The sequence below is a fragment of the Pseudomonas sp. GQ91 genome (assembly GCF_059758795.1).
Genome location: NZ_JCAXED010000015.1, coordinates 1 through 57,671, shown reverse-complemented (window position 1 = coordinate 57,671; position 57,671 = coordinate 1). Strand labels below are relative to the sequence as shown.

Annotated in this window: 48 protein-coding genes, 1 tRNA gene and 2 pseudogenes (1 of these 51 running past the window's edge); 24 read left to right on the top strand and 27 right to left on the bottom strand. The window is 57.0% G+C overall.

Annotated features, from left to right (window positions below):
• Positions 1-435, bottom strand: the 5' end (the start) of a protein-coding gene (locus AC6CIA_RS21275; protein ID WP_498314870.1) for an aldo/keto reductase. Its footprint begins 636 nt before the window's first position; 435 of the gene's 1,071 nt are visible here — the first part of the coding sequence; the start codon lies at positions 433-435; its stop codon lies beyond the left edge, outside the window.
• A 150-nt stretch (positions 436-585) separates the two neighbouring features.
• On the opposite strand from AC6CIA_RS21275, the gene AC6CIA_RS21270 reads away from it, so the two are divergent.
• The gene (locus tag AC6CIA_RS21270; protein ID WP_498314868.1) at positions 586-1,485 is read left to right on the top strand and encodes an AraC family transcriptional regulator; all 900 of its coding nucleotides are present in this window, start codon (positions 586-588) and stop codon (positions 1,483-1,485) included.
• A gap of 269 nt (positions 1,486-1,754) precedes the next feature.
• Here AC6CIA_RS21270 and AC6CIA_RS21265 read toward each other — a convergent pair whose 3' ends face one another.
• Entirely contained in the window at positions 1,755-2,450 is a 696-nt protein-coding gene (locus AC6CIA_RS21265) for a tRNA (adenine(22)-N(1))-methyltransferase (RefSeq protein ID WP_498315026.1), read from the bottom strand.
• 309 nt (positions 2,451-2,759) lie between these two features.
• Between AC6CIA_RS21265 and AC6CIA_RS21260 the strand changes: the two genes are divergently transcribed.
• On the top strand, positions 2,760-3,650 hold the full coding sequence (locus AC6CIA_RS21260; protein WP_498314866.1) for a bestrophin family protein: 891 nt from the start codon (positions 2,760-2,762) through the stop codon (positions 3,648-3,650).
• Positions 3,651-3,681: 31 nt separating this feature from the next.
• Here the strand turns inward: AC6CIA_RS21260 and AC6CIA_RS21255 are convergent, their stop codons facing one another.
• Positions 3,682-4,827 (bottom strand): MFS transporter, encoded by a 1,146-nt coding sequence (locus AC6CIA_RS21255; protein WP_498315024.1) that lies wholly within the window; start codon positions 4,825-4,827, stop codon positions 3,682-3,684.
• A 216-nt stretch (positions 4,828-5,043) separates the two neighbouring features.
• On the opposite strand from AC6CIA_RS21255, the gene AC6CIA_RS21250 reads away from it, so the two are divergent.
• Positions 5,044-5,664 (top strand): TetR/AcrR family transcriptional regulator, encoded by a 621-nt coding sequence (locus AC6CIA_RS21250; protein ID WP_498314864.1) that lies wholly within the window; start codon positions 5,044-5,046, stop codon positions 5,662-5,664.
• Positions 5,665-5,669: 5 nt separating this feature from the next.
• Here the strand turns inward: AC6CIA_RS21250 and yghU are convergent, their stop codons facing one another.
• Complete coding sequence (gene yghU / locus AC6CIA_RS21245; RefSeq protein WP_498314862.1) at positions 5,670-6,518, bottom strand: glutathione-dependent disulfide-bond oxidoreductase; 849 nt, start codon at positions 6,516-6,518, stop codon at positions 5,670-5,672.
• A 233-nt stretch (positions 6,519-6,751) separates the two neighbouring features.
• Here yghU and AC6CIA_RS21240 point away from each other — a divergent pair, with 233 nt between their 5' ends.
• Positions 6,752-7,054, top strand: a complete 303-nt coding sequence (locus AC6CIA_RS21240; protein ID WP_339530388.1) for a hypothetical protein — start codon at positions 6,752-6,754, stop codon at positions 7,052-7,054.
• 72 nt (positions 7,055-7,126) lie between these two features.
• Here AC6CIA_RS21240 and AC6CIA_RS21235 read toward each other — a convergent pair.
• The 7 genes from AC6CIA_RS21235 to AC6CIA_RS21205 form a co-directional block, all read right to left on the bottom strand.
• Positions 7,127-7,202 (bottom strand) — tRNA-Asn (locus tag AC6CIA_RS21235).
• 368 nt (positions 7,203-7,570) lie between these two features.
• A complete protein-coding gene (locus tag AC6CIA_RS21230; RefSeq protein WP_498314860.1) occupies positions 7,571-9,085 on the bottom strand; it encodes an ABC transporter substrate-binding protein in 1,515 nt (504 codons plus the stop codon).
• Position 9,086: 1 nt separating this feature from the next.
• A complete protein-coding gene (locus tag AC6CIA_RS21225) occupies positions 9,087-10,055 on the bottom strand; it encodes an ABC transporter ATP-binding protein (RefSeq protein ID WP_498314858.1) in 969 nt (322 codons plus the stop codon).
• Positions 10,052-11,020, bottom strand: a complete 969-nt coding sequence (locus AC6CIA_RS21220) for an ABC transporter ATP-binding protein (RefSeq protein WP_498314856.1) — start codon at positions 11,018-11,020, stop codon at positions 10,052-10,054. Before AC6CIA_RS21220 ends, AC6CIA_RS21225 begins: the two co-directional genes overlap by 4 nt.
• The gene (locus AC6CIA_RS21215) at positions 11,017-11,874 is read right to left on the bottom strand and encodes an ABC transporter permease (RefSeq protein WP_498314854.1); all 858 of its coding nucleotides are present in this window, start codon (positions 11,872-11,874) and stop codon (positions 11,017-11,019) included. The genes AC6CIA_RS21220 and AC6CIA_RS21215 overlap by 4 nt, the downstream gene beginning before the upstream one ends.
• Positions 11,871-12,818: an ABC transporter permease gene (locus AC6CIA_RS21210; RefSeq protein ID WP_498314852.1), complete on the bottom strand. Its 948-nt coding sequence runs from the start codon at positions 12,816-12,818 to the stop codon at positions 11,871-11,873. The genes AC6CIA_RS21215 and AC6CIA_RS21210 overlap by 4 nt, the downstream gene beginning before the upstream one ends.
• Before the next feature lie 3 nt (positions 12,819-12,821).
• Positions 12,822-13,709 (bottom strand): proline iminopeptidase-family hydrolase, encoded by an 888-nt coding sequence (locus AC6CIA_RS21205; RefSeq protein ID WP_498314850.1) that lies wholly within the window; start codon positions 13,707-13,709, stop codon positions 12,822-12,824.
• Positions 13,710-13,889: 180 nt separating this feature from the next.
• On the opposite strand from AC6CIA_RS21205, the gene AC6CIA_RS21200 reads away from it, so the two are divergent.
• Entirely contained in the window at positions 13,890-14,654 is a 765-nt protein-coding gene (locus AC6CIA_RS21200) for a LuxR family transcriptional regulator (protein WP_498314848.1), read from the top strand.
• Between the two features lie 94 nt (positions 14,655-14,748).
• Positions 14,749-15,696, top strand: coding sequence for a proline iminopeptidase-family hydrolase (locus AC6CIA_RS21195; RefSeq protein ID WP_498314846.1), 948 nt, complete (start codon positions 14,749-14,751; stop codon positions 15,694-15,696).
• A 56-nt stretch (positions 15,697-15,752) separates the two neighbouring features.
• Here the strand turns inward: AC6CIA_RS21195 and AC6CIA_RS21190 are convergent, their stop codons facing one another.
• Positions 15,753-17,264, bottom strand: a complete 1,512-nt coding sequence (locus AC6CIA_RS21190; RefSeq protein WP_498314844.1) for a nucleobase:cation symporter-2 family protein — start codon at positions 17,262-17,264, stop codon at positions 15,753-15,755.
• Positions 17,265-17,436: 172 nt separating this feature from the next.
• Between AC6CIA_RS21190 and AC6CIA_RS21185 the strand changes: the two genes are divergently transcribed.
• Together AC6CIA_RS21185 and AC6CIA_RS21180 are read left to right on the top strand one after the other, a co-directional pair.
• Positions 17,437-18,387: a LysR family transcriptional regulator gene (locus AC6CIA_RS21185; protein WP_498314842.1), complete on the top strand. Its 951-nt coding sequence runs from the start codon at positions 17,437-17,439 to the stop codon at positions 18,385-18,387.
• 143 nt (positions 18,388-18,530) lie between these two features.
• Positions 18,531-19,364: a nucleoside-binding protein gene (locus AC6CIA_RS21180; RefSeq protein WP_498314840.1), complete on the top strand. Its 834-nt coding sequence runs from the start codon at positions 18,531-18,533 to the stop codon at positions 19,362-19,364.
• Here the strand turns inward: AC6CIA_RS21180 and punC are convergent.
• Positions 19,361-20,545, bottom strand: a complete 1,185-nt coding sequence (gene punC / locus AC6CIA_RS21175) for a purine nucleoside transporter PunC (RefSeq protein ID WP_498314838.1) — start codon at positions 20,543-20,545, stop codon at positions 19,361-19,363. The two genes, AC6CIA_RS21180 and punC, sit on opposite strands and share 4 nt — an antisense overlap.
• 122 nt (positions 20,546-20,667) lie before the next feature.
• Between punC and punR the strand changes: the two genes are divergently transcribed.
• Complete coding sequence (gene punR / locus AC6CIA_RS21170; RefSeq protein ID WP_498314836.1) at positions 20,668-21,591, top strand: DNA-binding transcriptional activator PunR; 924 nt, start codon at positions 20,668-20,670, stop codon at positions 21,589-21,591.
• 48 nt (positions 21,592-21,639) lie between these two features.
• On the opposite strand, the gene AC6CIA_RS21165 is transcribed toward punR, so the two are convergent.
• The gene (locus AC6CIA_RS21165) at positions 21,640-22,809 is read right to left on the bottom strand and encodes an aspartate aminotransferase family protein (RefSeq protein ID WP_498314835.1); all 1,170 of its coding nucleotides are present in this window, start codon (positions 22,807-22,809) and stop codon (positions 21,640-21,642) included.
• A gap of 102 nt (positions 22,810-22,911) precedes the next feature.
• On the opposite strand from AC6CIA_RS21165, the gene AC6CIA_RS21160 reads away from it, so the two are divergent.
• Positions 22,912-23,817 (top strand): LysR family transcriptional regulator, encoded by a 906-nt coding sequence (locus AC6CIA_RS21160; protein WP_498314833.1) that lies wholly within the window; start codon positions 22,912-22,914, stop codon positions 23,815-23,817.
• A 199-nt stretch (positions 23,818-24,016) separates the two neighbouring features.
• On the opposite strand, the gene fabV is transcribed toward AC6CIA_RS21160, so the two are convergent.
• Positions 24,017-25,210: an enoyl-ACP reductase FabV gene (gene fabV / locus AC6CIA_RS21155; RefSeq protein WP_084380521.1), complete on the bottom strand. Its 1,194-nt coding sequence runs from the start codon at positions 25,208-25,210 to the stop codon at positions 24,017-24,019.
• A 325-nt stretch (positions 25,211-25,535) separates the two neighbouring features.
• Here fabV and ppnN point away from each other — a divergent pair, with 325 nt between their 5' ends.
• Positions 25,536-26,909 (top strand): nucleotide 5'-monophosphate nucleosidase PpnN, encoded by a 1,374-nt coding sequence (ppnN, locus tag AC6CIA_RS21150; RefSeq protein ID WP_084380523.1) that lies wholly within the window; start codon positions 25,536-25,538, stop codon positions 26,907-26,909.
• A gap of 355 nt (positions 26,910-27,264) precedes the next feature.
• The gene (locus tag AC6CIA_RS21145; protein ID WP_498314831.1) at positions 27,265-32,385 is read left to right on the top strand and encodes an NEL-type E3 ubiquitin ligase domain-containing protein; all 5,121 of its coding nucleotides are present in this window, start codon (positions 27,265-27,267) and stop codon (positions 32,383-32,385) included.
• 160 nt (positions 32,386-32,545) lie between these two features.
• Here the strand turns inward: AC6CIA_RS21145 and mqo are convergent, their stop codons facing one another.
• Positions 32,546-34,192: a malate dehydrogenase (quinone) gene (mqo, locus tag AC6CIA_RS21140; protein WP_498314829.1), complete on the bottom strand. Its 1,647-nt coding sequence runs from the start codon at positions 34,190-34,192 to the stop codon at positions 32,546-32,548.
• Positions 34,193-34,683: 491 nt separating this feature from the next.
• On the opposite strand from mqo, the gene AC6CIA_RS21135 reads away from it, so the two are divergent.
• On the top strand, positions 34,684-35,871 hold the full coding sequence (locus AC6CIA_RS21135) for an MFS transporter (protein WP_498314827.1): 1,188 nt from the start codon (positions 34,684-34,686) through the stop codon (positions 35,869-35,871).
• A gap of 113 nt (positions 35,872-35,984) precedes the next feature.
• On the opposite strand, the gene AC6CIA_RS21130 is transcribed toward AC6CIA_RS21135, so the two are convergent.
• Complete coding sequence (locus AC6CIA_RS21130) at positions 35,985-36,134, bottom strand: hypothetical protein (RefSeq protein ID WP_339530418.1); 150 nt, start codon at positions 36,132-36,134, stop codon at positions 35,985-35,987.
• 296 nt (positions 36,135-36,430) lie between these two features.
• On the opposite strand from AC6CIA_RS21130, the gene AC6CIA_RS21125 reads away from it, so the two are divergent.
• A complete protein-coding gene (locus AC6CIA_RS21125) occupies positions 36,431-37,312 on the top strand; it encodes a manganese catalase family protein (RefSeq protein ID WP_498314825.1) in 882 nt (293 codons plus the stop codon).
• A gap of 378 nt (positions 37,313-37,690) precedes the next feature.
• Here AC6CIA_RS21125 and AC6CIA_RS21120 read toward each other — a convergent pair whose 3' ends face one another.
• A complete protein-coding gene (locus AC6CIA_RS21120) occupies positions 37,691-37,999 on the bottom strand; it encodes a BrnA antitoxin family protein (RefSeq protein ID WP_498314824.1) in 309 nt (102 codons plus the stop codon).
• Positions 37,977-38,252, bottom strand: coding sequence for a BrnT family toxin (locus tag AC6CIA_RS21115; RefSeq protein ID WP_028237683.1), 276 nt, complete (start codon positions 38,250-38,252; stop codon positions 37,977-37,979). The genes AC6CIA_RS21120 and AC6CIA_RS21115 overlap by 23 nt, the downstream gene beginning before the upstream one ends.
• A gap of 499 nt (positions 38,253-38,751) precedes the next feature.
• On the opposite strand from AC6CIA_RS21115, the gene AC6CIA_RS21110 reads away from it, so the two are divergent.
• The 3 genes and pseudogenes from AC6CIA_RS21110 to AC6CIA_RS21100 all read left to right on the top strand — a co-directional run bounded on the left by AC6CIA_RS21110 (position 38,752) and on the right by AC6CIA_RS21100 (position 42,472).
• Complete coding sequence (locus tag AC6CIA_RS21110; RefSeq protein ID WP_498314822.1) at positions 38,752-40,389, top strand: restriction endonuclease; 1,638 nt, start codon at positions 38,752-38,754, stop codon at positions 40,387-40,389.
• Between the two features lie 1,085 nt (positions 40,390-41,474).
• A pseudogene (locus AC6CIA_RS21105) lies at positions 41,475-41,630 on the top strand (DUF159 family protein); the annotation flags it as partial.
• A gap of 32 nt (positions 41,631-41,662) precedes the next feature.
• Positions 41,663-42,472, top strand: coding sequence for a hypothetical protein (locus AC6CIA_RS21100; protein WP_498314820.1), 810 nt, complete (start codon positions 41,663-41,665; stop codon positions 42,470-42,472).
• Between the two features lie 84 nt (positions 42,473-42,556).
• Here AC6CIA_RS21100 and AC6CIA_RS21095 read toward each other — a convergent pair.
• A pseudogene (locus AC6CIA_RS21095) lies at positions 42,557-42,928 on the bottom strand (phage portal protein); the annotation flags it as partial.
• A 128-nt stretch (positions 42,929-43,056) separates the two neighbouring features.
• On the opposite strand from AC6CIA_RS21095, the gene dusA reads away from it, so the two are divergent.
• Positions 43,057-44,052 carry a tRNA dihydrouridine(20/20a) synthase DusA gene (dusA, locus tag AC6CIA_RS21090; RefSeq protein ID WP_498314818.1) on the top strand — a complete coding sequence of 332 codons (996 nt, stop codon included), beginning with the start codon at positions 43,057-43,059 and terminating at the stop codon, positions 44,050-44,052.
• A 43-nt stretch (positions 44,053-44,095) separates the two neighbouring features.
• Here the strand turns inward: dusA and AC6CIA_RS21085 are convergent, their stop codons facing one another.
• Positions 44,096-44,929: an undecaprenyl-diphosphate phosphatase gene (locus tag AC6CIA_RS21085; protein WP_498314816.1), complete on the bottom strand. Its 834-nt coding sequence runs from the start codon at positions 44,927-44,929 to the stop codon at positions 44,096-44,098.
• 565 nt (positions 44,930-45,494) lie between these two features.
• On the opposite strand from AC6CIA_RS21085, the gene AC6CIA_RS21080 reads away from it, so the two are divergent.
• The 4 genes from AC6CIA_RS21080 (at position 45,495) to AC6CIA_RS21065 (ending at position 49,409) form a co-directional block, all read left to right on the top strand.
• Positions 45,495-46,238 carry a winged helix-turn-helix domain-containing protein gene (locus tag AC6CIA_RS21080; protein ID WP_498314814.1) on the top strand — a complete coding sequence of 248 codons (744 nt, stop codon included), beginning with the start codon at positions 45,495-45,497 and terminating at the stop codon, positions 46,236-46,238.
• A 32-nt stretch (positions 46,239-46,270) separates the two neighbouring features.
• The gene (locus tag AC6CIA_RS21075; protein WP_498314812.1) at positions 46,271-46,981 is read left to right on the top strand and encodes a hypothetical protein; all 711 of its coding nucleotides are present in this window, start codon (positions 46,271-46,273) and stop codon (positions 46,979-46,981) included.
• A 34-nt stretch (positions 46,982-47,015) separates the two neighbouring features.
• Entirely contained in the window at positions 47,016-47,672 is a 657-nt protein-coding gene (locus AC6CIA_RS21070; RefSeq protein ID WP_498314810.1) for a winged helix-turn-helix domain-containing protein, read from the top strand.
• A gap of 342 nt (positions 47,673-48,014) precedes the next feature.
• On the top strand, positions 48,015-49,409 hold the full coding sequence (locus AC6CIA_RS21065) for an undecaprenyl-phosphate glucose phosphotransferase (protein ID WP_498314808.1): 1,395 nt from the start codon (positions 48,015-48,017) through the stop codon (positions 49,407-49,409).
• A gap of 174 nt (positions 49,410-49,583) precedes the next feature.
• Here AC6CIA_RS21065 and AC6CIA_RS21060 read toward each other — a convergent pair whose 3' ends face one another.
• The 6 genes from AC6CIA_RS21060 to galE all read right to left on the bottom strand — a co-directional run bounded on the left by AC6CIA_RS21060 (position 49,584) and on the right by galE (position 55,802).
• Complete coding sequence (locus AC6CIA_RS21060) at positions 49,584-51,662, bottom strand: YjbH domain-containing protein (protein ID WP_498314806.1); 2,079 nt, start codon at positions 51,660-51,662, stop codon at positions 49,584-49,586.
• Positions 51,659-52,420, bottom strand: a complete 762-nt coding sequence (locus AC6CIA_RS21055) for a capsule biosynthesis GfcC family protein (RefSeq protein WP_498314804.1) — start codon at positions 52,418-52,420, stop codon at positions 51,659-51,661. Before AC6CIA_RS21055 ends, AC6CIA_RS21060 begins: the two co-directional genes overlap by 4 nt.
• Positions 52,417-53,079: a YjbF family lipoprotein gene (locus tag AC6CIA_RS21050; protein WP_498314802.1), complete on the bottom strand. Its 663-nt coding sequence runs from the start codon at positions 53,077-53,079 to the stop codon at positions 52,417-52,419. Before AC6CIA_RS21050 ends, AC6CIA_RS21055 begins: the two co-directional genes overlap by 4 nt.
• A 14-nt stretch (positions 53,080-53,093) precedes the next feature.
• A complete protein-coding gene (locus tag AC6CIA_RS21045; protein ID WP_498314800.1) occupies positions 53,094-54,209 on the bottom strand; it encodes a polysaccharide biosynthesis/export family protein in 1,116 nt (371 codons plus the stop codon).
• A gap of 85 nt (positions 54,210-54,294) precedes the next feature.
• Positions 54,295-54,531 (bottom strand): hypothetical protein, encoded by a 237-nt coding sequence (locus AC6CIA_RS21040; RefSeq protein WP_084380660.1) that lies wholly within the window; start codon positions 54,529-54,531, stop codon positions 54,295-54,297.
• Positions 54,532-54,785: 254 nt separating this feature from the next.
• Positions 54,786-55,802, bottom strand: a complete 1,017-nt coding sequence (galE, locus tag AC6CIA_RS21035; RefSeq protein ID WP_498314798.1) for a UDP-glucose 4-epimerase GalE — start codon at positions 55,800-55,802, stop codon at positions 54,786-54,788.
• Between the two features lie 389 nt (positions 55,803-56,191).
• Here galE and galU point away from each other — a divergent pair, with 389 nt between their 5' ends.
• Positions 56,192-57,025 carry a UTP--glucose-1-phosphate uridylyltransferase GalU gene (gene galU, locus AC6CIA_RS21030; RefSeq protein ID WP_498314796.1) on the top strand — a complete coding sequence of 278 codons (834 nt, stop codon included), beginning with the start codon at positions 56,192-56,194 and terminating at the stop codon, positions 57,023-57,025.
• 69 nt (positions 57,026-57,094) lie between these two features.
• A complete protein-coding gene (locus AC6CIA_RS21025) occupies positions 57,095-57,544 on the top strand; it encodes a mannose-1-phosphate guanylyltransferase (protein WP_498314794.1) in 450 nt (149 codons plus the stop codon).
• Positions 57,545-57,671 lie beyond the last annotated feature (127 nt).

Here is a 57,671-nt window from a genome sequence, read left to right as displayed (position 1 = left end):
CGCGCGCATTACCTCGTCGCTGGAGGTGGTGAAATCCCAGGCATGCAGGTACAGCAGCTCAATGCGATCGGTATCGAGTTGCTTCAGGCTGGTCTCCACTGAACGCATCAGATTCATCCGGTGGTTACCACCCGAGTTGGGGTCACCGGGATCACGCGCCATGGTGTACTTGGTCGACACGACGAGGCGCTCGCGCTTGCCCTTGAGGAACTGGCCCAGGATGCGCTCCGATTCACCATTGGTGTAGTTGACGGCCGTGTCGATAAAATTGCCGCCCTGATCGACGTAGCTATCGAAGATCCGCCGCGCTTCGGCTTCCTCCGCGCCCCAACCCCAGTCGGCGCCGAAGGTCATGGTGCCCAAGGCGAGCGGTGAAACGCGCATACCTGATCGTCCGAGCAGGCGATAGTGGTCGAGTGCTGTGATAGTGGGCATGATGTTCTCCTTACAGGGCTTGGATATAAGCGTGTAGGAAACGAGTCTGCCTTCAACGGCGCATGGGCTTGTAACAGGATCGTCCGGCGTTCTTGCAGGATTATCCAACCAAGTGCCGAACCACCTTCACACACGTTCAACGGAGTACGCATGGGCACTCTGGAAATGCTGGTCGATCTCATCAGCCGCCACGCCCCGGCGGACGGCATCCATCACACATCGATCGCAGGTGTCAGCCTGGTGCGTTCGGGTGTACCGACAATGCCCATGCCGGTGGTCTACGAGCCGACCCTGTGCCTTATCGCCCAGGGTCGCAAGCATGTTACGGCGGGCACGGCGTCGTATGTGTATGACGCGGCCACGTACCTGGTCGCGTCCGTGGATATCCCCGTGATGGGCTCGGTCATAGAAGCGAGTGAAGCCGCGCCCTATCTGTGCCTGGTACTCGACCTGGACATGACCGCGCTGAGCGAACTCGCCTTGCGCCACCCGGCCGCGGAAGAGAAAAATCCGCGACCTGCCTCCGGCATCGTCCTCAACACCACCACCCCCGAGCTGCTGGACGCGGCGCTCAGGCTTGCCAGACTGCTGGATAATCCAGGCGACATCGAAGCACTGGCGCCGCTGATCGTGCGAGAAATGCTCTACCGATTGTTGACCGGAAACGGTAACGGCGGGGTCCGGCAAATGGCCAGGGCCGACAGCCGTCTGCGGCAGATCGCCAAGGCCATTGCCTGGCTACGCAGTCATTACCACGAAAGCTGCCGGATCGATGACATCGCCGACCTCGCCGGCATGAGCCGCTCGACGTTTCACGCGCATTTCAAAGCCGTCACCGCCATGAGCCCACTGGAGTTTCGTAGCCAATTGCGGTTACAGGAAGCTCGGCGACTGATGGTGGCCGAAGCGCTTGATGCGGCCGGTGCCGGGTATCGAGTGGGTTATGACAGCCCTTCGCAGTTCAGCCGGGACTATGGGCGGATGTTTGGCATGCCACCTGGCAGGGATGCGGTTCGGTTGCGGGGTGTGGCTGAATCGGTCACCGAGTGAGGCAGGTTTTCAGGTGCTGGGGCGTTGCTGCGGTCGTGGTTTAACGGGACGCCTATCAAGAGCCAGAGCCGCCTTCTGTAGGAGCGAGCTTGCTCGCGAGAAACCTGAGAGCGCCTCGGGAGGTCAGATTTCCCGTGTCATCGTAAACGACCTTCGCGAGCAAGCTCGCTTCTACAGAGGGAACACGTTCACAAAAAATCAGGTCGGCTATCAGGCCGCCGTGCTTCGGATTTTGATCGTAGAGTGATGGGAGAGGGTCAGGGTGGTTCTCAAGCCAGCAATTCGGTGATCCAACGGACCTGCTCGGCGATAGCTTGCACCTTCTCCTCAGGCAGCGTCTGCCGCGCCCGGGCGAAATGATTCAGGGTCTTCTGCTTATGGCGCAACAGACGCTGCCACTTGGCCAGGAACGCCGGGCTGCGGACCTGCATTTGCAGCGGGCCGAAGTACAGTTGCTCGGCGGTGTAGCTCACCGGGCCGGTGCGTTCCGCGACGATGATTTCGTAGTCGAAGCGGTTTTCCCGCAGCAGCTCCTCGCAGAGGATGCGGTAGCCGTTTTCCATCAACCATTGGCGCAATGGCTGCTCGCCGCCGTTGGGTTGCAGGATCAGACGTTCATCGCCGCTCAGGCGTGCCTTGCCGCTGTCGAGAATGTCGCGGATGGTCTCACCGCCCATGCCGCAAATACTGATCGCGGTGATCCGGTCTTCCGGCTCGATCGCTGCCAGGCCACTGGCCAGGCGCACCGTGATGTAGAGCGCCTGGCCATTTTCGCGCACACTGCGCTCGGCCGCGTGAAACGGCGTTAATGCCACCTCCCCGGCCACCGCCGCCGCAATGGCACCGCGGCGCATCAGCGCCACCGGCAGATAGCCGTGATCCGAGCCGATATCGGCCAGCCGCGCACCGGCTGGCACATGCGCCGCGACACGCTCCAGGCGCAGGGACAATGTGTGTTGGTTCAACTGCGGTTCCTTTTCAGCACCCATGTGCCATACCGTTGGCGGCGCATGATGCTGGGTGCGAGCGGCTGGGTAAAGCGCCAGTGTGGGTCAGGTGACTGAAGGTGGGCTGAACCCCGCGGACATTTTGCGATACACGATGATTGCGCTCCGCGTGGGAAGTCTTTAACCGCATAAATCCCGCCGCGCCCCTCCCCGACTGAATCGATTCAGGCCTCGTCATCATTGATTACAGCTTTGCGGCGAACCTTTGTCCGGCAACATCGTCGGAGCTAGGACACCGATGCTTACCGCACCCTGCGAGGTTTCCGTTTGAAAGCTGCCATCATCAAAAAGTACCGCTTGATTATCAAGACCATGGGCTATGTCGGTTGGGCGCTGTTCTGGCTGCTGCTCTGGGACATTGCGGTCACCGTGGATTTCATGCTGTTCCTCAACACCAAGATCAACCTGCCGCTGATGCCCCTGACGTTGCTGGGTTCTGCGCTGGTGGTGCTGATCAGTTTTCGCAACAGCAGTGCTTATAACCGCTGGTGGGAAGCGCGCACGTTGTGGGGCGCGATGGTCAATAACTCGCGCAGTTTTGCCCGCCAGGTACTGACGCTGCTGGATGACCCGGACCAGGAGGTCAACCCGATCAAATCGACGCTGCTGCGTCGTCATGTGGCGTATGTGAATTGCCTCGCGGCGCACCTCAGGGGAGAGCCGTGTCCGGTGGAAGTGCAGGCGTTCATTCCCGGTGACGAATTCGCCCGCAGCGGCACCACCAATAACTTTGCCAACGATATCCTCACCGGTTCCGCCGCGCTGCTGGCCAGGGAGTACAAGGCCGGGCGCCTGGACAGCATTCGACTGGCGCGGCTGGAATCGACCCTGGTCGACCTGTCCAACAGCCAGGGCGGTATGGAGCGGATCGCCAACACACCGCTGCCCTACCCTTATGTGTATTTCCCACGGCTGTTTATCTCGCTGTTCTGCCTGATCGTGCCGGTGGGACTCGTGGAGTCCCTGGGCTGGTTCACCCCGCTGGCATCGACGGTGGTCGGCTTCATGCTGTTGGCCATCGAGCGCATCGGCACCGACCTGCAAAGCCCGTTCCGCTCAAGCGAACACCAGATCCAGATGGAAACCATCTGCGAAACCATCGAGCGCAACCTGCAGTCGATGCAGCGTGACTCGTTGGGTATCGAGCGTATGAGTTAACAACGCGCTGCGACACCGGGCCCGCCGTTTTTCAATGAGCGACGACGGGTTTGTCCAGGGTGCGTTTTCCCGGTTTGAACCCATGGGTGCGCGCCGACCAGGCAATGGCAAACCCGATCACCAGCAACACCAGCATCGCCCACGGGAACGACGCCACACCCCATGTATCCAGCAGCACTCCGCCTGCCACGCCACTGCCGGCGATTGCACAGTTCCAGGCCACCACGTTGAGCGACAGCGCCACATCCGCCCCATCACCCGCGGCATCCGCCAAGGCCGTTTGCAGCAAGGTGGCGGCACCGCCGAAGCTCAGCCCCCAGACCGCCACGCCGACATAGATCACCTGCGGCACCTTGGCCAACAGGCCAAATATCAGGCAGGTCGCCGCAAAGGCCGCCAGGCTGACCAGCACCGTCTTGCGTAACAGCGGCTCGACCCGTTTGGCGGTGATCCAGATCCCGGCCAATGCGGCGATGCCAAACACCAGCAGCACCACATCCACTCGCCCCAGCAGTCCGGCAGGCGCGACAAAGGGCGCGATGTAGGTATAGAGAATGTTGTGTGCCAGCATCCAGGTAATCACTACCGCCAACACCGGGCGCACGCCAGGGGTCGTCAACACTTGGCGTAATGGCAAGCGTTGGTGGGCAGCTTGTCCGGGATAATCCGGCACCTTGAGCAATACCCAGACGATCAACAACAGCGTCATCAGCGAAATGATACCGAACGCCGTACGCCAACCAACCACCCCGCCCAGCCAAGTGCCGAGCGGCACGCCAAGTGACAGCGCAATCGGCGTGCCGACCATGGCCAGCGCCAACGCCTTGCCCTGCTGTTCCGGGGCCACCATGCGCCGGGCATACCCGGCCAACAGGCTCCACGCCAGGCCTGCCGCCACCCCGGCGAAAAAGCGTGCAACCAGTGTGACTGCGTAGTGAGATGACCAGGCGGTGATCGAATTGAACAGCAGGAAACCGACAATGGTCAGCAACAGCACGTTACGTCGGCGCCAGCCTTGCGTCGCAATCGTCAGCGGGATCACCGCCAGCATCGATCCCAGCGCGTAGGCCGTGACCATCTGGCCGGTCAACGAGGGGGAAATCGCCAAGCCCGCGCTGATCTGCGGCAACAGGCCTGCCGGCAGGGTTTCAGTGATGATGCAGATAAAGCCTGTCATCGCCAGGGCCAGCAAGGCACCGATGGGTAAACGGTCAGGCTCGGCAGCGGCAGCGGCCGAGGCAGAACGGGAAGGATTCACAGTGAGCGTTCCTGAGTTGAGTGGCTGAAGGACGAGTTAAATACCGATTGGTACAAATGTTGACGGAGGCACGCTTACGTTGTCAACGACTTATGTATCGAATAGTATTTAAGTCATCACTCAGAGGAATTTGTCATGGCGCAGATGGGCCGCCCCCGCAGCTTCGACCGCGATCAAGCCATCGAACAGGCGTTGCACCTGTTCTGGGAGCATGGTTACGATGCCACGTCGTTGAGTCACTTGAAGGCGAGCTTGGGCGGCGGAATTTCCGCGCCGAGTTTTTATGCGGCCTTCGGTTCCAAGGACGCGCTCTTCCAGGAATGCGTGCAGCGTTACCTGGGCACGTTTGCCCAGGTCACCGAATGCCTGTGGGATGAACAGCTGCCGCCCCGCCAAGCGATTGAAACCGCCTTGCGCCAGTCGGCACGCATGCAGTGCGAGGACGGCCACCCCAAAGGCTGCATGGTGGCGTTAGGCGTGATGAGTGCGCCTTCCCCGGAAAATGCCCATGTGAGTGCCGCCCTGACTGCGTCGCGAGCGCGTACGCGTGCCGGAATCGTGGCGTGTGTCGAACGCGGCATGGCCGCCGGGGCGCTCCCCGCCAACGCCCATGCCTTGGCGGTGGTGTTCGACAGTTTCCTGCAGGGTATTTCGATCCTTGCTCGGGATGGCGTGAGGCATGACCTCATTGATGCCGCTATCTCGCACATCATGCTGGCCTGGGATCAGTCGGCGACTGAAAATCCCGGCCATTGAGCACATCAGTCGATTCCACGACCGTCGAAATCGCCCGCAGCATGCCGTTCCGGCAACTGCTCGGCAGGCTCTCCCCACACGCGATTGACGATCCGTCCGCGCTGGACCGCGGGCCGTGCGTCGATGGCGTCGGCCCAGCGCATCACGTTCTTGTAGTCCTGCACCGATAGAAATTCGCCGGCATCGTACAAACGACTTTTCACCAGGGCGCCATACCACGGCCAGATCGCGATATCGGCAATGGTGTACTCATCACCGGCGATGTATCGACTTTGCGCCAGTTGTCGGTCCAATACATCGAGCTGACGCTTGGCTTCCATCGCGAAACGGTCGATGGCGTACTCGATTTTAGTCGGCGCGTAGGCGTAGAAATGCCCAAACCCGCCGCCCAGGTAGGGCGCGCTGCCCATCTGCCAGAACAGCCACGACAGACACTCAGCTCTGGCCCCAGGCTCCGTCGGCAAGAACGCGCCGAACTTCTCGGCCAGGTATTGCAGAATCGCCCCGGACTCGAAAATCCGGATCGGTTTTGCCCCACTGCGATCCATCAGCGCCGGTATTTTCGAGTTGGGGTTGACCGCGACAAAGCCGCTGGAGAACTGATCGCCTTCACCAATTTTGATCAGCCAGGCATCGTATTCCGCGCCGGCGTGCCCAAGGGCCAACAGCTCTTCCAACATGATCGTGACCTTCTGGCCATTGGGCGTGGCCAGGGAATACAACTGCAGGGGATGATCGCCCACCGGCAGGTCTTTTTCATGGGTCGCGCCCGCGACAGGCCGGTTGATATTGGCGAATTGCCCGCCATTCCCGGTGTTCCAGGTCCAGATCCTTGGCGGAAGATAATCGGTCATGCTTTTACTCCTGAGGCACTGGGTCATGACGAAGGGAAACGTATAGGACTGTAAACGCCTATAGCACATCTGACCTATATGCCCACCCTGAAAGCCATGCTGAAATAAATTTCTCCAGTTAGTTAGCCAGATCAGGCGGGTGACTTAAACCCCCTTGATTTAAACGTTCTCTCAAGCGTGGGCGATTCCAACCGCCGGGAACTCATGAGAAATACGATTAAGGAAGATATGGTATGAACAAAACCTCTATGCTTGCCCCCGCTGTGCTGCTTCTGGCAGGTGCGCTGGCAGGCTGCTCGACCAATCCCAACGTCTTGCAAATGCACAAGGTCACCGCTGAAGCAATTGGCCTGGCCTCGACGGATGAGCTGACAATGGGCCCGGTCACGAAAGGGAAAGAGGACTTTCTCGGCGGTACGCAGTTGACGTACAAGGCGACTACCGCCAAGGGCCGCGTCTTCAACTGCTCGACGTTCATGACCCCGGGGATTCTGCTGGATCCGCCGACATATTCGCGGCTTACTTGCACCAAATAAACCGCTCTGCCGGATCAGTGGGTGAAATTCAAGGCAAAAAAAAGCCTGCATCTCTGCAGGCTTTTCTTTATCTGGCTCCACGACCTGGACTCGAACCAGGGACCCAATGATTAACAGTCATTTGCTCTACCAACTGAGCTATCGCGGAATACGTCGTATGTTACTGATTAAAAAGGACAAGTCAAGCACTGAGCAGGCTTGGGTGAATTTCCAGGCAGTTGGTCCACTTATAGGATAGGAGCGAGCTCGCCCCGCTCCCATAAGCATAGGTACCTACACAATTTTGCCCCAAGCAGCAGATAGCGCTGTTGGCGAGCGGGCTTGTCCCGCGTTGGGCTGCGAAGCAGCCCCAGTAAGCCGAATGCGGTGTATCAGATACTCCGTAGCGGCTGGTTTTGGGGCTGCTTCGCAGCCCAACGCGGGACAAGCCCGCTCGCCACAGGGGATGTCGTCAGTTTCTGAAAGTTGTGTAGATACCTATGCCCATAAGTGGAGGTCGATGTCGCTCTCCGGGTGTCAGTTCTTCACCACTTCCTCAAGGGTAAAGCGCCCCATCGGGTTTTGCAGGAAGTTGCTGACGTTCTTGCGTGAGATGTTGATATAAGGGCTGTAGTACAGATCGATCCAGTTCACGTCCTGCTTGGCCATTTTCTGCAGGTCGACATACATTTGCTCACGCTTGACCGGATCAGCCTCGATCCGCGCCGCGGCGACCAGGTCCTTGACCTTGTCGTTGGTGTAGCGGGTCATGTAGTTCTGGTTGGTATCGTGGCCCAGGACAAAAGTGGTCTTCTGGTCCGGGTCGAGAATGTCGTTGGTCCAGTACATCACCGACAGGTCGTACTCGCCGTCCACCAGCATCTGCCAGCTTTGGGTCGGGTCGACCTTCTGCAGGTTGGCAGTAACCCCGACCTTCGACAGCTGGTCCTTGATCATCACCGCTATCTGCTCATCCGCCTCGTTGCCGGCGTTGACCACGTAGTTGAGCTTCAAGTCCTTGGCACCCGCATCGGCCAGCAGCTTCTTGGCCGCAGCCGGATCATAAGGACGCTGCAGATTGTCGGCATAGTGAAACAGTGAGCCTTTCGGAATGTAGGAATACGCCACTTCGCCCTGGCCGAAGGTGGCAGTTTTCACCAACGACTTCTTATCGATTGCCATGTCCAGCGCCTGACGCACTTCAGGCTTGGCCAGTAATCCGTGGGAATGGTTGATCAACAGGTGATCTTCACGGGTGGACGGGTCGGAGTGAATCACCACGTTCTGGTCTTTCTTCAGTTCCTCGACGCGGGAGAACGGTACGAAGATCGCGGTATCCAGCTCGTTGTTCTGGACCATGCGCATACGGGTGTTGTCATCGGTTACGGAAACCCATTCCACACCGTCCAGGCTTACGCTCTTGGCCTGCCAGAAGTTGGGGTTTTTCTGCAGGATCACCCGATCGCCCTTGAGCCACTCGTCAACCGTGAACGCACCGGACGTCACCGGGTTCTCGGAGTAGGCATCCTCGCCCATTTTCTCCATGGCCTTTTGTGACAGGATCGACACGGTCGGTGACGCCACCTGCGAAAGGAACGGCACCGATGGGGTTTTCAAAGTGACCACCAAGGTCTGCGGATCGGCCGCCTGGGCGGTATCGATCAGCTTGAACGAGTCACTCCACAACGAAGCCTTGTTGTCGCGAATGCGCAACAGGCTGAATACCGCATCATCCGCCGTGATCGGCGAGCCATCGGAGAACTTGGCCGCACGCAGTTTGAAGGTGTAGGTCAGGCCGTCCTTGGAGACCTCCCAACTTTCAGCCAGGCCCGGCACGAGCTTGGTGCCCAGGTTATCCACCCGCACCAGGGTGTCGTAGACGTTGGCGAACACCCAGGTATCGCGGTTTTGCGCGCTTTTGATCGGATCAAACGTAGTGCTGTCTTCACGGCAACCGATGGTCAACACGCCAGCAGCCTGAGCCAAACCAGCGGTCAACGACCACGCGGTGAGCGTGGCGGCGGCGAGCAACTTCAAGTGGCGGGATTGCATGTCATAACTCCTTGTCAATGAATGGCGATTGTTCAAGCACACAACTGTAACGATGATCTTGCAGAAAATGGGTCGGCGGTAATTGCTCGCGACATGTCTCACGAGCGTGCCGGCATCGGGGGTGGAAGGCGCAACCTGTCGGCAAATTCAGCGGGCTCGGCGGCTCGCCGGGCAAGGGTTCGCCAGACAACGGCCGGTGCGGATCAATTTCCGGGATCGCCTGGATCAGCGCGGCGGTGTACGGATGACGCGGCGCCGTGAAGACCGCCTCCACCGGCCCCTCCTCGACAATCTTGCCCAGGTACATCACCGCCACCCGGTCACACAGGCGCCGGACGATGGCCAGGTCATGGGCGATAAACAGAATCGCCAGGTTCATCCGCGCCTGCAGCGCCAGCAGCAGGTTGATGATCTGGCCCTGAATCGACACATCCAGGGCGGCCACACATTCATCGGCGATGATCAGCCGCGGCTCCACCGCCAACGCCCGGGCGATGCCCACCCGCTGACACTGGCCACCGCTCAGGGAGCCCGGTTTGCGCCCGGCCAATTCCGGACGCAGGCCGACCAGCTCGAGCAATTCATTCACCCGCTGCGGTATCTGTTGCGGCGCCACCTTGCGCTGCACCTGCAACACTTCGGCAAGGGTCTGACCGATGCTCAAGCGTGGGTTCAGGGCGGCATAGGGATCCTGGAAAATCATCGCCGTCTCGTGGCGCAAGCGGGCAATATCGACCGGGCCTCCGTCGAACAACACCTGCCCGGCACTGATGGGATTGAGGTGCAGAATCGCTCGACCCAGCGTGCTTTTACCGCTGCCCGACTCGCCTACCAGGCCCAGGGTTTGCCCGGCGGCCAGGGTCAGGGAGACGCCATTGACCGCCCTCACCCATTGTTTATTGAGCCCGAACAGACCGCTGCCGACAGCCGCAAAACGCACCTCGAGGTCCTTTACCTGCAACAGGGTCATCGGCGGTCTCCCAGTGGATAGTGGCAGGCCACGCGTGGACCGACGCCAGTCAGTTCCGGCAGTTGCTCGGAGCACAACGCCCCGAGATGCGGGCAACGCGGATTGAAACGGCACCCGTCGGGTAACGCATCAAGCAACGGCGGCTGCCCGGCGATGGTGCGCAGCAGCGCATGACCGCTGCTGGTGGCGGGCTGACAGTCGATCAGTCCGGCCGTATACGGATGCTGTGGACGGGCCAGCAGCTCGTACTTGCTGCCGTGTTCACAGAGTCGCCCGGCGTACATCACCGCAATCGAATCACAGGTCTGCGCCACCACGCCGAGATCGTGGGTGATCATGATGATCGACAGGCCCCGACGATCGCGCAAATCGAGGAGCAGGCGCAGGATTTGCGCCTGCACCGTGACGTCCAGCGCGGTGGTCGGCTCATCGGCGATCAGCACCTGGGGGTTGCAACCGAGGGCCACGGCGATCATCGCTCGCTGGCGCATGCCGCCGGAAAATTCATGGGGATAGTTGTCAACCCGCTGGCCGGGATCGGGAATGCCGACCTGGCGCAGCACTTCGATGGCTTGCAGGCGCGCGTCACGTTTCGAGGCGCCCTGATGCAGCCGAATGCCCTCGGCGATCTGCTCGCCAATGCGCATCAACGGATCGAGGTGGCTGCTGGGGTTCTGGAAAATCATCCCCAGTCGCCCACCCCGCACCTTGCGCATACCGGCGTCATCCAGGCCCAACAGATCCTGCCCGGCGAGGCGCACTGCGCTGCCGTGCACGCGCAGGTTGGGTGACGGGAGCAGGCGCATCACCCCCCGGCACGCCATGGTCTTGCCCGAACCGCTCTCTCCCACCAGCCCGAGGATTTCCCCTTCGGCCAGGTCAAAGGACACGCGGTCCACCAAGGTCACATCGTGACCAGCGTTTTGCGCAATGACGCTCAACTCGCGCACCTGCAGCAGACTCATGAGCGGTCCCCCAGCACATGCGCGACGCCGTCGGCCAGCAGACTGAAGCCCATGGCCAGGGTGACGATAGCCAAGCCGGGAAAGGTGCAGATCCACCAGGCAGTGGTGATGAAGGCTTGGCCCTCGGCGACCATCGTGCCCCACTCGGCCGTCGGTGGTTGCACGCCCAGGCCCAGGTAACTGACCGCAGCGCCGTTGAGCAATACCAGTACCGCGTCGGACATGGAAAACACGATCGAGCCGAACAAAGCATTGGGCAACAAATGCCGAAACAGAATGCGTACGTGGCCAAACCCAAGGCTTTTGGCCGCCAGCGCAAAATCGCTTTCCTTGAGCACCAGGATCTGCGAGCGAATCAACCGTGCGTAAGACACCCAGCCCACCAGCGCCATGGCGATATAAAAGCTCTTCAGACCCGGCCCAAGGATGGCCATGATCGCCAGCATCAGCACCAGAAACGGAAAGGCCAGGATCACGTCGATCACGCGCATGCAGAAACTGTCGAAACGCCCGCCGATATAGCCGGACACCGCGCCCACCACGGTGCCGATCACAAATGGAAAGATCACCCCGAGGATGGCCAGTTGCAGATCGATACGCGCGCCCCAGATCACCCTGGACAGAATATCGCGGCCGTAATTGTCGGTACCGAATGGATGGGCAAGGCTGGGGGCCGTCAAACTGATGTCGGTGTTTTGCGCGATAGGATCAAAGGGCGCGATCCACGGCGCAAACAACGCCAGCACCAGCCAGGCCAACAGGATCGCCAGCCCCCAAGCGGCGGTCAGCCGACCGTTGCGAAAACCGAAACGCAGGCGCAAGCGCCAGGCGGGGATCAGCGGTCGACTGCTCATTGCATTTTTACCCGTGGGTCGAGCGCCACTGTCACCACATCAGCGATAAAGTTGACCGCCACCGTGGCGCAGGCCAGCACCATGGCCACGCCCTGCACCACCATGTAATCACGGGTGAAGATCCCGCGCACCAGCAATTGGCCGATGCCGGGGATGGCGAACAGGCTTTCGATCACCACTGTCCCGCTGATCAACCAGCCGATGTTGACGGCCAGCAGATTGACCGCCGGCACCAGGGAATTGGGTAATACGTGACGTCGAAACACCTCCCGCTCCGACAGCCCACGCGCCCGGGCAGCGGTGACATGATCGGCCTGCAACTCCATCAACATGCTCGCCCGCAGGTTGCGCACCAATACCGCCGACAGCGCCAATGCGATGGTCAGGCAGGGCAACACCATGTGATGGGCCTTGTCCAGCCAAGTGCGACCGTAACCCGACACCGGGAACCAGCCCCATTGCACACTGAGCAACAGGATCAGCATCAACCCCAGCCAAAACGCCGGCATGCCCAGGCCGACGGTGGTGAACAAGCGAATCAGATTGTCCGGCCAAGCGCCTTTATTGCGCGCCGCCAGGGTGGCCAGCGGGATGGCAATCAACAGCGCCAGCAAAACACTGCCCAGCACCAGAAACAGGGTTGGCTCGATGCGGGTGGTGATCAGTTTCAGGGCGTCGACTCTGTACAGCAACGACTGGCCCAGATCGCCATTCAGCAAGTTCTTCAGGAAGTAGAAATACTGTTGCCACAAGGGTTGGTCGAGACCGTACTGGGCGCGGATTTTCAGCAGCGCGTCCGGGGTGCTGCGCGAGCCGAGCAAGGCTCGCGCCGGATCGCCGGGGATCGAGCGCACCAGCACAAAGGTAATCAGGCTGATACCCAACAACACCGGCAGCAACTGCAGCGGCCGGCTCAATACAAATCGGTAACGCGCCAGGTTCATCCGTCAGCCTCGATGGCGAGCAAGGAAGTCCAGCAACACCGGGAAGTAAGCCTGGGGCTCTTCATAGAACGGCATATGGCTGCTGTTGGGAAATACGTGCAACTCGGCATGCTTGACCGCCATTTTCATGCGCATGGCACACGCGGGGGTCAATTCATCGTGCTGGCCGGTGGTGATCAATACCGGCATGCGGAAATCAGCCATCTGCGGGAGGCGATTCCAATCCTTGAGGTTGCCGACATAGAGAAATTCGTTGGGGCCTTGCATGGTCTCGTAAGGGCCCATGTTCCAGTCGTCGAGGGAACGGGTGAGCGGTGCCGGCCATTCGTCCAGCCGGCAGACATGGCGATAGTTGAGCAAGGTGATTGCCGCCTGGTATTGCGGATGATCGAGCGTGCCCATGGCTTCATGGCGTTGCATCATTGCCACGGTTTCACTGCCCAACGCACCACGCAAGCGCTCCAACTCCCGGGAGAGATGGGGAATATCGCCGACGGTATTTTCCAGGATCAGGCTTTTGAGGGTGTCAGGATAATGAATGGCGTACTCGATGCCCAGCCAACCACCCCATGAATGCCCCAGCAGGTGAACGCGCCCCAGGTCGAGCGCTTGGCGCACGGTTTCGACTTCTTCGACATAACGGCTGATTTCCCACAAGGAAGCATCCGTGGGTCTGGCTGAAGCGCCCGTGCCAAGCTGGTCGAATGCAACCACTCGCAGGCCTTTATCCTTGAGCCAGCCATGTGCGTCGCGCAGGTAGTCACACGGCAGTCCTGGGCCGCCGTTGAGGCACAGCAACACTTCATCGCCTGCGCCAAAGCTGTAGACCACGAGGTTGTGGCCGTCGACTTGTACGTTGTGTTGCTGGTCGGGGGCAATTTCATGCCACATGTTTACATTCCTTGTTGTGTGTCGGCCTGGCAGGTAGTGACCGATCGAACCAACACTACCGAGGATGCCGCGCGTCCATAACCTAGCAATTCTTATAGGTTTGGTCTGGCAGTCCTTCGCCGAGGCGTGGCATTCTACTTGCGGTAAATCGAGATTCAAATGAATTCGGGAGCAGAAAGGATGCTGGCCAAGTTATCTGCACTTAACGGCTATCTCACGCCCGGCAGGAGCCTGGACGAGCAGATGGATAACGCCCTGGTGTTAGCCCAGCAACTGGGTTTTGATGCCTTGGTGTATGACTATTCGCCGGTACCGATCGATCATGATGGCTCGCTGATCACCCCCTCGGTGCTGCAACTGCGCAATACCCCTGATGATTGGCATTCATTATGGTGCAGCGCGGGGTTTTACCAGATTGATCCGGTGCAGCACCTGGCCCTCGACACGGTGTCACCGTTTGTCTGGTCCTACGAAAACAAGGTCGACACGGCCCTGCAAAAAGTCATCACGCGTCATCACGCCCCAGTCTCCATCTACCTGCACGACCAGCAAATGACCTGCGGCGTCAGCGTCCCCATTCACTTGCCCAAGGGCGGCTTTGCCTCACTGACCGGGCTGCGCACGGGCAAGGCCCACAAAGTACTGCAAGATGCTCGCCAGGCGCTGGGGGATTTCAGCCTGATTACCCACGCGTTGCAGGAAGTGGCCTACCCGTTATTCAGTAAAGAGCTACGCTCGTACCCCCATATTCGCCTGACCAAACGTGAGCGTGAATGTTTGAAATGGGCTACCGAAGGCCTGACCGCAGGAGAAATAGCCGAACAACTGAACCGCTCACTGGCCGTTGTCACCCTGCACCTGGCCTCGGCCATGCGCAAACTGGGGGCAAAAAACCGTGTGCAGGCGGTCGTCAGGGCCAGCCATTACCGCCTGCTTGACGACTGATTCGAAGGAAAAACCTAGCTGTTTTGCTAGTTACTTAAATTTTTCATGCCGATTATCGTGTACCTGACCAATTTTTTTCATGGCAGGGCAGGAAATGGAATTCATCGAACAGATCCACGAAGGTTTTGCGGCCTTTCGCAACTACCAGACCTGGTATCGCGTGACCGGCAACCTGGGTAGCGGCAAGACACCGTTGGTGATTATCCATGGTGGCCCGGGTTGCACCCATGACTACGTGGACGCCTTCAAGGACGTCGCCGCGAGCGGGCATGCGGTCATTCATTATGATCAATTGGGCAATGGCCGCTCAACGCACCTGCCGGACGCCGATCCTTCGTTCTGGACGGTTGACCTGTTCCTGGAAGAACTGGACAACCTGCTGGATCACCTGCAAATCAGCACTAACTACGCGATTCTCGGACAGTCCTGGGGCGGCATGCTCGGCAGCGAGCACGCGATGCGCCAACCCAAAGGCCTGCGCGCATTTATCCCGGCCAACTCGCCGACCTGCATGCGCACCTGGGTCGCCGAAGCCAATCGCCTGCGCCAGCTGTTGCCTGAAGGCGTGCATGAAACCCTGCTCAAGCATGAACAGGCCGGCACCTACCAGGATCCGGAATACCTCGCCGCCTCGCGGGTTTTCTATGATCAGCACGTGTGTCGGGTCAACCCTTGGCCGGAAGAAGTGGCACGCACCTTCGCCCAGGTAGACTCGGACCCGACGGTGTATCACGCCATGAGCGGCCCGACCGAGTTCCATGTGATTGGCAGCCTGAAGGACTGGAAGAGTATTGGCCGGCTGTCGCAAATCAAAGTGCCAACCCTGGTGATTTCCGGTCGCCATGACGAAGCCACACCGCTGGTGGTCAAGCCCTTCCTGGATGAGATCAGTGACGTGCGCTGGGCGTTGTTCGAAGACTCCAGCCATATGCCCCACGTTGAAGAACGCCAGGCATGCATGGGGACGGTGGTGAAGTTTCTGGATGAGGCCTGCTCAAGCGATAACAACCGCACAGGCCAAGACACCCGCCTCCAGGCCTGAACACCCGTGGCAGCTGGCTGCTCGACAGCTGCTACAGGTCATATTCCGGGGTTTTCCTATACCTCGCTGGTCTCGGTCCTGCCCGTAACCGGCGCCCTTGCCGGCGCCTCGGCCACCACCGGAATTTCCGTGCCTTCGGCATCAAACAGCTTGCCGGCCCGGAAGTGATCGCCATCCCGCAGTGCTGCTATATCCTGAAAGCACAGACTGCGTTCAGTACCGGCGACGAACACCGACTGTTGATCGGAATTACCTGCAGTGAAGTGGTTGAACGCCAGGTTCAACAGGATCGCCATGATCGCTGACGAGCTGATCCCCGAGTGAAAGATCGTGGCAAACCAGCCAGGGAACTGGTCATAGAAGCTCGGCGCGGCGATCGGGATCATGCCGAAACCGATAGAGGTGGCCACGATGATCAGGTTCATGTTGTTACGGTAGTCGACCTTGGACAAGGTGCGGATGCCGCTGGCGGCGACGGTCCCGAACAGCACGATCCCGGCGCCGCCCAGCACCGAAGTTGGTACTGCCGCAATCACCCGGCCCATGAAGGGCAGCAGGCCAAGGATCACCAGGAACAGGCCACCCGTGGCGACCACGTAGCGGCTCTTGACCCCGGTGACCGCCACCAGGCCAACGTTCTGGGCAAACGCACTTTGGGTAAACGAGCCGAAGATCGGCGCAAACATGCTCGACAGCATATCCGCGCGCAGGCCATTACCCAGACGCCTGGAGTCGACCTTGGTGTCGATGATTTCGCCCACCGCCAGGATGTCCGCCGAAGTCTCCACCAAGGTCACCATCACCACGATGCACATGGAGATGATTGCGGCCACATGGAAGGTCGGCATGCCGAAATGGAACGGTGTGGGAAAGCCAAACATGGGTCCTTGAGTCACGCTGGAAAAGTCAGCCATGCCGAGGAACACCGCGATCAGCGTACCGATCACCATCGCCAGCAGTATCGACAGGCGCGAGATGGTTGCACTGCCGATCTTGCTCAGCAGCAGCACCAGTACCAGGGTAATCGCCGCCAGGCCGATGTTCGACATGCTGCCGAAATCCTCGGCACGACTGTTGCCGCCCATGGCCCAACGCGCGGCGACGGGCATCAGTGTCAAGCCGATGGTGGTGATCACAATCCCGGTCACCAAGGGCGGGAAAAACTTGGTAATGCGTGAAAACACCGGGGTGATCAACAAACCGATGAGCGATGCGGCTATCACCGCCCCGAGGATCGCCGGTATACCGCCCGCCCCTTCGCTGCCGACAATCGCCACCATCGTCGCCACACCGGCGAAAGACACACCTTGCACCAAAGGCAATTGGCAGCCAAAAAACGGCAGCCCCAGGGTTTGCAGCAACGTCGCCAAGCCACCGGCGAACAACGAAGCAGCGATCAACAGGCCAATGTCTGCGGGTGATAAACCCGCTGCCTGACCGACGATCAACGGCACGGCCACGATGCCACCGTACATGGTAAGCACATGCTGCAGGCCGTAGGCCATGTTGGCAGCGACGCCGAGATTCTCATCTTCTGGCCGTTGCGGTGACACCTTCGGGATAGTCATGGTGAGGGGTCTCTGTTTTTGTTGTGCGCTCACTGTATGCAATAGAAAGATTGGATGTCCATAGAGTTGTATACAATCAATTCCACAAGATACCCTGCATCGAGGCTACAAAAATCCATTCAGCCGCCGCGCCCCGCGGCCTGAAGCAGTGCCCTCGAGGACCTGAAAAAAAATGCTCAACCCCACACTCCGTATCCATTCCCCCGCCATCTGCTACTTCGACATGGTCCGGCGCTGTCATTCGATCCGTGAAGCGGCGCGCCGGCTGAATGTCGCCTCATCGGCAGTGAACCGGCAGATTCTCAAACTCGAAGACGAAGTCGGCGCCGCCCTGTTCGAACGGCTGCCCGGCGGGCTACGCTTGACGGCGGCCGGCGAGATCCTGACCCGTCACGTCACTCTGGTGTTGCAGGATGTGGAGCGGATACGCGGTGAGCTTGAAGGTTTGCACGACGTGCAAACCGGTCACGTGGAGATCGCTACGGTGGAGGGCGCAACCGTGGCATTACTGCCCGCGGTCCTCAAGCGAATGCGCCTGCGTTACCCTGCGGTGACCGTCGGCGTGACGGTGCAAGGTTCGCAATCGATTCCGGCAGCGGTGAGCAACGGCCAGGCAGACCTCGGGTTGGCGTTTGCCCTGCCCCGCAGTGCAGAAACAAGCCAGTTGTGCGCCGGTCATTTTCGTTTCGGCGCCTTGGTCGCGCCCGGGCACCCGCTGGCCTCGCACACCAATATCAGCTATGCCGCCTGCGCCGAGCACGGGGTGATTCAGGCCAACAGTGAGTTATCGATCCATCACTTGGTCGCCCCGCTGCACAAACACACGGCAGCCGCCCATAAACCCTTGCTGCAAAGCAATTCGATGGAGCTGGCACGCCAGCTTGTACGCCAGCAACTGGGTGTCGCGTTCCAGACGCGGATAGGCGTGGAAGGTGATCTGGCCAGGGGTGAGTTGCTGCATATTCCGTTGAATGACCAGGGCGGGATATTCAGCGACCTGGGCTTATATGCTCGCAAGGGACGGGATTTGCCTACAGCGGTGAGGTCAATGGCTCACTTGATCGCCGAAGAAATCGCCCTGCGCGAACGTGAAGAACAGCCGCGGACGCCGCGCATTTCCTGACCTCAAAGCCAGCTTCAGTGCTGCCATTTCGGCAACGGCCCAGTCGAGATTCTGTTCTTTGAGCGCCAGGCTGATTGTGTCGATACTGCGCCCGGCGGCCCTTGCATGGCCGCCATGAGCCAAACGCCAAAGGAACTAAAACAATGAAAAAGGCACTGCACGGCGCAACCGTACTCCTCACACTTCTCGGCGGCGGGGAGGCTGTCGCGGTGGAATGGATGAACAACAGCGTGGGATTTCGCTACGGCCAGCAGTTCACCAATCCAAACAATCCCAACCACTTCAACAAACGTATCTACAGCTTCACCCATGCCAGCGGTTACCAGTACGGCAGCAACTTTCTCAACCTCGATGTGTTCCTGTCCGACAGCCGCGACCCACGCAAAGGCACCGATCATGGCGGTAGCGAAGTCTATGCCGTCTACCGTCATCAGCTGTATGCATCGCGGGTGTTCGACAGACCGCTGGGCACCGGGTTGATCAAGGACTATGCCTTGACCCTGGGTTTCGACGCCAACCGCAACAACAATCTGGCGTCGGCGAAAAAGCGTGCGGTGGTGATCGGCCCGACCTTGAAATTCAATACCACCGGCGTGTTGGACCTGAGCCTGATGTACTACAAGGAAAAAAACCATTCCGGCATTCCCGGGACAAAAGATCCAAACCACACCTTCGATGACACCTACATGCTCAACTTGACGTGGATGCGACCGTTCGAGATCGGCAACCATGCCGCGAAGTTCCAGGGGTTCATCAACCACGTCGGGGACAAGGGCCACGACTTCAATGCCCGTGATACCGCTCCGGAAACCTTGATGCGCACTGCGCTGCTGGTCGCCGTGCGCCCGGGAACAAACGTCAAGCCCAACCTGTATCTCGGCGTGGGTTACGAGTACTGGCACAACAAGTTCGGTGTGGATGGCGGCCGTGGCAGCCGCACCTCAACGCCAACCGTGAACATGGAACTGACGTTTTAAGCGGTTGCCAGCGCCGACTTGTCGGGTTTCGGCCGCGCCAACCAATAACCCAGCACCGCCAATGGCGCGGTTGCCAGCATCACGATCACGGTAACCGGCAGCGGCTGGTCGATCATCGATGACACCAGCAAGCTGCTGACAAAGCACAACCCCAGTTGCAGGGTATTCTGCAGCGCGGCGGCCTTGCCGGAGTTTTCCGAAAATGGCATCAGTGCATTCGCCACCACGATTGGATAGCTGGCGCCATTGACCAAGGCCATCAGGCAGAACGGAATCAGCAAAGTGGTGAGCGTCGGCACCGTCAAGGTCGCCACCAGGTACAACGCCACCATGCTGATGCAGTACGCCACCAGCAACCAAGGCAATAGGACCTTGCCCTGGAATCGTTGCAAGGCGCTACGGCAACTGTAGCCACCGACCAGAAACGCCAACGTCGGCAACACATAACTCAGCCCGATGTCATTCGGGCTGTAGCCCATGTCTCCGAGGATAAAAGGCGACGCCGTCAACCAGGCGAAGAAGCTGGCGGAGCACGCGGCAAATATCATGACGTTGCCGGTGAATAGCCGCGACGTGAGTAACTGTCCGTAGCCGAGCTTGGACTTTTCGCCATTAGCAGTCAGGCGTTTCGGCGTGGACTTGAGGAACAGCGTCGGCAACAGCAGCAGGAGCGATACACCCAACAACATCGCGAAAATCGCTTGCCAGCCCCAATGACTCAAGACCATCGCCCCCAACAGTGGCGCCAACGCCGGTGACAAGGACATCAATGGCATAATGCCGGCGAACACCCGATGCGCCTGGTCGGCCGGATAACGATCGATCACCAGCGCCTGCCAACTGACCGCGGCACTGCACACACCAATCGCCTGCACAAAGCGCAACGCCAGAAGCTGCGCAGTGCTCTCGACCCAGAACATTCCCAGGCACCCGAGCACAAACAGGCTCAGACCGGCGAGCAGGATCGGCTTGCGGCCCAGGCGGTCAGACAACGGTCCCCACAACAATTGCCCGACGGCGAAACCGGCGAGGAACACACTCAAGCTGGCGCCCACCGCGCCTGCTGAAATCTGCAACTGCTCGCCCATGGCGCCGAACGCCGGCAAGTACATGTCCATGGCGAGATAGCCGAGCATGCTCAACCCCGCCAGATACCACGTGAAACCAAAAGAGTTTTTCATTGAAGCCTTTCAAGTACTGACATCAAACAATTTGCTGCCTGACACCCATTATGAAGCTGACAAATTTCCTGTGAAGCGATAATAATTGGACATTCTTATCAATATTTTTGAAGGCAGGCGCCATGTGGTCCGAATACTCCCTGGATGTGGTGGATGCCGTCGCACGCCACGGCAGCTTCAGCGCCGCCGCTCAGGAATTGCATCGCGTGCCGTCGGCTGTCAGTTACACCGTGCGTCAGTTGGAAGAGTGGCTGGCGGTCCCGCTGTTTGTCCGTCGGCATCGCGATGTTGAATTGACGCCCGCCGGCAAGCTGTTTGTCGACGAAGCACGTGGCGTGATGAAAAAAATGCTCGGTACCCGCAGGCTGTGCCAGCAGCTCGCCAACGGCTGGAGCGGCCAATTGAAAGTCGCCGTGGACTCCATCGTCAAACAACAGCGCTGCCGACAGCTGGTGCTGGATTTCTATCGGCAGTTTCCGGAAGTCGAGTTGCTGCTGGAGTACGAGGTGTACAACGGCGTGTGGGATGCCCTGGCGGATGAGCGCACCGATATCGTGATCGGCGCTACCAGTGCGGTGCCGGTGGCCAGCCATTTCGCCTTTCGCGACATGGGCTTGTTGAACTGGGTGTGCGTGGTCAGTGCCCGACATCCGCTGGCACACGTGCAGGGCTTGCTCAACGATGATCAATTGCGCCCCTTTGCATCGCTGTGCATGACCGATACCTCGCGCAACCTGCCCAAGCGCGACACCTGGACGCTGGATAACCAGCGGCGCCTGGTCGTGCCCAATTGGGCGTCGGCCATGGACTGCCTGTGCGACGGACTGTGCGTCGGCATGGTGCCGGCGCATCGGGTGCAGACGCTGATCGAGAGCGGTGAGCTGGTGGCGCTGCAACTGTCCCGGCCCTTCCCCGCCAGCCCGTCGTGCGTAGCCTGGGCACAGAATAAACTGTCCCCGGCCATGACCTGGCTGCTGGAATACCTGGGCGATACCGAAACCATGAACCAAGAATGGCTGAATGGCCTGCCCGGCACCCCGGCGTAGAGCCGAGCGAGCCATCCCGACGAAAGAGGACGCAAGAAAGGAAGACGTTCAGTCCAGCAATCGGGCAATTCCGCGCACGATCATTTCCACTTCCTTGGCATCAATCGTCAACGGCGGCAGCAGGTGAATCACCTTGCCCCGCGTGACGTTGATCAGCAAACCCTGCTCACGCGCGGCGCGCACCGCCAAATCCCGCTGAGGCGCGACCAATTCAATTCCGATCATCAAGCCCTGCCCCCGGATCGCCAATACGTGTGCATGTTCACTCAACTCCACGCGTAATCGCGCCAGCAACCGCTCCCCTTGGCTGGCCGCATTCTCCAGCAGGCCTTGTTCGTCGATGATATCCAGCACCGTACACCCTACGCGGCACGCCAGCGGATTGCCGCCGAAGGTACTGCCATGACTGCCGGGAGTGAACAAGCGGGCCACGGCCGCGCGGGCCAGGCAGGCGCCGATCGGGATACCGTTGCCCAGGCCTTTGGCCAAGGTCATCACGTCCGGGACGATGCCTTCATGCTGGTAGGCAAACCAGGTGCCGGTGCGACCGATCCCGGTCTGGATTTCATCGAGCATCAGCAACCAACCGTGACGCGTGCAGTGATCGCGCAACCCCCGCAGATAACCGGGCGGCGCCAGTTGCACACCACTTTCGCCCTGGATCGGCTCCAGCAGCACCGCCGCGATGCGCGTGCCGAATTGCACGGTGAGCGCCTCCAGCGCCGCCAGATCACCAAAGCCGATCTTGATAAAATCCCCCGGCAAGCGCTGGAACCCCAGCCGCACCGACGGTCCGTCGCTGGCAGCCATGGTGCCGAGGGTGCGGCCATGAAAGGCATTTTCCATCACCACCACCAAGGGCTGTTCGATGCCTTTTTTCCAGCCGTGCAGACGCGCCAGTTTCAATGCCGTTTCGTTGGCTTCGGCGCCGGAATTGTTGAAGAAGGCCTGATCCAGGCCCGACAACTCGGTCAGTCGCCTGGCCAGCCGCTGCTGCCAATCGATGCCGTACAAGTTGGAGGTATGCAACAGCAGTCCGGCCTGTTCGCTGATGGCCGCTACCAACCTTGGGTGGGAGTGACCGACATTGGTCACGGCAACACCGGCCACCGCATCCAGGTACTCCCGACCCTGCTGGTCCCACAGACGCGTGCCCAGGCCCCGGGCGAAGCTCAGGGGCAAAGGTTGATAGGTACTCATCAAACAGGCGGCGGTCATGGTGGCAGGCTCCAGTGCATCGTAATGATGTCTCAGTATCGTTAACCACCTGAGCTGGATAAACTGCGCCAAACTGCAATGACTTTAAACCAGGGCTTGATAATGGATGTGTTCCAGGCAATGACCGTCTACGTGAAACTGGTAGAGGCCGGCAGCATGACAGCGGCGGCCAACGCCTGCGGCATGTCCACCACAATGGTCGGCAACCATCTCCGGGCGCTGGAGCAGCGCCTGGGTGTAAGCCTGCTCAAGCGTACGACCCGTAAACAAAGCCTGACCGAATTCGGCGGTCTCTATTACCAGCGCTGCCTGGAAGTGCTCGGGTTGGTGGCTGATTCAGAGCGACTGGCCGAGCAGATCCACAGCGAGGCCCCCAAGGGGTTGTTGCGCATCACCGCACCGCCGGCGTTTGGCGCCGAACGGCTGGCTCCTGCACTGAGTGAGTTTTCCCGTCGCTACCCACAGATCAAACTGTATGTGGTGCTGAGCGACCAATCGATGGACCTGATCGACAGCGGTTTCGACGCGGCGATCCGTCTCGGTGAATCGCAGCCGTCCAGCCTGATCGCGCGAACCTTGCAGGACTACACCATGACCCTGTGCGCCGCGCCGCAGTACCTGGCACGCCGGGGCACGCCACAAAAACCTGCCGACTTGCAGCAACACGACTGCCTTTCGTTTGCCTATCCCTCGAACGATGACTGGCGCCATGCCGACAAACAATGGCGGCTGCAAGGTCCCGAAGGTGTCGTCGAGATTGCCGTCAGCGGCCCGATGACCATCAACAGTTCCCAAGCCCTGCAACGCGCAGCCGTTGAAGGCATGGGCATTGTCATGTTGCCCGATGCATTGGTGGGTCAGGATTTGCAGGCCGGCAAGCTGGTGGCCTTGCTGCCCGACTATCAACCACCTTACCGACCGATGCACTTGCTCTACGCCCAGGACCGCTACCGATTGCCCAAACTGCGGGCCTTCGTCGATTTCGCGATGGAGCAATGGGCGCGTTAGGCCATGCCAATCAGTCAAGCAGCGAAACCTGTGGAAGCGGCGGTGCGACTTGCTCGCGAAGACGGCGTAACAGTCAACATTGATGTTGCCTGGCACACCGCTTTCGCGAGCAAGTCGAATCGTCGCACCGCCGCCCCCACAGAGAGTTGGCTCAACTGACTGGCATTAGCCCACAGGCCGCTTTTTGAGGGCAGATCGCTTAAGCCTGAACCAGGCCTTCGATCTTCACGGTCGGATTGACGTCGGCGTCATAATCCACGCCATCGATCTCGAAACCGAACAGGCGCAGGAACTCGGCCTTGTAGCCGGCAAAGTCGCTGATCTCATTGACGTTGTCGTCAGTCACCTGATTCCACAACGCGGCCACGGCGTCCTGGACTTTCGGCTCCAGTTCCTTGAGGTCGGCGCGCAGGCGGCCGTCAGCGTCCAGCTTCGGCTCGCTGCCGTACAAGCTGTCCTTGAACAGGCCGTAGACCTGTTCGATACACCCTTCGTGAGTGCCCTGCTCTTTCATCACCTTGAACAGCAACGACAGGTACAGCGGCATGATCGGGATCGCCGAGCTGGCCTGGGTGACCACGGCCTTGAGCACCGATACGCGAGCGTCGCCTTTCAGCGCAGCGAGGTTGTCGCGCAGGGTCAGGACTTTCTTGTCCAGATCCTTCTTGGCCTCGCCGATGGAACCGTTCCAGTAGATGTCCTGGGTCAGCTTTTCGCCCAGGTAAGTGAACGCGGTGGTCTTGGCGCCTTCGGCCAGTACATCGGCGTCACGCAGCGCGTCGATCCACAGCTGCCAGTCTTCGCCACCCATCACTTTGACGGTACCGTCGATTTCTTCCTGGGTTGCCGGCTCCAACGTCGTGTCGACAACCACACCTTTGTCGGTATTGATCCCACGCAGGGTCACGGCCTTGCCGATTGGCTTGAGGGTGGAGTTATGCACCACGCCTTGCGGATCGGTACGGCGCGGAGCGGCCAGGCTGTAGACCACCAGGTCGATCTTGCCCAAGTCTTTTTTGATGGTTTCGATGGTCAGGCGCTTGATCTCGTCGGAGAACGCATCGCCATTGATGCTCTTGGCGTACAGGCCTTTTTGCGCGGCGAATTTGTGGAAGGCGGCGCTGTTGTACCAGCCGGCAGAGCTGAGCTTGCCTTCTTCGCCTTCTTTCTCAAAAAACACGCCAAGGGTGTCTGCGCCGCAGCCGAAAGCGGCGCTGATGCGCGCAGCCAGGCCATATCCGGTGGACGCGCCGAGGACCAGAACTTTCTTCGGGCCGTCGGTGATGGCGCCGTGTTCGGTCACGTAGTCGATCTGCTCTTTGACGTTCGCTTCACAGCCAACAGGGTGAGCGGTCACACAGATAAAGCCACGAACCCGCGGTTTGATGATCATAAAATTTCTGCCTCTTCCAAGGTGCCGAAGGCCAATGGTGGCCATTACGGCGTCAATCGTACTGGTCTATGACGTCCGAAAAACCGAAGCGTCACGATAGTCGCAATTCTTCTGTTCTCAAAATCCAATCCACACGGCGCAAACCCTATATTTTTCCGCTGCTGGCGCGAATCCGGCAAATTCTGCGGCATGATGAGACGCGACTGTATTTGCGTCCGGCCCATCAGCCGGAGAAAATGCCAGCCAATGCGACCGTATTCGGCGCTCCTCATCCTCAAGCCACTGGCCGCGCGCGGTCCGGTGGTTGCGCTTTCAGGGAACCAGAATGCCACAACGACACGTCATCAACGCCTCCGTCAGCCCTAAAGGCAGTCTCGAAACGCTGTCTCAACGCGAAGTCCAGCAGCTCAGCGAAGCCGGTACCGGCAGCATCTACACCCTGTTCCGCCAGTGCGCCCTGGCCATCCTCAACACCGGCGCGCATATCGATAACGCCAAGACCATCCTCGATGCCTACAAAGACTTCGAAGTGCGTATCCACCAGCAGGATCGCGGCGTACGCCTGGAACTGTTGAACGCACCCGCCGACGCCTTCGTGGATGGCGAAATGATCGCCAGCACCCGCGAAATGCTGTTCAGCGCTCTGCGCGACATTGTCTATACCGAAAACGAACTGGACAGCCAGCGCATCGACCTGAGCAACTCCCAAGGCATCACCGACTACGTATTCCACCTGCTGCGCAACGCCCGCACCCTGCGCCCGGGCGTCGAGCCGAAAATCGTGGTGTGCTGGGGCGGGCACTCGATCAATACCGAAGAATACAAATACACCAAGAAAGTCGGGCACGAACTGGGCCTGCGCAGCCTCGACGTCTGCACCGGTTGCGGTCCCGGGGTGATGAAAGGCCCGATGAAGGGCGCGACTATTTCCCACGCCAAGCAACGGATCACCGGCGGGCGCTACCTGGGCCTGACCGAGCCGGGCATCATCGCCGCCGAAGCGCCCAACCCGATCGTCAACGAACTGGTGATCCTGCCAGACATCGAAAAACGCCTGGAAGCCTTCGTACGTGTTGGCCACGGCATCATTATCTTCCCGGGCGGCGCCGGCACGGCCGAAGAGTTCCTGTACCTGCTGGGCATCCTGATGCACCCGGATAACCGGGATGTGCCCTTTCCGGTCATCCTCACCGGGCCGCAACAAGCCGCGCCGTATCTGCAACAGCTGCACGCGTTTGTCGGCGCAACCTTGGGTGAAGAGGCGCAAGCCCACTATCAGATCATTATCGATGACCCGGCTGAAGTCGCCCGCCAGATGACCGCCGGCTTGAAAACCGTCAAACAGTTCCGCCGCGAGCGCAACGACGCGTTCCATTTCAACTGGTTGCTCAAGATCGATGAAGGTTTCCAGCGTCCGTTCGATCCGACTCACGAAAACATGGCCGGCCTGCAACTGAGCCACGACCTGCCGCCTCACGAACTGGCGGCCAACCTGCGCCGGGCGTTCTCGGGGATCGTGGCGGGTAACGTCAAGGACAAGGGCATTCGGTTGATCGAACAGAAAGGGCCATATGAGATCAATGGCGACCCGAGCATCATGAAGCCACTGGACGAACTGCTGAAAGCGTTTGTGGCACAGCACCGGATGAAATTGCCGGGTGGCGCAGCCTACGTGCCGTGCTATCGCGTCGTACAGTGACCAGGAAACGACTGGAACCCGGGCTTAGCAGCCCGGTTGCAGTCGTGGAATCGGGGAGTGTCGCAAACTTGTTATCAGTGCATGAAAAACGCCGCGAAGCACGCAGACCGACGGAGGAGAATGAAAACATCAACGCGGTGGGATATAAGGAACTGGGCACGGAACAACTGGAGCAGTGTTGCTCAAGGAAATGAGTATCAGGAACAAAATTCCGACATGAACTGTTTGCCCGACGACCCTGTGTATCCAGCGAATATTTTTAGTTCCACACACTATTCTTACATTAAATAGTTAGCCTGTTACAGCCTTCCCCGCTCGTTATGATTTGGGCATCTATCCCAAACGAACGACCGCAATGACAACCTCCCTCAAACCCAAATCATCCGAATCAGGCGCGGCTATTGCTCGTGCCAAACAATTGGCCAATACATCGGCCGAAAACAGACATGCATCGTTTATTTCTGATCAGCTTCCCCTCTGGTTTAAAAATGCCACGCCTACCGTACGAGCAGCTTTACGCGCCAGTTTTGATGCAGGTGTAGAAACCCAGCGGGAGGTGACAGACATCCTGGCCCAGGTTCAATCGATTGAACAGTTCGCCGAGCCGCTATTAAAAACGGCGCTGACCGCCAGAGGCTGGACAGGTATCAATCCACGAAACTACGGTTTCAAACAGGTCCGCCTTTTAAACAACCTGACTATTTTTGTTGCAAGTCAGCAACTCAAACTGGCGGACACGCTCATTAAGTTGAGTCAACCTGAATTCCTTTTGCCCGAAACACTGGAATTGAATTTGATCTCCAGCGTCAGTCGACACAGCCTGCTTCAAGCCGCATTACAAAATTTTGAAGCCTTCGAAGCTGTCCCAGACGGCCTCGATGCGGGATCGGCTATCTACTCGGTCATGGATAATCGGGAAGCTGTTCAACACACGTTAAAACCTGAACACTTCGCCCTTATCTGCCGAGACTTAAACTTGGGAGTGCAGTATCAGCAACACCTGCAAACTATTTTTGAACCGAGCGGTGACGGACTGCCACCCCATGACATTAACTCCACAACGTATAGACGCAAAGTAATATTCAGTCAGAACCTTCGCCATGAATTTACGTCCGCACTGCATCTATCCTTCATGAAAAATGAACTGCCGATGCCTCATTATGAATTCATAAAGTCGCTACTAAACACTACGTCTCCACCGCTGTCGCGGACCAGCCCAACGTGCAGCACCCTGAAAATCACGAACTTTGTGGTACCGGGCATCCTGATTTTCTGGCCCGAAAACAAACCAGTCACGCAGCAACAAACATGTGTGCTCTATCTACCCAACAGTCCGGATAAAGCGTTTCACACATTCAACTCATTTTTAATCTTAACGGTGACACTGTCCGGGTGGTTGAAAGACCCTGCATTCGCAAACTATTTTTACCCTCTGATTCCTCTTCGTCACCGTAGCGAGTTCATTCAACGCGTGGACACGGTCAAAAACACGCAAGCGTCTCTATTCCTTCGACGAATCCCCATTTTAAATTCATACATTTCAATCAGTGACCTTCATCATTTGTCTCATCAAGACGATCCCTTCATGGTGACTTGGCAATTACAATGGGAAAAAATCAGAGACGATGCCAGATTGTTGGTTGTTCCCACGGAGGACGAGGACTCTAAAAGCCGACTGGAGAGACAAGCAGCTTATTTGAATGTCGGACTCAGTGCCCTGACGTTGGCCCTGGGCTTCGTGCCGGTACTGGGGGAGATCATGCTGGCAAGCAGTGTTCTTCAACTTGGCGTGGATATTTATGAAGGTATTAGCGCTTGGCAGCGCAATGACCGCGTCGAGGCGGTCAAGCACGTCTTTGATGTGGCTGAAAACGTTGCGTTGGCCGCGATCACCAGCGGCGCATTACGCGCCCTTAAGCCCGCTCCCGTGGTAGAAACATTGATTCCCGTTGAATCTGTTAACGGCCAAAAGCGATTGTGGAGGCCCGACTTGAAACCCTACGAATCGACAGGCATTTCATTGTCAGGTCTTCTGCCTGATGCGCAAGGCATCTATAGCAAAGACAGCAAACAGTTTATCAAGCTGGAAGATAAGGTTTATGAAGTGGGCACCGATACACAGACGCAGCACTATTTTATCCGCCATCCTGACGACCCACTTGCCTACACACCCAGACTCACGCATAACCTGAGCGGCGCCTGGTTGCATGAAGGCGAAAACTCGCAACAGTGGTCGCGGACAACGTTGTTTCGGCGTCTGGGTCCAGAGGCCGAGGAGGTATCGGATACAGCCATTGAGTACCTTTTGAAGGCCTGCAATATCAATGACGACGTACTGCACAAAATACACATGGATAACCTGGCTCCTCCGCCTATATTGCTCGACAATATTAAGCGTGTACGCCTGAGTAAAAAAATTGAGCGTTTCATCGCGTTGATGCAACAAGGCAATAGCGGCAGCGCTGAGTTTTCAGCATTGCAGTTGGAGTTACTTACCGGGCTGGATGGCTGGCCGAAAAATAGCGTATTGCGGGTGGTAGATGCGCAAGGAAACACACTTAAGGAGTTCGGGAAAGACCTGTTGCCGACACACCCACGCATACAAATCGTTGAGAGACAAATCCAAAATGGCGACGTCCTTAAATTCACCCTGGACAGTTTGTCGTCCGCACACATTGATCGATTACTGGGCCCCACACTCAACCGTCTTGATACGCGGATAACCGCGCTGTCGCGCAAGCTGGGCCGACACGCCCAGGCGACCAAGCTTGAACTGCTCGAAAGGTTGTATAAGGCTGATGAAAAAGTGACTGCAGAGATGCAGGTGCTGCACCGTCAGTTCCCGGTCTTGCCCGCTAATGTGATCACAGAGTTATTGGGCAACCTGAACGCCACACAGCAGAGTGCACTGCACGCGGCCGGACGTCTTCCATTGCATGTGCTTGAAGAAGCGCGGATCTATGCGCGGGAACTACGCCTTAACAGAGCACTGACAGGGCTTTATTTCGAGGGTTTAAGCAACGCGGACAGTCAACGTCTCGCGTGGAACAGCATGCTTCACTTGCCCGGCTGGCCCAGCAATCTTGGAGTGGTGCTGAGGGATAAACATACCGCTGAAGTGCTCAGCACGGTGGGCGGTGAGTCCGCGCCACTCAATCGCGAGTTTTATAAACATGGCAGCCTGTACGAATACGTTGTACCGAGTACAGGGGAAATCTACAGCAGTCCTGACCTTATCCATTGTGTGTTCAACGCTTTACTGCCAGCCGAACGAGCCACACTTGGCCTGACAGACACTGACTCTGCAGTGGCCTTGACTCGTAAAATTGCAGATCAAGTGGCTCACGACCGTTCACACAGCGCCACCTTGTTGGGAATGCAGCCCATAAAGCTCTGGTTTATCCCTCCGATGCGTTTAGCCGCGGGTCGTCGAGGCTATACACTGGGCGGCCGTTCGGGCCATGTTATTGACGAGCGCAGGACCCTATTGCTCAAAGATCTCGTCAGCGAGCTTTATCCTTTAATGAGCGAGGAACAAGCCGGCCAATTTCTTTATCGACTACAACTTTCAACCCAATTGACCACTCGAGCCTTGGCCAGACTCAAGGCTCAACTCGATACCTTACGTCACGACCTCGCTCGATGGACAGCGTCGCCCGTGTGGACAGAACCGCGCAATGGGCCTCGACGAGAGGTGTCAAGCCGGGATAAACGGGACATCAGTCAAGCGTTGATCCAGGCATGGCGCAGACAAACTGAAAGCGTCCGTATCGGTGACCACACCGGTTACATACTGGATCTCAATGCTTGGCCGGTTGATTGTTTACCGAGCCTGTCTGCGGATTTTAGTCATATTAGTGCGCTGTCTTTGAGCCATTCACCCAACGCCAGGTTTCCGACCAGCTTTCTTGAGAATTTTTTTAACCTACGCGTGTTGTCACTTAAAAACAGTCAATTGACCGAACTCCCCTCGTCCCTTGAAAACATGAGTGAATTGCTCGAACTTAACGTACAAGGTAACCACATCGCTTTGAACGACCGCGCCGTCACGGTGCTTTCCCGACTTAAAACGCTGAAAACACTTAATTTAAATGGCAACCCGCTAGGCCGACGTATTTCGGTGCGAAACATGCCCGACCTGGAACATCTTTACTTACGTAATACCGGCCTGCTGACATGGCCAGAGGGCGTGGAAACACTCACCCGGTTGCAGACCCTGGATTTGCGAGATAACGTGATCAGCCGTATTCCGCAAGACGTCTTGTCGACAGAAAGAGCAGCCATCAATCGCGTAACACATTTGCACGACAACCCATTAAGTGCCGACTCTTTGCGTCGTGTGGAACTCTATCGACGAGAGCACGGCATCAGTTTTGGCATCACGTCGCGCCGGCAACATCGACTTCAGCTTAACGGAATTAATAATTGGACGTCCCAGCCGACACCTGAGGAATCGTTGATCTGGGGTGAGTTGAATCATATTGAAGAGTCGACCGATTTTTTCCGCGTGCTGGAGGACTTGAGTGCATCATCTCAGTTCAGGTATGGGCAGGGGTATTTACGTGAACGGGTCTGGAACGTACTCAACGCGATGTACGAACACAGTGAATTAAGAACCCAGTTATTTGAGGTTTCGGCCAATCCAGAGACCTGCGCCGATGGCATCCCGATGATTTTTTCGGACCTGGAACTTCGCTATAAAATCTTCATGGCTCAAAGGCAACTCAACGCTGGCGAAGCGCTGGCGAGTCTGGCACGCGGTCTCTACCGTATCGAGTTGCTAAACACCCATGTACAAGGCGTTATTGATGCACGTATTGCGGCAATCCATGCAGACCAACGCAGGTATGTCGCGCAACTACAAGACCTGATCGACGCTGTGGATCCGAATTACGCGCCTGAGCCTCTGGTCAATATGACCGCGGAGGAACAGCAGGGTATCGCTTACCGGTTGAATACACCTACCGCGCTCCTGCTGGCATCGCGGTTAAGCCCATGGGATTTACAGGCGCGAATTGATCGAGTGGAACCCTTGGAGATACAGATGTTTTACCAGGTCCATCTGGCGCAGCAATTAGACTTACCTGCCCGTCCTACCAGCATGCTGTTTGAAAAATTGGCAAACATTACGCCTGAGCAGTTGGAAGACGCCAGACGCTCTGTGCTAAGGGAGGACACGCCGCTTGCCAGGCTCGCGCATCTCGAAAAATCAGGCTTCTGGGAGGCGTTCCTGGAGAAGAAATACCCCGACAGTTTCCGGGAAGTCGACTCGCCGTTACACAAGCGCCTGGAAGGAATCTTCCTGGCGCGCGAGAAGCTTTCCAGTCAGGAATACGTCATCCAGACAAAGAATGTTCAAGAAAATCGCCGTAAAGCAAGGGAAGGGTTGATCCATCGACTGACCGTAGAAGAAGTCGAAAAGCCCCGTTCTCCACCTCCTGATAAACCTTCCAGATCGAGCGTAGACCGAGCTTGATTCTCGGACACTACAGCGTTTTCCAAACCGCATAATGAGGGCGGCAAAAGTCGCTGACGCCTCCAGGCCTTTCCTGAAGCCCCAAAAAAACCGCTGACCGTTACCGGTTCAGCGGTTCTTTTACAGCGGCTCAGCCCTGGCCCAGGGCTTCGTCAGCTGACTACAGCGCGATATCAGCCGCAGGTTTGCTCGGCTCGGTCGCAGGCTTGGCGGCCTCGGTCGACTGTGGAGCAGCCTGTTGCGAAATCGCTGGCGGTGGAGCCAGTTGCAGAACCTTGGCGGTGTAGGCCCATTCCTCAGCAACACGCTCCGGATTAGCGTTCAACTGCGTACCGTAGCTTGGTACGATCTGGTGCAGCTTTTCCTGCCAGGCGGGAGAAGCGACCTTGTCCTTGAACACTTTCTGCAGCACGTTCAGCATGATTGGAGCCGCGGTAGACGCACCTGGCGATGCACCCAGCAGGCCTGCGATGCTGTTGTCGGCGGAGCTGACCACTTCGGTGCCGAGCTTCAGGACGCCGCCCTTCTCTTCGTCACGCTTGATGATCTGCACACGCTGACCGGCCTGCCACAGACGCCAGTCATCTTGCTTGGCGTTCGGGAAGTACTCTTGCAGCGCCTTGAAGCGGTCGTCGTCCGACAGCATCAATTGACCGGCGAGGTACTCGACCAGCGGATACTGCTCAATGCCGACTTTGGTCATCGGCCAGATGTTGTGGGTCGTGGTGCTGGTCAGCAGGTCGAAGTACGAACCTTCTTTGAGGAATTTGGTGGAGAACGTCGCGAATGGTCCAAACAGGATCACGCGCTTGCCATCCAGCACACGAGTGTCCAGGTGCGGAACCGACATCGGCGGCGCACCCACCGACGCTTTACCGTAGGCCTTGGCCAAATGCTGCTCGGCGATGCTCGAGTTCTCGGTCACCAGGAACGAACCGCCCACCGGGAAACCTGCATACTCGCGAGCTTCTGGAATACCCGACTTCTGCAGCAGATGCAGTGCACCGCCGCCCGCGCCGATGAACACGAACTTGGCGTCGGTCTCGGTCTTGGTGCCGTCTTTCAGGTTCTTGTAGCTGACGCGCCACGAGCCGTCGTCATTGCGGGTGATGTCCTGCACTTCGCTCGACAGTTTCAGGTCGAACTTCGGCGTGGTCTGCAGGTGCGCGACGAACTGGCGGGTGATCTCGCCGAAGTTCACGTCGGTACCCAGCGGAGACCAAGTGGCCGCGACTTTCTGGCTCGGGTCGCGCCCTTCCATCATCAGCGGAACCCACTGCTTGATCTGCGCGGGGTCTTCGGAGTATTCCATGCCAGCGAACAGCGGGCTCGCTTGCAGCGCGTCGTAGCGCTTTTTCAGGAATTTGATGTTGTCATCGCCCCACACAAAGCTCATGTGCGGAGTTGAATTGATGAACGAACGAGGGTTCTTCAGAACGCCTTGTTGAACCTGCCACGCCCAGAATTGACGGGAAATCTGGAACGCTTCGTTGATCTCGATCGCTTTCGGGATCTGCACGTTGCCGTTCGGGTCTTCCGGGGTGTAGTTCAGCTCGGCCAGCGCGGAGTGACCGGTACCAGCGTTGTTCCAGCCGTTGGAGCTTTCCTCGGCGACGCCGTCGAGGCGCTCGACCATCTCCATCGACCATTCCGGTTCCAGCTCATTAAGCCAGACACCCAAGGTCGCACTCATGATGCCGCCGCCGATCAGCAGCACATCGACTTTCTTTGTCTCTTGCGCCTGGACGGATGTGATCCCCATCGACAAAGCCAGCCCCAGCAGAGCAGTGTTTACTTTTTTGAACATCGTAGCACCTATGATAAAACGCCATCCGCCCCACAGCCCGGTCTTATCCGGCAACCTTGATTCACGCTGCATCAAGCGACGCATCGCGGGTTCCCGCATCGACCAGAGACCGAAGAGTGGGCACACAAGACCGACGTATCGACCTCACTTTTATGTCCCTTCTGCGCTGACTTCTTATCATTATTGGCTTCAGCCATCTCGGCGACAGCAACTCACCGGTACCTGTTCGGATGCACGTACCGTGGAAAGAGTAGACCAAGACGGCGCGCAGAATATCACGGCAAAGGGCCGCTATGCGCTGTTTGGCCAATTGACAGCGCTAAAACGCAGGTTTTAGCCGACCTGAACGGACTCAGTGTCAAGCCTGGCCGGCGCGACGTGAGGTCACAGGCATGGAACTCTCGTGCTGGAGTCTGTTCTAGACACCTTCGCCGCCGCTTGCGTAGCATCCACGGCATTCACTTGAGCCACCTTTCAACACAGAGCGATCCATGTCTATCCACCAAACACCCGGGCACATACTGCCCGCGCGCAGCGCCGCCAAGATGGAAGCTGCGATGGCCGTGGGCGCCTTCGCTATTGGTACCGGCGAATTCGCCATCATGGGGCTGATGCCCGACATCGCCAGCAACCTGAACCTGAGCGAACCGCAGGTAGGCCACGCCATCAGCGCCTACGCGCTGGGAGTGATGGTCGGCGCACCACTGCTGGCGATCCTCGGCGCCAAACTGCTGCGCAAACACATGCTGTTGCTGCTGATGGCACTGTACGCCCTGGGCAACCTGGCGACGGCATTTACCCCAACCTTTGGCAGCCTGGTGGCTTTTCGCTTCATCAGCGGCCTGCCCCACGGCGCCTACTTCGGCATCGCCGCCGTGGTAGCGTCGAGTATGGTTGCCACGGATAAACGCGCCGGCGCCGTCGCACGGGTGATGATGGGCCTGACCCTCGCGATGCTGTTGGGCAACCCGATTGCCACCGTCCTTGGGCAATACCTGGGGTGGCGCTCGGCGTTCGCGCTGGTGAGCGCGATCGCTCTGTGTACCATCGCGCTGGTCTGGCATTTCGTCCCCGACCGCCACGACGAGCCGCGCAGCAACCCGCGGAAAGAGCTGCGCGCGTTCAAAAAACCGCAGGTGTGGATGGCTCTTTCCATTGGCGCCATCGGCTTCGCCGGGATGTTCTGCGTGTTCAGCTATTTGGCCCCGACCATGCTCGAAGTGACCAAGGTGTCGCCACAGTGGATTCCGTTCGGCCTCGCGGCATTCGGTTTAGGCGGCATCATCGGCAACATCGCGGGTGGCAAACTGTTCGACCGCCTGCAATTCCGCGCCGTGGGCCTGATCCTGGTGTGGTCGATGGCGGTACTGATGTTCTTCCCCTTGGCCGCCGGCTCGCTGTGGGGCGTACTGTTGGGCATTGGTCTGGTGGGCACCATGGTGTCCCTGGCAGCGCCGTTGCAAATCCGCCTCATGGACATCGCCCACGAAGCGCCGAGCCTGGCGGCAGCGTCCAACCATGCGGCATTTAACCTGGCAAACGCGCTGGGGCCGTGGTTTGGCGGGATGGCAATTACCGCAGGATTGGGCTGGACCAGTACCGGGTATATCGGTGCAATGACCGCGCTGGTGGGATTGGGAGTTTATCTAATAGCGCGGCGGATGCAGGGCGGGCATTGAAACACCCTGCGCCTGGCAGCAGCCGTGGCCTGCCAGGCCACTCGCCGCCATCACCAGCGATAGTTTCAAGCGATTCGGCCCCGGCTGCTGGCGACCGTCCGGGCCCTCGTTTTTTACTTATGCTCTTCTGCCGCGCCTTCTTGCATCTGTACCGACGATTTACTGCCATCGGTATTGTCTTTGGTGATGTTATCGGAATTGTCAAAACAGCCGTGAAGCAGGAATACGCTGCATAGACCCAGGCACATATATAACTTTTTCATGATCTCTCACCTGTTTGCGGGTTTTCTATCTGAGTTGGCTTCAGCACCTTCTTTATAGGTGTGCAAGCAGGAACCGGATGTTCAAAAATTCCGCGTCGCGACTGACCAGCGGCGCCCTGCGCGGTTCGGCAGGCCACGCTTCCAGTTCAAACCTCTTTGAACTATTCGACGGATACCGTCGGTCATCGTCTCCCCGTAATAAACGAAATTTCTCCTCGCGCTGCCTCTCACAATTTATGCGTGCCCGTCGCCCACGGTGCTGAGTACGCCTTTAGCCTAACCTGAGGGATTTCGAAATGTTTCTACATAACAAGCGACTTCAATACACCGTACGCGTTGCTCAACCGAATCCCGGTTTAGCCAATCTTCTCCTTGAACAATTCGGTGGCGCAAATGGCGAATTAGCGGCGGCGGCGCGCTATTTCACCCAAGCCCTGGCCGAAGAAGACCCAGGTCGTAAAGACCTGTTGATGGATATTGCCACCGAAGAACTGAGCCATCTGGAAATTGTCGGTTCCATCATTGTGATGCTCAATCGAGGAGCCAAAGGGCAACTGGCAGAAGGCGTACAGGAAGAAGGTGAACTCTACCGAGCCATTAATGGCGCGGGTAATGACTCTCACATCACCAGCCTTCTCTATGGCGCGGGTGCTCCCCTGGTGAACTCCGCCGGCGTTCCCTGGACAGCCGCCTACGTCGATTCAATTACTGAACCCACCGCCGACTTCCGCTCAAACATCGCGGCTGAAGCGCGCGCGAAAATTCTCTATGAACGCCTGATGAACGTCACCGATGATCCCGGGGTGAAAGAGGCACTGGGGTTTCTGATGACGCGAGAAATCGCCCATCAAAAGTCCTTCGAGAAAGCACTGCACTCCATCCAACCCAACTTTCCGCAAGGGAAACTCCCGGGAATGCCGGAGTTCACCAGCAAGTATTTCAACATGTCGGGCGAACCCAATGTACGGGGCCCATGGAATGAGGGTGGCGACTGGGAATATGTTGAAAGCCCAGAGCCTGCGGTCGATGGCGGCGACGGCCTGGCCTCCGTGAACCTTTCTCCAGCCGATGAAGCCGCCGTGGAAGCGATGAAGCTGCGAACCGCATCTGACCCGCTCAGCGAACCTGTGACAGGAGCCGATTTGGGATCAGGCCACCTGCAGGGCAAAAACGCTTGATTCATCCAACTCATCATCAGCGACCTCGCCTTTGAGGTCGCTTTTGGTGACGGAAATTCATGCAGGGTTCCGCCGGGTTTAAACACCCCCAAAATGCCAAACAAGCACCCAGCCAGCCTCGCCTTGATCGGGGTGCAGAAGTGCGGAAAAAAAGACCTATTTAGACCGGAGGCGAGGTGGGGGGACGACGGCGCGCTCCAGGTGCTGAAGCACGTCACCGGCCTGGCTTATAGCACGTTAATTCCCCAAAACCCGACCATCAAAACTTGCCATCGTCAGTGAGAGCAAAGCCCGACCTTTGTCGAGAAAAGACTAAACGCCGGGCAGCAAAAAGCCGCCTCATGGGCGGCTAATTGTCTTGGGAGTGAGCTTTGGCGGCTAAGTCTTCAGTTCATCTGGTGTGTGCGTCTTGAGCCAATCGACCAAAGCGGCGTTCATTCGCGTTTGCCAGCCTGGCCCAGAAGCCCTGAATCGCTCCAGCACTTCAGCATCAAAACGAACATTCACGTGTTCTTTAGTGGCCACCGACTTTGGCCGGCCACGCTTTGGCTTGAGCATTTCCTTTGCCTGGGCCTTGCCAAACAACCCCGCCAACACATCACCGGCTGGCTTGGCCTTGGCAAAGTCCTTGGCCGACCATTCAGGGTTAGCCGTATCGACCATTTCAGGACTGGGTTTCTTGGTCATAATTTTTGACCTCCCGTTTGTTGGCTTTACGAAAGCTGATGACGTGGACCGCGTCACCCCGAGGGGTAAACACTACGACATGCAGCCGATCCCCTATGTACCCCATCGCCCGATAACGACATTCGCCGTAGTCAAATCGATCATCTTCCAAGATCAGGGCCGTAGACCATTCGAAGTCCCGCACCAGGGCAAACGGGAGTCCACGTTCTTCAACGTTGCGAGCGTCTTTGGCTGGGTCATAAGTAATCTGCATGACATTACTGTACCCACAATAAATTGACAGCACAAGGTGTTAACCTTATTCAGGACGGGACACCTATAACAAACAAAGGCAACAGATAATTTAACGTTGGCGATTCAACCAATTGGCGCGTCTCCATCCTCGCCATGCCATTCCTGTTAAACTGCGCTCCCTTCGCATTCGTCACCTCAGATCCTCATGCCCTCACACACCGCATCAACCCAAGCCTTCTCCCGCCGCTTTTCCGTGGCCCCGATGATGGATTGGAACTACTAATCCTGTAGGCCATGTATTCCGAGCCTTACAGAGCCGACCTGAAAGACTCGTACCACTTTTGTACCAACACTACTTTCACGCGGTGACGCCCTGCCCCTCACGACAGGCGGCAATCGGCCAGAAGTAGTCTATAAAATAGAACCCACGATCCGATGGGTAGAACTCGCAACCTCCCAAATCCGTGTTCATCGCTGCTTTTGTTTTGATACCATCGAGCCACCAGCAAGGAGGCGAGATGGCAAAGCGGAGTGGGTTCGAAAAGGTAATCCGTGCAATTGCACGGGAGACAGCGAAGCAACAGCGGCTGAATGAGTCAGAGCGTCGCGCTGCGGTGCGTGCAACTGAGCGTGCGGCAAGCCAACAGCTCAGAGCACATGCGATTCGCGAGCGTGAGCAGGTGCGATATGATCGCGAATCTGAGCGCGCCGCAAAACAAAACTACATAGAGTTTCGTGAGCAAGAGGTCCGTGACGGAAACGCAACCATTCGGTCTTGGGTAGAAGGATTGCAAGCCATCTTATCGGCGACGCTGATGGTGGATGACACCGTCACATTCGACTCCCTTCGCATCACTGACAACCCGCCGCCATTTGCACCAGCGAAATCTTTGACAACCGTCATTGAAGGGCCATCACTGGAGTTCTTCACCTCGAAGGTTGCTCCCTTGCCTTGGTATCTTTCGTTGATACCAAGCTGCAAAGCTAAGCACGCCGATCAACTGAGGGTCGCCGAAGAACGGTTCAGCTCAAGCGAGGAAGAGCATAAAGCTCAGGATATCCAGCGCCTGGAAGCTCTAAGAAGCTCGCGAGAAACCTACGAAAGTGGCGTATCGGCGTTTCTTGAGAAAAAGGCACTCCGCGATTCCGAAGTCGATGCGTTCCGTTACTCCTACTATGAAGGGGATCCCGAATCGATCGTTGCTTATTGCAGTATGGTTCTGGAAAAATCGGACTACCCTGAAGGCTTCCCACAGAATTTCTCTCTTGCATTTGTGCCCGAATCGAAACAACTTGTAGTTGAGTATGAGCTGCCCACGCCGGATATCATCCCTGAGGTAGCGGAATACCGTTACATAAAATCTAAAGACGAAGTCACCACCAAGCAGCGCAAACCAGCTGAAATCAAATCTTTATATGCTGATCTCGTCGCGAGTATCGCACTCAGGTGCCTCCATGAACTTTTCGAGGCAGACCAAGGAGAGTTCCTTGAGGTCTGCTGTTTCAATGGTTACGTGAACACCATCGATCCTGCAACTGGTCGAGGAGTGCAACCTCACCTCGTGTCTGTACGCACCACGCGTGAAACATTCATGGAAATCGACCTAGCTCGAGTGGATCGTGCTGTATGCCTGAAAAATCTAGGCGCACATGTTTCCCGGTCACCAAGCGAGGCGCAACCGGTTAGACCAATAATTGAATTCAACATGGTCGACAAGCGTTTTGTGGATCAGCAAGATCTTGCCTCGCAACTCAGTTCAGCCACCAATCTCATGGATCTCAATCCCTACGAGTTTGAAGCGCTCGTGGCGAATCTATTTGGAAAAATGGGATTAGAGTCAAAACTCACTAGATCTTCACGTGATGGCGGAGTCGATTGCATTGCTTACGACCCTCGCCCCATTTTAGGCGGCAAGGTGGTTATTCAAGCTAAACGATATAAGCACACAGTCGGCGTTTCCGCTGTTCGGGACCTCTATGGGACTATGATGAATGAAGGTGCCAATAAGGGAATTTTGGTAACCACCAGCGGCTACGGTCCCGATGCATTCGAGTTCGCTAAAGACAAGCCGATCGAGCTCATCGAGGGCGGAGGGCTGCTTTTTCTCCTACAAGAAATTGGAATCGAAGCGCGAATTTTGATGCCCGTAGAATAGTCAAAGGTCCGCCCAGACACTCTAGCCCAGTAGAATGATCTGACGCGGGGCTCTCCCGTGCACAACAGAGTGACATGTATGTGCGCGGCCCAGCAGCATTGCCTGTCGCTTCAGTCCCGAAACCACCTGCGAATACCAACATCTGATGCTGCGTGGATGAGAGAGTGCATGTGTGAAGCTAAGGGAAGATTGCACTGCGCAATTCTGTCTGCGACTTCAGCAGAAGCCCGTCATAGGCCCATTCGAAGTTTTCATGTTGACCCACGGGAAAGAGGTTAGGAAGGTCAGTTTTTTTCTAATCGCCCTGAAAGCCTTGTGCGACGTGGCTTTGCGACGACTATGGTAGGTTAGATTTTGGTTAGCATTAGGTTATTTATTAACCTTTATAGATGTTAAAAAACCAAAAAATAAATTACTTATAAATCAATAATTTACGCATTACTAACCTTCAACCTAACCATAACTAACCCCTCAAAGGTAGCCATCAAGCCCAATAAACACAGGGCCTGCAGCACACTTGTCACCCCTTTTTTAAAAACTAACCCTTTTCCCGAGCCTCCTCTCAAAATCGCCGTCCGGGTCCATTCTGACTGGCCGTTGCATTTGCCCCACCCTTGCAGGAATCTGCAGGCTTTTCCTACCCCACATTCGCGCGCACAGCCCCCAGCCCGGGCCAGTTTGAGCTGGGTGCAGGTATGCAGAAAAAACGCCCCATTTAGCCCGCAGGCGAGGTGGGGGGACGACGGCGCGCGCCAGGACTGGACTAACCTAGCCGAACCCTTTTCGCACCAAAGAGGTGCAACCCCATGAGCAATAGCTGTCCCGTACGGCTCGCGGGCTCACCGCGGCCGATGCCGGTCGTAACTATGGCTGGATAGGAGGGTAGGACCTGGTAGGTGTGAAGACGTTGTGAATCCCCGATGGACGCCGCTACTATCGGGCATCCTCGATCTCGGCAGGGAGTCTTCTCATGCAAACAGCGCAGCAGCTGATGCCCGTCTCGTTCTACGAGGACACCGTTGTCCTGGTCGGCAAAGACAATGAGCCGCTCGTCGCGATGAACCAATCGTCATCAACATGGCGCTGGCGGCATGGTGGACATTCACGACCGGCGCCCAGTGGTGTTGACGCCGGATCTTGCCCGCGAATGGTTTCGTGTAACTGCAGTGGTTGGAAATGTGAGGGAGCAATGCGCGTATCTAATCGAACCCGTCAAACCTTCTGGAAAGCATATTAATTAGAGCACCACAACTCTAAAAGCGAGAGAGATTCAATGGATTTCAAAGCACTTCACCTTGGATACCTTGATGAGCTATCTACATCAATTATAAAAAGTACAAATGCCGAATTTATTCGTGAAGGCCTTAATTTAATACTTGATCATTACCACTTAATAAACCATGAGTTCCATTATGACAGTGCGTTCTGGAGAGCGAGAAAATGCGATAGTAAAGATGGATTTGAAAATATATCCGAGCTGGGGAGCCCTCCAATTGAATTAACAAAAGCAGGAAGGCTCAACGAGCCAAAAGACCCAATTTTATACACATCGATCAATCAGTATTCAACCCTGGATGAAATCGGTGCAGTTGAAGGCGACCACGTACATATAGTTGCATATGAGCAAATACCAGATCAAGCTATACGCTGTGGGACGATAGGAGAAATCACTCATATGCATAGGTGGGGGTCAGGCCTCACGTCCGAAACCCTTGGAGACATGTTAAATAACTTGATGCAAAAAATGCCCCCTGAATTTTCGAAAAGCTTTTTATTTACGGATGCATTTCTCTCCTCACTTATAAAAGACAAAAATGCTAAAAGCACAGACTATATACACTCTAGAATTTTAGCCAATTTAATCTTTATTCGAAACCCTAACATAGATGCAATTGCTTATAGCGGGGTAGCTCTAGAGTCTTCTAGGAACTACGCACTAAAGCCAACCTCTGTCGAAAGAACGTTAAAGATAGGCGCAAGCTTTGTATTAAAAATAAACAAAAAATACAAATTCGGATTGTATGACTTTGAAGTTTTGAGAAATGCTGAGGGCGTAGAGCTTGGAGGGAAAATAGTATGGTAATGGTTAGGGTGGTGCACTCAGAATTTCAGCATAGAGCTGGTGATGAGGCACCACGTTGTCACCACATATGATGCACAGGGATCACTATCTCCCCCCCGCTGGAAGCTCAAATTCTTTGAAGCTGACAACCTCTTCACCAAGCCACTCGTTGACCTGGGCCAGCCTGGCCTGCAGCGGCTCCAGCTCGTTGACCGCCCAAACCTCGGCGGCCTCGCGTAGCGATCCAAAACCGCCCGCGTTCTGCGGCACGATGCCCATTAACTGCGGTGGAATGCGCAACGCCGCGAGCAGATCGTCGCGACTGATGTTCTTGATCGAGCTGAATTCGTCCTTGGCCGCTACCTCACTCACCGGGATGAGTTGGATGCCGTCCTTCTTCCCGGCCGGCGCGTACACGAACAGGTTGCGAAAGTTACCTGGCCCTTTGGAGTTCTTCAGCGGGGTGCGCAGTGAGTCAGAAAAAGGGACACAGAAAAAGGGACAGATTTATTAAATTTCGATGTCTCAACGGATTGGCTCTGCTCATCCTCAGCAGCCAATCCTGCTAAACTGCCCGCCCATCGCATTCCTCACCTCAGATCCTCATGCCCTCACACACCGCATCAACCCAAGCCTTCTCCCGCCGCTTTTCCGTGGCCCCGATGATGGATTGGACCGACCGCCACTGTCGCTTTTTTCTGCGCCTGCTCTCCAAACACGCCTTGCTCTACACCGAGATGGTCACCACGGGGGCGATTCTGCATGGTGATCACGAGCGTTTCCTGCGTCACGACGAAGCCGAGCATCCGCTCGCCTTGCAGTTGGGTGGGAGTGTGCCGGCGGATCTGGCAGCCTGCGCGCGCATGGCTGAAGTAGCGGGTTATGACGAGGTGAACCTGAACGTCGGCTGCCCCAGTGACCGTGTGCAGAACAATATGATTGGTGCTTGCCTCATGGCACACCCGGGGCTGGTGGCGGAGTGTGTAAAGGCGATGCGCGATGCGGTGTCGATTCCGGTGACGGTGAAGCACCGGATCGGGATCAATGGCCGGGACAGTTATGCCCAGCTGTGTGATTTTGTCGGGCAGGTGCAAGACGCGGGGTGTACCAGCTTTACCGTACATGCGCGGATTGCGATTCTGGAAGGGTTGTCGCCGAAGGAAAATCGGGACATTCCGCCGTTGCGTTACGAGGTGGCCGCGCAATTGAAGCAGGATTTTCCGCAGCTCGAGATTGTCCTCAACGGCGGGATCAAGACGCTTGAGCAGTGCGAAGCGCATTTGCAGGCGTTTGACGGGGTGATGCTGGGTCGGGAGGCTTATCACAATCCGTACTTGCTGGCGGAGGTCGATCAGCGGTTGTTTGGAAGTTCGACCCCCGTGATCAGTCGGGCTGAAGCATTGGCCCAGTTGCGCCCTTATATAGCCAAGCACCTGGCAACGGGTGGATCGATGCATCACATTACCCGGCATGTATTGGGGTTGGGAACGGGGTTTCCGGGGGCGCGCAAGTTTCGCCAGTTGTTATCGGTCGATATACATAAGGCCAGCGATCCATTGGCCTTGCTGGACCAGGCAGCGGGATTATTGGAAGGACGGTAACTGGGGCGCCTGCACACACCTGCGCCCCTCCGAACGAGAGCGGTCAAGCCGTAGAAACCGCCGTCCAGTTCACCCACCCGAACACCCAGGTCGCCAAGATCAGCAAACCGAAGGCAATCCGGTACCAGGCGAATACCGCGTAGCTATGGTTGGCGATGAACTTGAGCAAACCACGCACTGCGATCATCGCGAAAAAGAACGCGGTCACAAAACCCAGGGCAAATACCGGCAGATCACCGGCCTGGAACAGATCCTGGTACTTGTAGCCTGAGTACACGGCGGCGCCAACCATGGTCGGCATCGCGAGGAAGAACGAAAACTCGGTGGCGGCCTTGCGCGACAGGCCAAACAGCAAGCCACCGATAATGGTCGATCCGGAGCGGGAAGTGCCGGGTATCATCGCCAGACACTGTACAAAACCAACCTTTAGCGCATCGGACCAGCACATGTCGTCAACATGCTCGACCTGTACCTCGTGTTCGCGCCGCTCTGCCCACAACATGATGATGCCACCCACCACCAGCGCGAAGGCTACGGTTATCGGATTAAACAGGTACTGATGAATTTTATCGGCGAACAATACGCCCAGCACAACCGCGGGAAGAAACCCGATCAACAGGTTCAGCGTGAAGCGTTGTGCGTTACGCTGGGTTGCCAACCCGCTGACAACTTCAAGGATCTTAGGGCGGAACTCCCATACAACAGCCAAAATGGCGCCCAATTGAATAATAATATTGAACGCCATGGCGCGCTCCCCGCCAAAACCCAACACGTCCGCCACAACGATCTGGTGGCCGGTACTGGAAATCGGCAAAAACTCTGTCAGCCCTTCTACCGCCCCTAACACCAGTACCTGCACAAAGGTCCAAAATTCCATCCAGCCTCCATCAGGCCATTCTTATTGAACAGCTCGTTAATCGTATTAGGGCGTCGAGTAATCAAACAGTAATGAAAGGCTGTCAGCGGACGCGCGCGCTCGTATAAAGATAATACTGAATACGCGCCCCCCTTTAGCGCAGAGAACCTGCGAATAGTACGCCTGAACACACCACTCACTCATAAACTGTTAGTAATCGTCCAAATAACAAACCGCAGGCGATTCGATGTAGATGAGGTTGCTGCGCTAACATAAAAATGTGACAGGGTTCACATTTCAGCCATTCGACGACCAATCTTTAGGGAAGAAAATGATGGCCTTTTGAGGACACAAAAAAATTGCCACCCTCTCAATAATAGTGGCACAATTTCAATTAGCCATCATCTAAGCATCCAACTCGCTAGTTCAGCAAGGTGCAAAAAGCAACTAAAAGATCGAAAAACATCTGCTATGTTAGAAAAGTCTCTACACACGGGCAAAATCCGCGTGAATGTTACCAATTGTCAGTCACAGATGAGAACCGGTGCTTTAACATCCCGATGTCAGCACCCATTCGAGTCAAAGCATGATGCTTACAGGGAAATTAGCGACTGGAAGCCAGCGCCCGACAAATGAGGGACCAGGTGTTCTCACCCTGGGCCGTACTCGCACTGTGGCCGAGAACTTTAAAGCATTAGTCGCACGGCATGTGCATTCTGGTATAGCTGTTGATGCTAGTTCATATACCCATTCATATAAGAGAAATGAATACCCGGACTTGTATCGCGCTATCTTCATCATCATCGACGACCCTCAGGCACTCGATGAGAATCTGGCACTGGTGGAAAACCTGCGCGCCACTCACTTGGATTTAATCATCTGCGCCGTCATCACGGGCAGGGGCGCCTACAACAAGATGAAATACTATCTTGCGGGAGCCGACTGCTGCATCAAACTCACTACCCTGTCCGATGAAAGCTCTGAGTTGCTATCCGGATTCTTCAACAGTGAAGAATGGCAACGAGAAGTCAATCTGGTGCTGGACCCTACTCGTATATGCCTGTTAGGCACCCGCAAGAAGCTGGATATCTCGTTTGCAGAAATGAAAATTCTGGAGGCGTTGGCGCAAACCAGCAACCACATATTAAGTCATGATGAAATTGCCAGAATCATGGGTCTGAACGCCAATTTTTACGACCCCAGGGCGCTGGAGAAATCTATCAGTCGGCTTCGTGGAAAAATCAAAGAGGTGTATGGCACCCACAATGCTATTCAAAGCATTCGCGGGCATGGATACCGCTTGATGAGAGGTCTGATCTCGACCGCCTGAATGAGCAATTACCTCTAGGTAGGAGTTGTGGCATGAATGCGATTGGAGGTATCTCACCTGCAACGGCCCCGGATCGCTGCCCGCCCCCCAGGCTAGCGTCATTCGATAAGCGCCTACTTGCCAGGGAGACGGGAACCAAGGCTCAGGCGCACCGCGCGCCGCCGTCGGGGCGTTCGTGCGAGGGAAGCCGTGACGTATGGGCATGGCGGTACCGGACGCCCTACCTGAGGAAAGACCGTCAATCGCCCGGCGTCAAAAAAAATCTGAACCGAATGTTTCCCCGCCTGTCCAAACCGAGTCTTGCCAGATTCTTTCCACCCCGAGCGCTACATCGATCTGGCAACAACTTGCGTGATCTGCACCCTACAGTGGTCATGTCATTCAATGCGCCCCCACTCTGGGAAGTGGGTTCCAAATATAAAAAAAACAATATTATTGATATGTACCTTTTAAAAAATCATGGTATAGAAATCACGTTGAATGATTACAGTATTCAACGCACGGCGCTAACAAGCTTCAGCACCCTGATTCAGCCAAATTACATCAAGGTATCGAGCCCATCCCTGGACCAGTGCTTGAAACTCAATGGCAATCCTGAGTTTCTCAACAACCCCCATGATTGCATGGTGACACTATTCCACAATAACAAGATTTCTTTTAAAGCCGATCGTGTAGAGCATATCGAGAGCCTTCATCGGCCTAGGCGCTGTTCTTTGATTATTCCCCTGCCGGTCAACTTTTAGCCGAAATTTGGTGAACACTTAAGGAGAGAGAGACGTGGAAATCAGTACAACCCTCCCCAGAAAATATTTTGTCGTTGTGACTCACAGCACAACATCCCAACGCGAGCTTGAGAGCATACTTTCGAGCAAGCGTTTCAATTCGTTTGGTACCTCCCAGGCGCAAATGTTCATCGAAGATACACCCCCGGTACTGGTGGGCTTCTCATACACCAGCGTGAGCAGGAAGAACGTCGCCCATCGTATCGAGCATGAAACACAGAAAATACTCGCCACCCTTGAAGCAGAGTGGCTGGCGGAGCAGTCCGAGGGGCAAACCAGCGTCACCCCAACGCCAACCGGACTCAGCAACGGACCTCGCGAACAGGAAGATGGCGCCCTCTATAGCGAGGCCTGGCAGCTCGACAATGATCAAAGTGTGCTGATTAAGGAAAACGTCGAGATTAACTTGACCGGGCTGGAAGCCACCCTTGTAAGGAAGATGCTCCATCATGAAGATCGTGTTGTCAGTCGAGATGAACTGATCCTGAGCATCGGCAGGCAACCGGAGCAATACCGCGGCCTGGAAATGTGCTTGAGCAGGTTGCAAGACAAATTCAAAAGCGCCAGCAAAGGTGAACGCCTGTTTCGCGCCGTGAGAAACCGCGGTTACTGCCTGATCCAGGAAGTGGTCTCCGAGACACACTCTGCCTGATCCCCTTCTAACACAAACATACGACAGTGCGATTACAACAATAAAAAGCGCACTTTGTTTGTGCCCTCCCCGCCTACTCATCGCGCCTCTGTCATTATCGATATTATTTATTGTCGACGTTTTCTAACACTCAATATTTCCCTCCTGAAAAAATGGCACTTCGCCACTTGTTAGAACTCGTCAGACAACCCCCTTGTTCAATAACTTAATCTATTGACTGACGACAGTTCGACTTCTTGATGCTGTTAGCTTCAGGACATTAGTTAAAACAATAACAAATCCTGCTTAAACAACTCGCGTCTCGACTGCCGATATTTAGATGGACGTCTTAGGGGATATCGCATGGAAAGTACGCTTCGTATCAATCGTAATACCGGCCTGAAGGGACTTACCTTTTGGGGTCAATGGGCGCTGGCGCAGGCCTTTGCCGTGACATTGCTGTTCATACTCGCCGAACGGCAGACCGGAACGGTCGAGTTCTATTACCGTGTGTGCGCGGCATTGACGGTACTGGCCTCGGTTCCGGCCTATACGTTCAGCGGTGTATACAGAAAACGAGACAGCTACCTGACGGGACTGGGACGGCTGTTCATGGGTTGGTCCATGACGATGGCTGCGCTGGCCTGCATGGCATTTATCTGTAAAGCCGATGCGCTGTTTTCCCGCCAGGTGATTCTCAACTGGGCGGTATTCGGGTTTCTCGGACAGGCGCTGCTGTATGCGCCCTTGCACGGGTTCTCCAAGTACTATCAGCGGTCACGAAAAAGCGAGCATAGAACGCTGATCGTCGGCACGGGCGAACTTGCGCTCGGCCTGGCCAAGAAGCTGAGCAGTCTCGAGAATCTGCCCCTGGTAGGCTTGGTCAGCACCGGCGACGTAGCCCCACTGGCGCCAGACGCCCCACGCATCGCGGGTGCACAGGAAGATCTGCTGGAACTGATCGGCATCCATGATATTCGACGCTTGTACATCACCCTGCCGCTGAGTGAAGCAGCAAAAATCGAAGCCATGTATGTCGATTTGCTCGACGCCAACGTCGACGTGGTGTGGGTGCCGGACTTGAACAGCCTGACGCTGCTCAACCACTCGGTGAGAGTCGTGGACGGTCTGCCGGCGATCTATTTGAATGAAAGCCCATTGACCAGCCAGCCCACCGCCGCACTGAGCAAGAGCCTGCTGGAAAAAAGCGTGGCGCTGCTGGCAATCGTCCTGCTGAGCCCGGTACTGGCGCTGATTGCGCTGGCCGTCAAACTCAACTCACCCGGCCCGATCCTCTTCAAACAGGACCGCCACGGCTGGAATGGCAAGGTGATCCAGGTCTGGAAGTTCCGCTCGATGCGCGTGCACGATGACCATGAGGTCAAGCAGGCCAGCCGCAACGACTCGCGCATCACCGCCGTCGGACGCTTTATCCGCCGCACCTCGCTCGATGAACTGCCGCAACTGTTCAACGTACTGCAAGGGCATATGGCTCTGGTCGGCCCGCGGCCTCACGCGATTGCCCATAACAACTACTACTCGGGGAAAATTCTTGCCTACATGGCACGCCACCGAATCAAACCGGGCATTACCGGCCTGGCGCAAATCAACGGTTGCCGCGGCGAGACCGACACCCTCGACAAGATGCAGAAGCGCGTCGAGATCGACCTTAAGTACATCAATAACTGGTCGTTGTGGCTGGATCTGAAAATACTCTTGAAAACGCCCTTTACCTTACTCTCGAAGGACATCTATTGATGGCCTGAGTGTTGAAGGCGCACTGCCGCAAGGGGACGAGAGTCCCCTTTTTCGTGGCTGTGATTCAGGGTATTGACGGGATCAGGCGTGCGCAAAAGATCCTGCGCATCGCAGACAGTGCTGCTCACTAAAGATGTGATCTACAAGGCGGCTGGCCCTGTAGATCGACCGCCTTTACTCAGTGATCTTCTCGAAGTTGCGGTAGAACATGTCGTTGTCGCGGCTATCAGTCATCGAATGCAACTGGAAGCTGCGATTGAGTCGTGCGCCACCGTCCCGGGTCAAAGGGGCCCAGACCAGGTTGGCACGGCGCATAGTCGACATGCTCATCAATTCGTCGAACGGGATGGAGAGGTACAGGCCCTTGTCGAAGCTACCTTCGCCATATTCGGCGCCGCTGGCGGTGGTCAACGACGCCCAGGCACCAAACCGCACACCGTTGGAGAACTCTCGCGAAAGATCGATCGTAGTCCCCCAATCCCCTGCCAGATAGCGTCCGACACTGACCGCTGCGAGCGTGTCGAAGGGCAAGTCCGTATAACCGGTGATGTGACCTGTAACGACCGAGTAGTCCCGCAGTCCAAAGCCTTGGTCGAATTCGCGCTGACGCACGTAGTTCAGATCCGCCCCGACCGACCAGCGCTGGCCCTCCGGCCGAAACAGCACCTCGCCACCCACCCCGGCAAACATCGACTCCAGATAGCCACCGTAGACCATGCCATAGAGGTCTTTGTCCAACTGCTCGGCATGACTGAACTGGAACAGCGGCATGGTGACTTCGGAGGTTGTCAGGTACTTACGCAAATCCGTGCGAACCCGCGGCAGGCCACTGGGTGCGTCGTAATCAAAGTCGTCGAAGTTGTTCAGCAGATTGGCACTGAGCATGCCGCTCCACCAGGTATTGCGGTTGAAACGATACTCGGCGTCCGCGTCGGCACTGAACTGATAGAGGAAGCCGTCTGGGCCGCCGACGTTCTGTTTGAAGCCCAGTCCCATGCCGTAGCTGAAGGGGTCGCGGGCTTCGGTATAGAGGGTCTTCTCGTTGTGCGGCATCGCCGGATTGATCTCGGTGGTGCGGTGCAACGCTTGCAACGGTTCTTCGTTATTGAGCACCTCGCGAAAGGTTTTGCGAGGCACGCTGGTTTCTTCCAGCGGCAGGTCGTAGCGTTTGTTCACCAACGTGAACCAGTCGATATCCGCGTTGACACTGTTGTCCAGAATCCGGCTAGCCCGACCCACCGCCTTGGCCGAATGAAAATACCGACCCTGTTCACCGTAGACAATCAACTCGGGACCACGCTGGCTGATGCGCTCGACCTTGTAGCCGGCATTTTGCTGCAGGCGCCGGGACACATCCGGCCAATCGACCTGCCCCATTGCGGTGGTGGGGGCCTTGGCCGGCAGCGGCTCCGCCGGCGGATCAAAGGTCTTGGCCGGTGCCTTGCGGCTGGCGAAGTTGGTGTGAAAGGTGAGGCCGAACATCGCGGTGTTGCCCCGCTCCCAGGCCGCGCTGATATCCAGCGAGTCGGTCACTTTGAACACCGCGCCGAGATTGATCGGTGAATCCTGTTTAATCACGCCGTCACTGGGCTCTTTTGTATAGTCGTTGCCTTCGTACTCGAGCTTCAGGCTGAGCCGGTCCCAGGGCGTCTGGTAGGCCACGCCGCCGAACAACGAAGGTCGCCCGCGAAAGTAGGCGCCAGCGTTGACATCACCGGTACCTTCCATGTCTGGTCGGGTCTTGAAGCGATCGTCGACCCAACCCGCCGGGTTGTCGAAATCGCCGCGATTCCCCAGGTAACCCCAGGCGATGCCGGCACTGAAATCAAAATTGTCATAACGCTTGCTGGCCACCAGGAACTCACTGGAAAACAGGCCTGTACCGCCGACGTCTCGAAACCCCAACGCCACATCCGGCGTCCAGTGGGTTTCTTTCCACAGGCGGACCTTGAGGTCGACCGCCTTATCCTTGTAGCTCTGGCTGCCACTCAAGGATTCCGGGCCGTAAGGACGGTCGGTGATTGAGGTGTAGCGAAACGCGCCTTCCAGCCAGTCGAACGGCTGTAGCGCCACGCTATAACGACTATAGGGTTCGGTCCGATTGGCATTCACGCTCAACTCGCCGGCCGGGGACATTCTGGCGGTGGGCGTCTGCAACAGGCCCACACCACCGAAATCATTCTGAGTTAAACGCGGCTCTGCATGAGCAAAACCACAGGGCAATAACAATACGGCTGCAAAACGTAATTTCAATGAACCACCTCAGCCAGTTGCGTGGCAAGAAATTCGGCCAACTGCTGATTCAGTTCAGGAATAGGCGGATCAAGATCATCATTTTTGATCGGCACCAGGATCTTGCTGCCAGCGGCAGGTACCTGCCCGCTCTCACGATTCCACGGCGCTATGCCGACCTGCCGGGTAACGCCATTGGGTTGGATCAGCCACAGGTAATCGGCCTCGGCGTCGGCCAGTGTCGCGCACCCTTGCAGATACTCCCGGGCCTCCTGCAGCGCGACGAAAGGCAATCGGCACGGTTCGGCAACGGCGCCGAGCACTTCAACCTCGTCGACGCGCAACGGATAGATGAGGTGATCGCCGTCATCCAACCGAACATTGCGCGCGAACCCGACCTCGATGGCAACCGGGTCCAGAACCGTGACCTGGCGCCCGGTGACCGGCATGTCATTGATTTGTTCGTACAGACGCATTGCCAGGCTTGCCCGACTGGGCCTGTCGAAAATCAACGCTGTGCGCTGCAACACCTGTAAATCGAACAGCACCCCGGCTTTCAGCCGAGCCTGCTCTTGCACTAATGACTGGCGCAGCAATGCGGCTGCCAGCCAATAGCTTTCGGCATTGGGCACCGCGACGCTGATCACGTCCGACAACCGCCCGCCCGGCGGCAGGTCGACCGGCCCCGGGCTGAGCACATCGCCACTGACGGTGACCGCTGCCTGGCTTACGCTGCTGATCGACAGCAGGCACGCCGCCAGAAACGCTAGCCGCTTCAACGGGCAAACCTGCGCTCAGGAGTCAGTTGGACAATCTTGACCCGCAGCCGAGTAGTCAGTTGCTGCTCGCTCTGCACAATGAAACCGTCCACGGGATCCACCCAGTAATGATTAGTCGCACGCAGGCCAATGGCCGGGGCGTCGATCTGCTCATCGACACGTAGCACGGCATATTCCTTGTTGAGGATGTCGAGGGTTTCCATGGCTTTCCGGGAGAAGCGGCTGTTCAACGTCACGCCCACTTCACTGCCTTGGTAAAGATCGATCCAGCGCTGGCTGGTGTAGCCATCAGGCAGCGTGTGCAGGCCTTGCTTGAAGGGCGAGTCCGCAGCGAGTCGCGTGCCGTCCAGGTCACCTTCGAAACCCAGGCCGACGGTGCGTACCGCGAGCCCGTCGCGCAGCAGCAGCACCTGCTTGCCGGACGCGACCCAAAACTGCAGGTCGCCCCGCTCACGCACCATCGCCAACACCCCGGAGCCGGTGGGCGTGGTCAATGTGAGCTGGGGAAATTTAACCTGCGCCACCTGGGCCGCAGTCACTTGCACCTCATCGGGCCCACTCACCGCCGCTTTGAAGTTGGTCAAAGAAGCGTTCATCAGCGGGTTACATCCACACAACAAGGCCGCCATCACGCAGACGCAAACATTCAACGTTCTCACAATCAGACCAGGCCTTATTTATTGCTGCTGCTGGCATCATTCAGGTTCTTCGCTGCCGAAGCCCCCGCCCCGAGAATGGCTGCCGACGGCACCAGTTGGCTGATGAAGCGGTTCCAGCGCGTCACATTGGCCGGGCCCACATAGACAATGTCCTGGGGACGTACATCGAAATGCGTGGCCAACGCCATGGCGGTCGGCGATTCGGCTTGCAGTTGATAGATTTTCGCCGGCTCCACATCCAGGTTCTCAACGCCCCTGATGACGTAGACCGCGTTGCCGTTCGAGGTGGTCTGGCTCAACCCGCCCACCGAGCCCAGTACGTCAGACAGGTTCATGGTGGCGGTTTTGAACGTCAGCGCGCGCGGCTGATTGACTTCGCCCATGACGTAGATGCGCTTGTTATCGTTGTAGGGCAAATACAACTGATCGCCACCTTTGAGGTAGACGTTCTGCAATTCGGAATCCTGCTGATTGAGCGCGTCCAGGTTCAGCGGATACACCCGCCCGCCGCGCGTCAGCAGCAAGCCGGACAAATCCGCATTGAGCGGGTCGATACCGGCAGAACCGAGGGCTTCGACCAGACTCAGCGGGTTGGTGGAAATCGGTTGCGGACCGGCCTTCGATACCGCGCCCGACACCACCACCTTCTGGCTGGCGAAACGCAACACGGCGACATCCACTTGGGGGTCCGCGATAAAGGCCGACAACCTTGAGGCAATGTCCGAACGCAGTTGCTGGATGGTTTTACCGGCAGCCTGGACTTCTTCGATATAGGGGTAATACAGGGTGCCATCGGAACGCACCAGGCGCCCGTTGGCATCGATCTGCTGCTGCGCACCGGAAGGCGCCGTCAGCTCGGGGTGGTCCCAGACCGTGATGTACAAGACATCATTGTTGCCGATGCGATATTCCGCGGGGGTCGCCAGCAACTCCGCTGGCAGCGAGGCGCGCTTTTGCGTGGCCCTGTCCATCGCAATGAGCTTGGGGGTGATCGGGATCAGCTCGACGCGACTGCTTTCACTGGCCCCTTGGCGAGTGATATCGCTGGTACTCAGGTACTGCCCCGGAGAAAACATACAACCTTGCAAAGCGATACTTGCCAGCATCAAAAAAGGAAAACTACGAGTCATAATGGCACTACGCTATTCAAGGGCAAATCTAAACAAGATCACCCGACTTTCATCGGGCGACCTTGTATTACACCTACAGGATTTCTCAGTTACTGGTGCCGGTAGTACCGGTAGTACCTGTGGTCCCGGTTGTACCGCCGTTGGCGTTGCCGCCACTGTTGGAAGCCGCCACTGCACCCGCTACCATTGCCGTACTGGCCGCAGGAGCTTGTGAAGCTGCTACGCTGCCGACGACATTGGTTGCCAGTGTCAGCGGTGTTTCCGCTGCGGACGCCCAGTTGCCAAACATCGACAACAGGGCAATTGCCATCACTTTTTTCATATCAACTCCTTTTCTAACGTTCGGGCCTGTTAAAAAACAGGTACTCGGTTAGAGGTGGAAAGTTCAAGTCGCAAAAAGTGCGAACAAGATCCGTTTTTCATTCACAGTCAAACCTGACGAATAAATGTCGAACGGCAGGGTTTATATCTACGGATTTGCCGGATGCATTACCAGCCGAATTTCCCGACGATAATTAACATTCCAACCGATTTATAACATTCAGTACAGTCGCTGTTAGCACACTGGCAGCGCCCTTATCCGTGGTAGCCCTTCGGGTGGTTCGATTGCCAGCGCCAGGTGTCTGTCATCATTTGCTGCAAACTGCGCGTGGCCCTCCAGCCGAGTTCACGGGCGGCCTTGGAAGGGTCTGCCCAGCTTTCGGCGACGTCACCCGAGCGGCGCGGCATTACCCGATAAGGCACCGGCCGACCTGAGGCTTGCTCGAACGCGCGCAGCACCTGCAACACGCTGTAGCCATCGCCCGTGCCGAGATTCCAGATATTGATACCCGTGCGTTGCGAGATCGACTGCAGCGCCTTCAGATGCCCGTCCGCCAGATCCACGACGTGGATATAGTCACGCACACCGGTGCCATCCACCGTAGGGTAATCGTCGCCGAAGATCGACAGCTCTTGCAGACTGCCAACCGCTACCTGACTGATGTAAGGCACCAGGTTATTAGGTATGCCGTTGGGATCTTCACCCAGATGACCGCTGTCATGGGCACCGATCGGATTGAAGTAGCGTAACAGCGCGATGCTCCAGCGCGGCTCCGCCGCACACAGCTCGCGCAGCAGGTTTTCGACGATCAGCTTGGATTGGCCGTAGGGATTGGTGGGGCTGCCGGTAGGCAGGTCCTCGCTGATCGGCATCTGCTGCGGCGTGCCGTAGACCGTGGCCGATGAACTGAACACCAGGCGAAACACACCCGCGGCAGTCATCGCCTGGCACAGCGTGAGGCTGCCACCGACATTCGCCTCGTAATACTCAAGCGGCTTGCGCACGCTCTCGCCGACCGCCTTGAGCCCGGCGAAATGCAGGACCGCATCAATGGCATGTTGCTGGAAAATCCGGTCCAGCAACGCTCTGTCGCACACATCCCCGTGAATCATCTGCGCACTTTTACCGCAGATCGCCTCCACGGCGTGCAACGCAGCGTCGGAGCTGTTGCAAAGATTGTCCAGCACCACCACGTCAAAACCCGCTTCAAGCAGCGCAAGTGTGGTGTGCGAACCGATGTACCCGGTGCCACCCGTTACCAGAATCTTCATAGCGCGGTCCATAGTAGGATCAAGGGCTTAATAAGCTGTGCAGCGCCCAGAACTAGACATGCATAAAAAACCGCACATCTAGTTCTGGGCACGACAACAACAAGCAGTACTGTTAGTTCAACTGCCACCGATAAATATTCGGGTCAGGCAAGAGTACTAGCGGGTACTTATTTAGCACTATGAAATGCTCACCACTATCAACGGATACCGACGAAAAATAACTAACATGGCACAGACTGACAACTCATAACATTCGACTGTTATGCAGCTGACACGCATTGCCATTAACAACCCATCTCAGGTATTAAAGTAGTCGCTTAGTAAAACTTATCATCGTTGCTTATTGCCCACCTCAAGTTACCCGTGATGCGTGACTATCAGGATAAATTATGATTCGTAAATGTTTGTTCCCCGCCGCAGGCTATGGCACGCGTTTCCTGCCGGCCACCAAAGCGATGCCCAAGGAGATGCTGCCGATCGTCAACAAGCCGTTGATTCAGTACGCCGTAGAAGAAGCACGGGACGCCGGCCTGCAACACATGGCAATCGTCACCGGGCGAGGCAAACGCGCACTGGAAGATCACTTTGACATCAGCTATGAGCTGGAGCATCAGATTCGCGGCACCGAAAAGGAGAAATTCCTCGCAGGGACCCGCGAGCTGATCGAAACCTGCACCTTCTCCTATACCCGGCAGATCGAGATGAAGGGTTTGGGCCACGCGATTCTCAGCGGTCGTCCGTTGATCGGTGATGAGCCCTTCGCCGTGGTGCTCGCGGATGACCTGTGCCTGAATCTGCAAGGCGATGGCGTACTGGCGCAAATGATCCAGCTCTACAAGAAGTACCGCTGCTCGATCGTGGCCATTCAAGAAGTCCCCCGTGATCAGACACACAAGTACGGCGTAATCGCTGGCGAGTTGATTTCCGAAGGCGTCTACCGGGTCAACAACATGGTTGAAAAGCCCAGCCCGGACGACGCGCCGTCCAATCTGGCAATCATCGGCCGGTACATTCTGACACCCGATATCTTTGATCTGATCGCCGATACCCAGCCCGGCAAAGGGGGCGAGATCCAGATTACCGACGCTCTGATGAAGCAGGCGCAGGCTGGTTTCGTGCTGGCCTACAAGTTCGATGGCCTGCGCTTCGATTGCGGCGGCGCGGAAGGCTACGTCGAGGCGACCAACTTTTGTTACGAGCACCTCTACCTCAACGGCCTTTAACCAGGGCGTCACCTCAGCACATTACGCACACGACACAACCGTCGCCAATCGTCATTCAGGCAGACCACTATGAACATTGCAAAACGCTCGGCAGACATTGAACGGCAGATGGGTAACGTCGGAGTGATGGCCTGGTTGTCACTGTATCCGTCGTTGCCCTCCCCCGTCGGGGCCTGGCTGGGTTCCACACTGATGGTTGAACGGATCGGGCTGTTTCCCTCCTCCGGAGAAATCCGTCGACCGGTGCTCGACCCCGCCGCCCTTCTCACCCACCTGAAATCGCTGTACGGCCAACAGGCGCTGGATATTGATGAACGCGACGGGCTGAAGGTGATTTTCAGCGATTGGCGATTCCGCGCGCGCGTGCACGGCAGCGATCCAGCCATCGTCATCACGGTGGAAACCCGCTGTGACCCACTGTTGATGCCCCTCAAGACCGCGGAGCTGCTGAGTCAGTTGGAGCACTTCGAGAAAGGCATGTGTAGCGGTGTCCCGCAGCAAACTGAAGAGCTGTTTTGAGCTACACAACTTTCAGAAACTAATGAATTTCCCTGTGGCGAGCGGGCTTGCCCCGCGTTGGGCTGCGAAGCAGCCCCAGTAAGCCAAAGGCGGTGTATCAGCTACTCCGTAGCTGCTGGTTTTGGGA

What these genes read in the sequence shown, in the direction of transcription:
- AC6CIA_RS21255 (WP_498315024.1), bottom strand. Translation starts at nt 4,827, where the DNA reads ATGACAGGCTTTATCTGCATCATCACTGAAACCCTGCCGGCAGGCCTG.
- AC6CIA_RS21145 (WP_498314831.1), top strand. Translation starts at nt 27,265, where the DNA reads ATGACAACCTCCCTCAAACCCAAATCATCCGAATCAGGCGCGGCTATT.
- AC6CIA_RS21230 (WP_498314860.1), bottom strand. Translation starts at nt 9,085, where the DNA reads ATGCAATCCCGCCACTTGAAGTTGCTCGCCGCCGCCACGCTCACCGCG.
- ppnN (WP_084380523.1), top strand. Translation starts at nt 25,536, where the DNA reads ATGCCACAACGACACGTCATCAACGCCTCCGTCAGCCCTAAAGGCAGT.
- AC6CIA_RS21135 (WP_498314827.1), top strand. Translation starts at nt 34,684, where the DNA reads ATGTCTATCCACCAAACACCCGGGCACATACTGCCCGCGCGCAGCGCC.
- punC (WP_498314838.1), bottom strand. Translation starts at nt 20,545, where the DNA reads ATGAAAAACTCTTTTGGTTTCACGTGGTATCTGGCGGGGTTGAGCATG.
- AC6CIA_RS21040 (WP_084380660.1), bottom strand. Translation starts at nt 54,531, where the DNA reads ATGAAAAAAGTGATGGCAATTGCCCTGTTGTCGATGTTTGGCAACTGG.
- AC6CIA_RS21075 (WP_498314812.1), top strand. Translation starts at nt 46,271, where the DNA reads ATGAATGCGATTGGAGGTATCTCACCTGCAACGGCCCCGGATCGCTGC.
- AC6CIA_RS21100 (WP_498314820.1), top strand. Translation starts at nt 41,663, where the DNA reads ATGGATTTCAAAGCACTTCACCTTGGATACCTTGATGAGCTATCTACA.
- AC6CIA_RS21185 (WP_498314842.1), top strand. Translation starts at nt 17,437, where the DNA reads ATGCTCAACCCCACACTCCGTATCCATTCCCCCGCCATCTGCTACTTC.
- AC6CIA_RS21065 (WP_498314808.1), top strand. Translation starts at nt 48,015, where the DNA reads ATGGAAAGTACGCTTCGTATCAATCGTAATACCGGCCTGAAGGGACTT.
- AC6CIA_RS21120 (WP_498314824.1), bottom strand. Translation starts at nt 37,999, where the DNA reads ATGACCAAGAAACCCAGTCCTGAAATGGTCGATACGGCTAACCCTGAA.
- galU (WP_498314796.1), top strand. Translation starts at nt 56,192, where the DNA reads ATGATTCGTAAATGTTTGTTCCCCGCCGCAGGCTATGGCACGCGTTTC.
- AC6CIA_RS21215 (WP_498314854.1), bottom strand. Translation starts at nt 11,874, where the DNA reads ATGAGCAGTCGACCGCTGATCCCCGCCTGGCGCTTGCGCCTGCGTTTC.
- AC6CIA_RS21270 (WP_498314868.1), top strand. Translation starts at nt 586, where the DNA reads ATGGGCACTCTGGAAATGCTGGTCGATCTCATCAGCCGCCACGCCCCG.
- yghU (WP_498314862.1), bottom strand. Translation starts at nt 6,518, where the DNA reads ATGACCGATTATCTTCCGCCAAGGATCTGGACCTGGAACACCGGGAAT.
- AC6CIA_RS21160 (WP_498314833.1), top strand. Translation starts at nt 22,912, where the DNA reads ATGGATGTGTTCCAGGCAATGACCGTCTACGTGAAACTGGTAGAGGCC.
- AC6CIA_RS21250 (WP_498314864.1), top strand. Translation starts at nt 5,044, where the DNA reads ATGGCGCAGATGGGCCGCCCCCGCAGCTTCGACCGCGATCAAGCCATC.
- AC6CIA_RS21190 (WP_498314844.1), bottom strand. Translation starts at nt 17,264, where the DNA reads ATGACTATCCCGAAGGTGTCACCGCAACGGCCAGAAGATGAGAATCTC.
- AC6CIA_RS21205 (WP_498314850.1), bottom strand. Translation starts at nt 13,709, where the DNA reads ATGTGGCATGAAATTGCCCCCGACCAGCAACACAACGTACAAGTCGAC.
- AC6CIA_RS21115 (WP_028237683.1), bottom strand. Translation starts at nt 38,252, where the DNA reads ATGCAGATTACTTATGACCCAGCCAAAGACGCTCGCAACGTTGAAGAA.
- dusA (WP_498314818.1), top strand. Translation starts at nt 43,057, where the DNA reads ATGCCCTCACACACCGCATCAACCCAAGCCTTCTCCCGCCGCTTTTCC.
- AC6CIA_RS21200 (WP_498314848.1), top strand. Translation starts at nt 13,890, where the DNA reads ATGCTGGCCAAGTTATCTGCACTTAACGGCTATCTCACGCCCGGCAGG.
- AC6CIA_RS21225 (WP_498314858.1), bottom strand. Translation starts at nt 10,055, where the DNA reads ATGACCCTGTTGCAGGTAAAGGACCTCGAGGTGCGTTTTGCGGCTGTC.
- AC6CIA_RS21080 (WP_498314814.1), top strand. Translation starts at nt 45,495, where the DNA reads ATGATGCTTACAGGGAAATTAGCGACTGGAAGCCAGCGCCCGACAAAT.
- AC6CIA_RS21110 (WP_498314822.1), top strand. Translation starts at nt 38,752, where the DNA reads ATGGCAAAGCGGAGTGGGTTCGAAAAGGTAATCCGTGCAATTGCACGG.
- AC6CIA_RS21240 (WP_339530388.1), top strand. Translation starts at nt 6,752, where the DNA reads ATGAACAAAACCTCTATGCTTGCCCCCGCTGTGCTGCTTCTGGCAGGT.
- mqo (WP_498314829.1), bottom strand. Translation starts at nt 34,192, where the DNA reads ATGTTCAAAAAAGTAAACACTGCTCTGCTGGGGCTGGCTTTGTCGATG.
- AC6CIA_RS21210 (WP_498314852.1), bottom strand. Translation starts at nt 12,818, where the DNA reads ATGAACCTGGCGCGTTACCGATTTGTATTGAGCCGGCCGCTGCAGTTG.
- AC6CIA_RS21220 (WP_498314856.1), bottom strand. Translation starts at nt 11,020, where the DNA reads ATGAGTCTGCTGCAGGTGCGCGAGTTGAGCGTCATTGCGCAAAACGCT.
- galE (WP_498314798.1), bottom strand. Translation starts at nt 55,802, where the DNA reads ATGAAGATTCTGGTAACGGGTGGCACCGGGTACATCGGTTCGCACACC.
- AC6CIA_RS21180 (WP_498314840.1), top strand. Translation starts at nt 18,531, where the DNA reads ATGAAAAAGGCACTGCACGGCGCAACCGTACTCCTCACACTTCTCGGC.
- AC6CIA_RS21045 (WP_498314800.1), bottom strand. Translation starts at nt 54,209, where the DNA reads ATGACTCGTAGTTTTCCTTTTTTGATGCTGGCAAGTATCGCTTTGCAA.
- AC6CIA_RS21025 (WP_498314794.1), top strand. Translation starts at nt 57,095, where the DNA reads ATGAACATTGCAAAACGCTCGGCAGACATTGAACGGCAGATGGGTAAC.
- AC6CIA_RS21130 (WP_339530418.1), bottom strand. Translation starts at nt 36,134, where the DNA reads ATGAAAAAGTTATATATGTGCCTGGGTCTATGCAGCGTATTCCTGCTT.
- fabV (WP_084380521.1), bottom strand. Translation starts at nt 25,210, where the DNA reads ATGATCATCAAACCGCGGGTTCGTGGCTTTATCTGTGTGACCGCTCAC.
- punR (WP_498314836.1), top strand. Translation starts at nt 20,668, where the DNA reads ATGTGGTCCGAATACTCCCTGGATGTGGTGGATGCCGTCGCACGCCAC.
- AC6CIA_RS21125 (WP_498314825.1), top strand. Translation starts at nt 36,431, where the DNA reads ATGTTTCTACATAACAAGCGACTTCAATACACCGTACGCGTTGCTCAA.
- AC6CIA_RS21085 (WP_498314816.1), bottom strand. Translation starts at nt 44,929, where the DNA reads ATGGAATTTTGGACCTTTGTGCAGGTACTGGTGTTAGGGGCGGTAGAA.
- AC6CIA_RS21165 (WP_498314835.1), bottom strand. Translation starts at nt 22,809, where the DNA reads ATGACCGCCGCCTGTTTGATGAGTACCTATCAACCTTTGCCCCTGAGC.
- AC6CIA_RS21195 (WP_498314846.1), top strand. Translation starts at nt 14,749, where the DNA reads ATGGAATTCATCGAACAGATCCACGAAGGTTTTGCGGCCTTTCGCAAC.